At 63.9% G+C, this 52,517-nt stretch carries 61 protein-coding genes and 5 tRNA genes (2 of these 66 cut by a window edge); 35 read left to right on the forward strand and 31 right to left on the reverse strand.

Annotated features, from left to right (window positions below):
- Nucleotides 1–1,273 carry the beginning of an excinuclease ABC subunit UvrA gene (uvrA, locus tag L0D18_RS04905; protein WP_243027723.1) on the reverse strand. Its footprint begins 1,586 nt before the window's first position, so only the first 1,273 of its 2,859 coding nucleotides appear in the window; its start codon is at nt 1,271–1,273; the stop codon falls past the left edge of the window.
- Between the two features lie 75 nt (nt 1,274–1,348).
- Here uvrA and L0D18_RS04910 point away from each other — a divergent pair, with 75 nt between their 5' ends.
- Nucleotides 1,349–2,380 (forward strand): SIS domain-containing protein, encoded by a 1,032-nt coding sequence (locus tag L0D18_RS04910; RefSeq protein WP_243027724.1) that lies wholly within the window; start codon nt 1,349–1,351, stop codon nt 2,378–2,380.
- On the opposite strand, the gene L0D18_RS04915 is transcribed toward L0D18_RS04910, so the two are convergent.
- Complete coding sequence (locus L0D18_RS04915) at nt 2,377–2,706, reverse strand: tRNA-binding protein (RefSeq protein ID WP_243027725.1); 330 nt, start codon at nt 2,704–2,706, stop codon at nt 2,377–2,379. The two genes, L0D18_RS04910 and L0D18_RS04915, sit on opposite strands and share 4 nt — an antisense overlap.
- Nucleotides 2,707–2,787: 81 nt before the next feature.
- A tRNA-Ile gene (locus L0D18_RS04920) sits at nt 2,788–2,864 on the reverse strand.
- Nucleotides 2,865–2,950: 86 nt separating this feature from the next.
- Between L0D18_RS04920 and L0D18_RS04925 the strand changes: the two genes are divergently transcribed.
- Together L0D18_RS04925 and L0D18_RS04930 are read left to right on the forward strand one after the other, a co-directional pair.
- Entirely contained in the window at nt 2,951–3,142 is a 192-nt protein-coding gene (locus L0D18_RS04925; protein WP_243027726.1) for a YgaP family membrane protein, read from the forward strand.
- Nucleotides 3,143–3,168: 26 nt separating this feature from the next.
- On the forward strand, nt 3,169–3,702 hold the full coding sequence (locus L0D18_RS04930) for a DUF402 domain-containing protein (protein WP_243027727.1): 534 nt from the start codon (nt 3,169–3,171) through the stop codon (nt 3,700–3,702).
- On the opposite strand, the gene L0D18_RS04935 is transcribed toward L0D18_RS04930, so the two are convergent.
- From L0D18_RS04935 to L0D18_RS04950, 4 genes are all read right to left on the reverse strand, one after another.
- Nucleotides 3,699–4,718: a hypothetical protein gene (locus L0D18_RS04935; protein ID WP_243027728.1), complete on the reverse strand. Its 1,020-nt coding sequence runs from the start codon at nt 4,716–4,718 to the stop codon at nt 3,699–3,701. The two genes, L0D18_RS04930 and L0D18_RS04935, sit on opposite strands and share 4 nt — an antisense overlap.
- Before the next feature lie 3 nt (nt 4,719–4,721).
- Nucleotides 4,722–5,270, reverse strand: coding sequence for a LabA-like NYN domain-containing protein (locus L0D18_RS04940; RefSeq protein WP_243027729.1), 549 nt, complete (start codon nt 5,268–5,270; stop codon nt 4,722–4,724).
- A 63-nt stretch (nt 5,271–5,333) separates the two neighbouring features.
- The gene (locus tag L0D18_RS04945) at nt 5,334–6,341 is read right to left on the reverse strand and encodes an NAD(P)/FAD-dependent oxidoreductase (protein ID WP_243027730.1); all 1,008 of its coding nucleotides are present in this window, start codon (nt 6,339–6,341) and stop codon (nt 5,334–5,336) included.
- Between the two features lie 134 nt (nt 6,342–6,475).
- On the reverse strand, nt 6,476–7,507 hold the full coding sequence (locus L0D18_RS04950; RefSeq protein WP_243027819.1) for a zinc-binding dehydrogenase: 1,032 nt from the start codon (nt 7,505–7,507) through the stop codon (nt 6,476–6,478).
- Nucleotides 7,508–7,632: 125 nt separating this feature from the next.
- Between L0D18_RS04950 and L0D18_RS04955 the strand changes: the two genes are divergently transcribed.
- From L0D18_RS04955 to ttuA, 9 genes are all read left to right on the forward strand, one after another.
- Nucleotides 7,633–9,384 carry an ABC transporter substrate-binding protein gene (locus tag L0D18_RS04955; protein ID WP_243027731.1) on the forward strand — a complete coding sequence of 584 codons (1,752 nt, stop codon included), beginning with the start codon at nt 7,633–7,635 and terminating at the stop codon, nt 9,382–9,384.
- 55 nt (nt 9,385–9,439) lie between these two features.
- Nucleotides 9,440–10,423, forward strand: coding sequence for an ABC transporter permease (locus L0D18_RS04960; RefSeq protein WP_243027732.1), 984 nt, complete (start codon nt 9,440–9,442; stop codon nt 10,421–10,423).
- An 8-nt stretch (nt 10,424–10,431) separates the two neighbouring features.
- A complete protein-coding gene (locus L0D18_RS04965) occupies nt 10,432–11,787 on the forward strand; it encodes an ABC transporter permease (protein ID WP_243027734.1) in 1,356 nt (451 codons plus the stop codon).
- Between the two features lie 72 nt (nt 11,788–11,859).
- A complete protein-coding gene (locus L0D18_RS04970; protein ID WP_243027820.1) occupies nt 11,860–12,879 on the forward strand; it encodes an ABC transporter ATP-binding protein in 1,020 nt (339 codons plus the stop codon).
- A complete protein-coding gene (locus L0D18_RS04975; RefSeq protein WP_243027736.1) occupies nt 12,876–13,859 on the forward strand; it encodes an ABC transporter ATP-binding protein in 984 nt (327 codons plus the stop codon). Before L0D18_RS04970 ends, L0D18_RS04975 begins: the two co-directional genes overlap by 4 nt.
- A 48-nt stretch (nt 13,860–13,907) precedes the next feature.
- Entirely contained in the window at nt 13,908–14,534 is a 627-nt protein-coding gene (locus L0D18_RS04980) for a CBS and ACT domain-containing protein (protein WP_243027737.1), read from the forward strand.
- Nucleotides 14,528–15,664 (forward strand): acetoin utilization protein AcuC, encoded by a 1,137-nt coding sequence (locus L0D18_RS04985; protein ID WP_243027738.1) that lies wholly within the window; start codon nt 14,528–14,530, stop codon nt 15,662–15,664. The genes L0D18_RS04980 and L0D18_RS04985 overlap by 7 nt, the downstream gene beginning before the upstream one ends.
- A 4-nt stretch (nt 15,665–15,668) precedes the next feature.
- Nucleotides 15,669–15,890: a MoaD/ThiS family protein gene (locus L0D18_RS04990; protein WP_243027739.1), complete on the forward strand. Its 222-nt coding sequence runs from the start codon at nt 15,669–15,671 to the stop codon at nt 15,888–15,890.
- Nucleotides 15,880–16,842 (forward strand): tRNA-5-methyluridine(54) 2-sulfurtransferase, encoded by a 963-nt coding sequence (gene ttuA / locus L0D18_RS04995; RefSeq protein ID WP_243027740.1) that lies wholly within the window; start codon nt 15,880–15,882, stop codon nt 16,840–16,842. Before L0D18_RS04990 ends, ttuA begins: the two co-directional genes overlap by 11 nt.
- Nucleotides 16,843–16,875: 33 nt before the next feature.
- On the opposite strand, the gene L0D18_RS05000 is transcribed toward ttuA, so the two are convergent.
- Both L0D18_RS05000 and L0D18_RS05005 read right to left on the reverse strand, forming a co-directional pair.
- A tRNA-Val gene (locus L0D18_RS05000) sits at nt 16,876–16,952 on the reverse strand.
- A 7-nt stretch (nt 16,953–16,959) separates the two neighbouring features.
- Nucleotides 16,960–17,034: transfer RNA gene (locus L0D18_RS05005), tRNA-Cys, on the reverse strand.
- Nucleotides 17,035–17,117: 83 nt separating this feature from the next.
- On the opposite strand from L0D18_RS05005, the gene L0D18_RS05010 reads away from it, so the two are divergent.
- Together L0D18_RS05010 and L0D18_RS05015 are read left to right on the forward strand one after the other, a co-directional pair.
- On the forward strand, nt 17,118–18,557 hold the full coding sequence (locus L0D18_RS05010; protein WP_243027741.1) for an ATP cone domain-containing protein: 1,440 nt from the start codon (nt 17,118–17,120) through the stop codon (nt 18,555–18,557).
- The gene (locus tag L0D18_RS05015; protein WP_243027742.1) at nt 18,550–18,888 is read left to right on the forward strand and encodes a hypothetical protein; all 339 of its coding nucleotides are present in this window, start codon (nt 18,550–18,552) and stop codon (nt 18,886–18,888) included. Before L0D18_RS05010 ends, L0D18_RS05015 begins: the two co-directional genes overlap by 8 nt.
- Here the strand turns inward: L0D18_RS05015 and L0D18_RS05020 are convergent.
- The 5 genes from L0D18_RS05020 to L0D18_RS05040 all read right to left on the reverse strand — a co-directional run bounded on the left by L0D18_RS05020 (nt 18,861) and on the right by L0D18_RS05040 (nt 22,236).
- The gene (locus L0D18_RS05020) at nt 18,861–19,157 is read right to left on the reverse strand and encodes a hypothetical protein (RefSeq protein ID WP_243027743.1); all 297 of its coding nucleotides are present in this window, start codon (nt 19,155–19,157) and stop codon (nt 18,861–18,863) included. The two genes, L0D18_RS05015 and L0D18_RS05020, sit on opposite strands and share 28 nt — an antisense overlap.
- Complete coding sequence (locus L0D18_RS05025) at nt 19,157–19,471, reverse strand: hypothetical protein (protein ID WP_243027744.1); 315 nt, start codon at nt 19,469–19,471, stop codon at nt 19,157–19,159. The genes L0D18_RS05020 and L0D18_RS05025 overlap by 1 nt, the downstream gene beginning before the upstream one ends.
- A gap of 12 nt (nt 19,472–19,483) precedes the next feature.
- Nucleotides 19,484–20,539, reverse strand: a complete 1,056-nt coding sequence (gene thrC / locus L0D18_RS05030; RefSeq protein WP_243027745.1) for a threonine synthase — start codon at nt 20,537–20,539, stop codon at nt 19,484–19,486.
- Nucleotides 20,540–20,672: 133 nt separating this feature from the next.
- Nucleotides 20,673–21,233 (reverse strand): Uma2 family endonuclease, encoded by a 561-nt coding sequence (locus L0D18_RS05035; RefSeq protein ID WP_243027747.1) that lies wholly within the window; start codon nt 21,231–21,233, stop codon nt 20,673–20,675.
- 4 nt (nt 21,234–21,237) lie between these two features.
- Nucleotides 21,238–22,236, reverse strand: a complete 999-nt coding sequence (locus L0D18_RS05040; protein WP_243027749.1) for a homoserine dehydrogenase — start codon at nt 22,234–22,236, stop codon at nt 21,238–21,240.
- 49 nt (nt 22,237–22,285) lie between these two features.
- Here L0D18_RS05040 and queG point away from each other — a divergent pair, with 49 nt between their 5' ends.
- On the forward strand, nt 22,286–23,434 hold the full coding sequence (gene queG / locus L0D18_RS05045; protein ID WP_243027751.1) for a tRNA epoxyqueuosine(34) reductase QueG: 1,149 nt from the start codon (nt 22,286–22,288) through the stop codon (nt 23,432–23,434).
- On the opposite strand, the gene L0D18_RS05050 is transcribed toward queG, so the two are convergent.
- Nucleotides 23,342–24,046 carry a metallophosphoesterase family protein gene (locus L0D18_RS05050; RefSeq protein WP_243027753.1) on the reverse strand — a complete coding sequence of 235 codons (705 nt, stop codon included), beginning with the start codon at nt 24,044–24,046 and terminating at the stop codon, nt 23,342–23,344. The two genes, queG and L0D18_RS05050, sit on opposite strands and share 93 nt — an antisense overlap.
- Nucleotides 24,047–24,115: 69 nt before the next feature.
- On the opposite strand from L0D18_RS05050, the gene lnt reads away from it, so the two are divergent.
- On the forward strand, nt 24,116–25,444 hold the full coding sequence (gene lnt, locus L0D18_RS05055; protein ID WP_243027754.1) for an apolipoprotein N-acyltransferase: 1,329 nt from the start codon (nt 24,116–24,118) through the stop codon (nt 25,442–25,444).
- Nucleotides 25,423–25,510: transfer RNA gene (locus tag L0D18_RS05060), tRNA-Leu, on the forward strand. Before lnt ends, L0D18_RS05060 begins: the two co-directional genes overlap by 22 nt.
- A 246-nt stretch (nt 25,511–25,756) precedes the next feature.
- Here L0D18_RS05060 and L0D18_RS05065 read toward each other — a convergent pair.
- From L0D18_RS05065 to L0D18_RS05080, 4 genes are read right to left on the reverse strand one after another with little or no spacing between them, the layout of a single operon-like run.
- Nucleotides 25,757–26,338, reverse strand: a complete 582-nt coding sequence (locus L0D18_RS05065) for a DJ-1/PfpI family protein (RefSeq protein ID WP_243027756.1) — start codon at nt 26,336–26,338, stop codon at nt 25,757–25,759.
- 46 nt (nt 26,339–26,384) lie between these two features.
- Nucleotides 26,385–27,146, reverse strand: coding sequence for a YkoF family thiamine/hydroxymethylpyrimidine-binding protein (locus L0D18_RS05070; RefSeq protein WP_243027757.1), 762 nt, complete (start codon nt 27,144–27,146; stop codon nt 26,385–26,387).
- Nucleotides 27,137–27,781, reverse strand: coding sequence for a class I SAM-dependent methyltransferase (locus L0D18_RS05075; RefSeq protein ID WP_243027759.1), 645 nt, complete (start codon nt 27,779–27,781; stop codon nt 27,137–27,139). The genes L0D18_RS05070 and L0D18_RS05075 overlap by 10 nt, the downstream gene beginning before the upstream one ends.
- A 5-nt stretch (nt 27,782–27,786) precedes the next feature.
- Nucleotides 27,787–29,373: an alpha-amylase family glycosyl hydrolase gene (locus tag L0D18_RS05080; protein ID WP_243027762.1), complete on the reverse strand. Its 1,587-nt coding sequence runs from the start codon at nt 29,371–29,373 to the stop codon at nt 27,787–27,789.
- A 185-nt stretch (nt 29,374–29,558) separates the two neighbouring features.
- On the opposite strand from L0D18_RS05080, the gene L0D18_RS05085 reads away from it, so the two are divergent.
- Genes L0D18_RS05085 through treS form a run of 3 tightly spaced genes read left to right on the forward strand, consistent with a single transcriptional unit; the run spans nt 29,559 to nt 34,529 of the window.
- A complete protein-coding gene (locus L0D18_RS05085; protein WP_243027764.1) occupies nt 29,559–30,908 on the forward strand; it encodes an alpha,alpha-trehalose-phosphate synthase (UDP-forming) in 1,350 nt (449 codons plus the stop codon).
- On the forward strand, nt 30,905–31,594 hold the full coding sequence (gene otsB, locus L0D18_RS05090; RefSeq protein WP_243027765.1) for a trehalose-phosphatase: 690 nt from the start codon (nt 30,905–30,907) through the stop codon (nt 31,592–31,594). The genes L0D18_RS05085 and otsB overlap by 4 nt, the downstream gene beginning before the upstream one ends.
- Nucleotides 31,595–31,613: 19 nt before the next feature.
- Nucleotides 31,614–34,529: a maltose alpha-D-glucosyltransferase gene (treS, locus tag L0D18_RS05095; protein WP_243027766.1), complete on the forward strand. Its 2,916-nt coding sequence runs from the start codon at nt 31,614–31,616 to the stop codon at nt 34,527–34,529.
- Between the two features lie 91 nt (nt 34,530–34,620).
- Here the strand turns inward: treS and L0D18_RS05100 are convergent, their stop codons facing one another.
- On the reverse strand, nt 34,621–34,836 hold the full coding sequence (locus L0D18_RS05100) for a CDGSH iron-sulfur domain-containing protein (RefSeq protein WP_243027767.1): 216 nt from the start codon (nt 34,834–34,836) through the stop codon (nt 34,621–34,623).
- Nucleotides 34,837–34,867: 31 nt separating this feature from the next.
- On the opposite strand from L0D18_RS05100, the gene L0D18_RS05105 reads away from it, so the two are divergent.
- From L0D18_RS05105 to L0D18_RS05115, 3 genes are all read left to right on the forward strand, one after another.
- Entirely contained in the window at nt 34,868–35,260 is a 393-nt protein-coding gene (locus tag L0D18_RS05105; protein WP_279232188.1) for a hypothetical protein, read from the forward strand.
- Nucleotides 35,253–36,797 carry a tRNA lysidine(34) synthetase TilS gene (tilS, locus tag L0D18_RS05110; RefSeq protein ID WP_423247894.1) on the forward strand — a complete coding sequence of 515 codons (1,545 nt, stop codon included), beginning with the start codon at nt 35,253–35,255 and terminating at the stop codon, nt 36,795–36,797. Before L0D18_RS05105 ends, tilS begins: the two co-directional genes overlap by 8 nt.
- A tRNA-Ser gene (locus tag L0D18_RS05115) sits at nt 36,776–36,867 on the forward strand. Before tilS ends, L0D18_RS05115 begins: the two co-directional genes overlap by 22 nt.
- A gap of 23 nt (nt 36,868–36,890) precedes the next feature.
- Here the strand turns inward: L0D18_RS05115 and L0D18_RS05120 are convergent.
- Both L0D18_RS05120 and L0D18_RS05125 read right to left on the reverse strand, forming a co-directional pair.
- On the reverse strand, nt 36,891–37,499 hold the full coding sequence (locus L0D18_RS05120; protein WP_243027769.1) for a YkgJ family cysteine cluster protein: 609 nt from the start codon (nt 37,497–37,499) through the stop codon (nt 36,891–36,893).
- A complete protein-coding gene (locus L0D18_RS05125) occupies nt 37,496–37,708 on the reverse strand; it encodes a hypothetical protein (RefSeq protein ID WP_243027770.1) in 213 nt (70 codons plus the stop codon). Before L0D18_RS05125 ends, L0D18_RS05120 begins: the two co-directional genes overlap by 4 nt.
- A gap of 23 nt (nt 37,709–37,731) precedes the next feature.
- Between L0D18_RS05125 and L0D18_RS05130 the strand changes: the two genes are divergently transcribed.
- Nucleotides 37,732–38,226: a DinB family protein gene (locus L0D18_RS05130; protein ID WP_243027771.1), complete on the forward strand. Its 495-nt coding sequence runs from the start codon at nt 37,732–37,734 to the stop codon at nt 38,224–38,226.
- Nucleotides 38,227–38,264: 38 nt separating this feature from the next.
- Nucleotides 38,265–38,660, forward strand: coding sequence for a DUF3197 domain-containing protein (locus L0D18_RS05135; protein WP_243027772.1), 396 nt, complete (start codon nt 38,265–38,267; stop codon nt 38,658–38,660).
- On the opposite strand, the gene L0D18_RS05140 is transcribed toward L0D18_RS05135, so the two are convergent.
- The 9 genes from L0D18_RS05140 to L0D18_RS05180 all read right to left on the reverse strand — a co-directional run bounded on the left by L0D18_RS05140 (nt 38,657) and on the right by L0D18_RS05180 (nt 45,844).
- Complete coding sequence (locus L0D18_RS05140) at nt 38,657–39,520, reverse strand: hydroxymethylglutaryl-CoA lyase (RefSeq protein WP_243027773.1); 864 nt, start codon at nt 39,518–39,520, stop codon at nt 38,657–38,659. The two genes, L0D18_RS05135 and L0D18_RS05140, sit on opposite strands and share 4 nt — an antisense overlap.
- Before the next feature lie 8 nt (nt 39,521–39,528).
- On the reverse strand, nt 39,529–41,205 hold the full coding sequence (locus tag L0D18_RS05145; RefSeq protein ID WP_243027775.1) for an acyl-CoA carboxylase subunit beta: 1,677 nt from the start codon (nt 41,203–41,205) through the stop codon (nt 39,529–39,531).
- A gap of 24 nt (nt 41,206–41,229) precedes the next feature.
- Entirely contained in the window at nt 41,230–41,694 is a 465-nt protein-coding gene (gene rnhA, locus L0D18_RS05150) for a ribonuclease HI (RefSeq protein ID WP_243027776.1), read from the reverse strand.
- Nucleotides 41,695–41,781: 87 nt separating this feature from the next.
- Nucleotides 41,782–41,922 (reverse strand): hypothetical protein, encoded by a 141-nt coding sequence (locus tag L0D18_RS05155; protein WP_243027778.1) that lies wholly within the window; start codon nt 41,920–41,922, stop codon nt 41,782–41,784.
- A gap of 4 nt (nt 41,923–41,926) precedes the next feature.
- Nucleotides 41,927–42,307 carry a VOC family protein gene (locus tag L0D18_RS05160; protein ID WP_243027780.1) on the reverse strand — a complete coding sequence of 127 codons (381 nt, stop codon included), beginning with the start codon at nt 42,305–42,307 and terminating at the stop codon, nt 41,927–41,929.
- On the reverse strand, nt 42,307–42,594 hold the full coding sequence (locus L0D18_RS05165) for a glutamine synthetase/cystathionine beta-lyase binding protein (protein WP_243027781.1): 288 nt from the start codon (nt 42,592–42,594) through the stop codon (nt 42,307–42,309). Before L0D18_RS05165 ends, L0D18_RS05160 begins: the two co-directional genes overlap by 1 nt.
- 426 nt (nt 42,595–43,020) lie before the next feature.
- Nucleotides 43,021–44,532: a glutamine-hydrolyzing GMP synthase gene (gene guaA / locus L0D18_RS05170; protein ID WP_243027782.1), complete on the reverse strand. Its 1,512-nt coding sequence runs from the start codon at nt 44,530–44,532 to the stop codon at nt 43,021–43,023.
- Nucleotides 44,533–44,607: 75 nt separating this feature from the next.
- Nucleotides 44,608–45,357: a DNA-processing protein DprA gene (locus L0D18_RS05175; protein ID WP_243027783.1), complete on the reverse strand. Its 750-nt coding sequence runs from the start codon at nt 45,355–45,357 to the stop codon at nt 44,608–44,610.
- Nucleotides 45,358–45,412: 55 nt separating this feature from the next.
- A complete protein-coding gene (locus L0D18_RS05180; protein WP_243027784.1) occupies nt 45,413–45,844 on the reverse strand; it encodes a ComF family protein in 432 nt (143 codons plus the stop codon).
- A 370-nt stretch (nt 45,845–46,214) separates the two neighbouring features.
- Between L0D18_RS05180 and L0D18_RS05185 the strand changes: the two genes are divergently transcribed.
- From L0D18_RS05185 to L0D18_RS05230, 10 genes are all read left to right on the forward strand, one after another.
- Complete coding sequence (locus L0D18_RS05185; RefSeq protein WP_243027785.1) at nt 46,215–46,682, forward strand: S-ribosylhomocysteine lyase; 468 nt, start codon at nt 46,215–46,217, stop codon at nt 46,680–46,682.
- Nucleotides 46,679–47,344: a 5'-methylthioadenosine/S-adenosylhomocysteine nucleosidase gene (mtnN, locus tag L0D18_RS05190; RefSeq protein WP_243027786.1), complete on the forward strand. Its 666-nt coding sequence runs from the start codon at nt 46,679–46,681 to the stop codon at nt 47,342–47,344. The genes L0D18_RS05185 and mtnN overlap by 4 nt, the downstream gene beginning before the upstream one ends.
- A 14-nt stretch (nt 47,345–47,358) precedes the next feature.
- The gene (locus tag L0D18_RS05195) at nt 47,359–48,282 is read left to right on the forward strand and encodes a ribose-phosphate diphosphokinase (RefSeq protein WP_243027787.1); all 924 of its coding nucleotides are present in this window, start codon (nt 47,359–47,361) and stop codon (nt 48,280–48,282) included.
- A gap of 61 nt (nt 48,283–48,343) precedes the next feature.
- The gene (locus L0D18_RS05200) at nt 48,344–48,688 is read left to right on the forward strand and encodes a hypothetical protein (protein ID WP_243027788.1); all 345 of its coding nucleotides are present in this window, start codon (nt 48,344–48,346) and stop codon (nt 48,686–48,688) included.
- Between the two features lie 2 nt (nt 48,689–48,690).
- Complete coding sequence (locus tag L0D18_RS05205) at nt 48,691–49,095, forward strand: OsmC family protein (protein WP_279232190.1); 405 nt, start codon at nt 48,691–48,693, stop codon at nt 49,093–49,095.
- A complete protein-coding gene (locus L0D18_RS05210) occupies nt 49,092–49,814 on the forward strand; it encodes a sulfite exporter TauE/SafE family protein (protein WP_243027790.1) in 723 nt (240 codons plus the stop codon). The genes L0D18_RS05205 and L0D18_RS05210 overlap by 4 nt, the downstream gene beginning before the upstream one ends.
- Before the next feature lie 84 nt (nt 49,815–49,898).
- Nucleotides 49,899–50,519, forward strand: coding sequence for a 50S ribosomal protein L25 (locus L0D18_RS05215; protein WP_243027791.1), 621 nt, complete (start codon nt 49,899–49,901; stop codon nt 50,517–50,519).
- A 152-nt stretch (nt 50,520–50,671) separates the two neighbouring features.
- Nucleotides 50,672–51,241, forward strand: a complete 570-nt coding sequence (pth, locus tag L0D18_RS05220; RefSeq protein ID WP_243027792.1) for an aminoacyl-tRNA hydrolase — start codon at nt 50,672–50,674, stop codon at nt 51,239–51,241.
- Between the two features lie 9 nt (nt 51,242–51,250).
- Complete coding sequence (ddl, locus tag L0D18_RS05225; RefSeq protein WP_243027793.1) at nt 51,251–52,219, forward strand: D-alanine--D-alanine ligase; 969 nt, start codon at nt 51,251–51,253, stop codon at nt 52,217–52,219.
- Between the two features lie 95 nt (nt 52,220–52,314).
- Nucleotides 52,315–52,517, forward strand: partial view of a carbohydrate deacetylase gene (locus tag L0D18_RS05230; protein ID WP_243027796.1) — the start only. 589 nt of this gene lie beyond the right edge of the window; only the first 203 of its 792 coding nucleotides appear in the window; it begins with the start codon at nt 52,315–52,317; the stop codon falls past the right edge of the window.

Here is a 52,517-nt window from a genome sequence, read left to right on the forward strand (position 1 = left end):
CCTTTACGGAGAGCACCTCCTTCTTGTAGCGGGTGCCGCCGCAGACCGGGCAGGGCTTTTGCGACATAAACCCTTCCAGCGCCTCCTTGACCCCTTCGGATTCCGCCTCCTGATAGCGCTTCTGCAACCAGGGGATCACCCCCTCGTAGTGGACCTCCACCCGGAAGGTTTCCTTCCCTCCCCGGCGGAAGACCACCTCAAAGGGCTCGGGAAGGCCATGGAGGACCGCCTGCTTAGCCTCCTCGGGCAGGTCCTTAAAGGGGGTCTTCAGGTCAAACCCCAAGTGCTCCGCCAAGGCCCGAAGCCGGTCCCAGAGGTAGCTCCTTCCCGTGTCCCGCCCCCTTGCCCAGGGCAGGATGGCTCCTTCGGCCAGGGAAAGCTCGGGGTTTACGATGAGCTCGGGGTCAAACTCCTGCTTGTAGCCCAGGCCCGAGCAGGCGGGGCAGGCCCCGTAGGGGGCGTTGAAGGAGAAGATGCGGGGCTCCAGCTCCTCCAGGACGCTCCCATGCTCGGGGCAGGCGAACTTTTCCGAGTAAAGCTCCTCTTGGCCACTATCCGGGTAAAGGACCCGCAAAAGCCCCTCGCCCCTAAGAAGGGCAAGCTCCACCGCCTCGGCGATGCGGGGGCGTTCCTCCTCCTTAAGGGCCACCCGGTCCACCACCAGGTCGATGTCGTGCTTCTCGTACTTTTCCAGGTTGAGGTTCTGGGCCTCTTCCAGGAGGTAGATGACCCCGTCCACCCTAACCCTGGCGTACCCCTCCTTGATGAGCTGTCCAAAGAGCTTTCGGTACTCCCCCTTTCTGCCCCGCACCAAGGGAGCCATGAGGATGGCCCGGGTTCCCGGGGGTTTCCCCAAGAGGCGGTCGGTGATCTCGCTGGCGGACTGCTTCTCAATGGGGCGGCCGCATTCCGGGCAGTAGGCGGTGCCGATGCGGGCATAGAGGAGGCGGAGGTAGTCGTGGATCTCCGTCACCGTGCCCACAGTGGAGCGGGGGTTGTGGCTGGTGGTCTTTTGGTCAATGGAGATGGCGGGGGAAAGGCCCTCTATGCTTTCCACCTCGGGCTTGTCCATGACCCCCAGGAACTGGCGGGCGTAGCTGGAGAGGCTTTCCACGTAGCGCCGTTGCCCTTCCGCGTAGATGGTGTCAAAGGCCAGGGTGCTCTTGCCCGAGCCGGAAACCCCAGTGATGACGATGAACTTGCCCCGCGGGAGCTCCAGGTTGATGTTCTTGAGGTTGTGCTCCCGTGCCCCCCGGATGACGATGCGGTCCATCCGTGGAAGTATACCACTTCCCTCTGGCAAGGACCAGGTGGCAGGGGGGTGCTTCCCGTGGCCTATAGTGGACTCATGGCCTCTTGGATGCGCGCCGAGGCGGAGGAGGCTCCTAAGGTCATAGAGCGTCTCCTTCGGGAGAACGAGGGTGAGGTGCAGGGCCTGGCCCGCTTCCTGAGGAAGCGTCCCCCGAGCCTTACCCTTACCGTGGCCCGGGGCAGTTCCGACCACGCGGCCCTTTTGGCCAAGTACCTCCTCGAGGCCCGCCTGGAATGGCCGGTCCTCTCCTTGGCCCCTTCTGTCCTCACCCTCTACCGGGCCCGGCCCCGGGTGCCCTTTCCTTCGCTCCTTCTGGCCTACAGCCAAAGCGGGGAGAGCCCGGATCTCCTGGAGGCCGTGGCCGCCTACCGGGCGCAGGGTGTCCTCACGGTGGCCCTGGTGAACCGGGAGGAGAGCCCCCTGGCCCGAATGGCGGAGGTGGTCCTTCCCCTCCATGCCGGGGAGGAGAGGGCGGTGGCCGCCACCAAGAGCTTTCTCGCCATGCTGGCCGCCACCCTTCACCTGCTTTCCCACCTGGTGGAGGAATCCCGCCTGCGCCAGGTCCTTCCCACCTTACCCGAGGCCTTGCACCGGGCCTTGGAAACCTCGGGGGAGCTGGATTACCTGGAGGATGGGGAAAACCTTTTCGTCCTGGGGCGGGGGTTTACCTACCCTGTGGCCCTCGAGGCGGCCTTGAAGCTCAAGGAGGTGGCGGGGCTTCATGCGGAGGGGCTTTCGGCGGCGGAGTTTCTCCATGGGCCCCAGGCGCTATTGGAGCCCGGCTTTCCTGTGCTGGCCCTGGTGCAAAAGGATGAGGCCTCGGATACCCTTCTTGCCATCCTGGAGGGGCTAAGGGCTAAAGGAGCCCATCTTCTCGTCCTCTCCCCTGAACCCGACGCCCTAGCTTTGGCGGATTCCCCCCTGGCGCTTCCTGTGGCCTCTGAGCCCGAAACCACCCCTCTTCTCCTAGCCCAGGCCTTCTACCCCAAGGCGGAGGCCTTGGCCCGGGCCCGGGGCTTGGACCCGGACCGGCCCCGGCACCTCACCAAGGTGACCCGGACCCGTTAGAAGACCTTCTCCCCCAGGGGCACCTCCCGCTCCACGGTGAGGAGGACCACCCGGCCCTCCCCATCCTTGGCCCCCAGGACCAGGACCTCCGAGGGAAACCCGGCAATGAGGCGGGTACCTAGGTTCACCGCGCACACCACCAGCCGGCCCAAGAGGTCTTCCGGGCGGTAGAGTTCGGTGATCTGGGCGGAGCTTTGCTTGATGCCCAAAGGACCCAGGTCTATCCAAAGCTTATAGCTGGGCTTGCGGGCTTTCTCGTGGGGCTCGGCCTTAAGAATACGGCCCACGCGCAAATCCAGGGCTTGGAAGGCTTCCAGGGCGTCCATGCTTTGATTCTGCCAGAAGGGTCGCCGTACCAAAAGCATCCCCGCCCCCACAAGGGGGCGGGGGTTTTGCCGTCCTGGAGCTGGTGGGCCGTGCAGGACTTGAACCTGCAACCAACCGGTTATGAGCCGGCCGCTCTCACCGATTGAGCTAACGGCCCCTGCCAGAAGGCTATATTAGCATAGCAGGTGGGGTGGGGCTAGATATCCGGGGCCCAGAGGTGTAGGGTGGAAGCGGAGGTGAGCCATGACGGTGAACGAGAGCACCACCGATAGGGTGATCCGGTTTATCCTGGCCCTCATCCTCTTCTACTTCGCCTTCCAGTCGGCATCCCCTTGGAACTGGATTCTGGGCATTGTGGCGGTGGTCCTCCTCTTCACGGCGGTTACCGGCTTCTGCGCCCTTTACAAGGTCCTGGGCATTAGCACCAAGAAGTAAGCGACCGGGCTCTTTGGGTTTTGGGAATGGGGGCCTTGCCCTGGCCGGTTGCTCCCGGGGACCTCGTGCGGGTAGAGTTTTACAAGTTCCCGGGAGATAGCCCGCACTATTTCTGGGAGGCCCGGGTGGTGGAGGTGCGCCCCGAAGGGGTCCTCACCCTTTTGCCCCAAGGGGAAACCTTCCACCATGTGGCCAAGGGTAGGAGGGTGGTGCTGGACCACGACGCCTACGTGGCCTTTTTCCCAGGGGCCTGGTACTCCGGGGGGCCGGACGTGCGGGAGGGGCGGGTTTTGGAATACTACTGGAACGTGCAGACCCCGGCCGAGTGGACGGGAAAGGGTTTTCGCCAGTACGACCTCGAGCTGGACGTGAGGTGCCGGGCCGACCACTCCTGTGAGGTCTTTGACCGGGAGGAGTTTTGGGCCAAGCGCCCCCTTTACCCCAAGGCTTGGGTGGAGGAGGCGGAAAGGGCGGTGGAGGCCATCTTCCGCCACATGGAAGAAGGGCGCTGGCCGGTTTTGCCTCCGGGGGAACCCCTTCCGTGGTTGGAGCGGATCTAGGGGGTAAGGCTGGGTAGGGGGTTGGGTCTGGGGTCCTGATTCCCGGGCCCCCAGGCTTTAATGGGGAGGAGGGCGCGGCCCTCTAAGTGCCAGCGTCCTTCCAGGACCACCTGGTAGAGTAGGCCTTTGAAGAAGCCATGAAAGCTATCCTCCCAGGTTTCCAGGTTCTGGGCCCTAAGGGGGTAGTTGTGCCAGGCGGGACCCAGGTAGTAGAGCCAGGGGTCCTCGAGGGGCCGGGTGTCCTTAGGGGGGAGGCCTAGGAGGGCGTTGAAGTAGCCCCGGAGGCGGCTTGCGGTGAAGAGGAGGTTGAGGTAGGGGTCTTCCAGGGCCTTTCTGGCCTCGGCCTCCGTCTTGGGGAAGGGCCTAGCGGGGTCCCAGGCCCCGAAAAGCCGCAGGCGGTCCCCTTGCTTAAGGGCATCCTCCCAGCTCATCTGGGCCAGGCCCAGGGTGCGGCTTAAGGGGGCGTGGCCTTGGGTCTCGGCCAGGCCTTGGGCTAGGCCATCCGCCGCTTCCCGCACCCCCCGGGAAAGCCCCAAGGCCTTGTCCCCGCCATACTGCTCGTTGTCCACGATGGCCGCCAGCACCCCGGAGGGAAGACCTAGGGCAAAGGCGGCGGCACGGATCTCCCGGGCATAGGGAAGGACGTGGTGGGGGGCGGTGGGCAAACCCTCCAGGTTCACCCTCTGGCCGCGCCTGGCCTGGCCGATGGCTTCTACCCAGCGCCTGGCCGCCAAAAGGGCGCTTTGGGCCTCGGGATAGGCAGCCCGCTTGCCGGAACGCTGGTTTCTGAGCTCGAGGCGCATAAGGTGGTCGTAGGCCCTTGCAGCTTCCTCTCCAAGAAGCTGGTGCAGGCTGGCCTTTAAGGCCAGGTGGAGGCTAACCAGGCTCTCCCGCTTCTCCTTGGGATAGGGGAGAAGGTCCCTAAGGCTTGGGGAAGGGGGTAGGGAAGGGGGAATGGGAAGGGTAAAAAACAAGAGACCAGCCACCAACAGCACGAGCCAGGGGCCCGGGGGCATGGGCTAGGGCTGGGTGTCTTCCACCGGGGCAGGGGCGATCTCCACCGTGGCCTCCACCGGATAGCCGGCGTAGGTGCGGCGGCCCCCGAGGGTTCTCTCCAATACTTCCCGCCACTCAGGCAGGTTCAGGAAGCGGTCTGCTTGGTTGCGGAGCTCGAGGTCGGCCAGCTCGTGGACGCCCAGAAGATGGATCTCCTTTCCCAAGGCCCTAAGGGCGGCAAAGGTATGGGCCAGGTCTCCCGAACCGCTGGCCACGATGGCCCGGTCCCAGCGGGGAGCGGTGGTGAGGAGATCCGTGGCCATCATAGCTTCAAACCGGGCGTCCCCCCGCACCAGGCGGCTTCGCACCGTGTAGCCCATGAAGACCAAGGCGTCTATGAAGCGCTGCTGGCGCTCGTCCTCGGGGTCGGTGATGGGGACATAATAAAAGGCGTTGTAAAGCTGCTCCGGGGTGGCGAACTGGGTGAGGACCCGGCGGTGGTCCACGTTCCATCCCAAGCGCTTGGTGGCCAGGTACATGTAGGATCCGTCAATGAAAAGGGCAACCCGCATATGCCCCCATCTTAGAACAAACCGGGGCCCCGGGGTAGCCCGGAGCCCCAAGGGTATTCCCTTCTAAGCGGGGGTTTTTTCCTCGGCCTTTTCCGAGGAGTGGCCGGGGTTAACCTTGAGGGCGGGGTTGGCGTAGGCGGCGGCGTGGTTGGCGGCGATGGCGGCTTCGCCAAAACCTAGCACGATCAAGGGCAGCTTTCCCGGATAGGTGACGATGTCCCCGCAGGCGTAGACCCCCGGGATGCTGGTGGCCATGGTGGTGTCCACCTTGATCCTGTTCTTTTCCAGGTCCAGACCCCAGTTGGCCAAGGGCCCCAGCTTGGTGAGGTAGCCTGCCAGGATCAAGACGGCGTCCACCTCCAGCTCCTTTTCCTCTTGGGTGGCGTTATGGAAGATCACTGCCTTTTCCACGTGCTCCTTCCCCTCAATCCGCCGCACCTCGTAGGGGGTGAGCACCCTAAGCTGGCCTTCCTCATGGGCCTTAAGAAGCTCCTTCACGCTGGCCTCGTGGGCCCGGAACTGGGGCCTTCTGTGGATCAAGGTGATCTCCTTGGCGGTGCCGAGGAGGTTTAAGGCCCAGTCCACGGCGCTATCGCCTCCACCAACGATGAGGACCCGCTTGTTCTGGAACTCCGCCTTGTTCTTCACCGCATAGTAGACGCCCTTGCCTTCCAGCTCCTTCTCCCCAGGAGCTCCCAGACGCCTGGGTTCAAAGGCCCCCACCCCGGCGGCGATGATCACCGCTTTAGCGGTGTAGGTGTTGCCCAAAGAGGTGGTGATTTTGAAGAAGCCTCCTTCCTTTTCTAAGGTTTCCGCCCGCTCCCCTAGGCTGTAGATGGGGTTAAAAGGAGCCACCTGCTCCACCAGGCCCTGGACTAGGTCCTTGGCGTACACCTTCGGGAAGCCAGCTACGTCGTAGATGTACTTTTCTGGATAGAGGGCGGAGAGTTGTCCTCCGGGTTCGGGCAAGGGATCCACAAAGCGGAAGGAAAGCCCCCGCATCCCCACGTAAAAACCCGCAAAAAGCCCAGCGGGTCCTGCGCCAATGATGATCACATCGGTGTGCTCCATGGCCTCACCTCGCCCTGCATTCTACCCTTACGGAAACCCCTTTAGGGGCGGCTTTCGGCAAGGGACAAAGGTCTTAGGTCCATCCCATAACCTTCTCCCTATGGTCCTAAGGCGGGACCTCGGTTCCGCCTTGGCTAACCCATCTGGAGCACCACTTTGCCAAAGATGCGCCGTTCCTCAAGAAGCCGGTGCCCCTCCGCCGCCTCCTCTAAGGGAAGCACCTGCCCCAGCACGGGCCGGAGCTTGCCTTGCTCCACAAAGCGCAAGATAGGGAAGAGGCGGCTTTTGGAGCCCATGGTGGAGCCCAGGATGGAAAGCTGCCGGAAGAAGACGTGGGCGAAGGGAAGGGTGCCCTCATAGCCCGAGGAAGCGCCGGCGATGGCGATCCTGCCCCCATTGGCCGTGGCCCGGATCACCCCTTCAAAGTAAAGGGCCCCGGTGTGGTCCACCACCTTGTCGGCGCCTTTGCCGCCGGTTAGACGGCGCACCTCTTTAGGCCAGTCGGGATGGGTGTAGTTTACGGTTTCGTCGGCTCCCAGCTCCTTGGCCTTCCTCAGCTTTTCCTCCGAACCTGCGGTGGCGATGACCCGGGCCCCGAAGAGCTTGGCGATCTGGATGGCGGCCACGCTGACCCCGCTACCTGCGGCCATGACCAAAACATCCTCCCCGGGCCGTACCTGGAGTTTATCCACCACCATCTGCCAGGCGGTAAGGAAGGTGAGGGGGATGGCGGCGGCCTCTTCAAAGGAGAGGTTTTGCGGTTTTTTAAGAAGGTTGACCTCCGGTACCACCAGGTACTCGGCGTAGGCTCCGAAGCGGAGCTCGCCCAGGATCTCGTATTTGGCGCAAAGGTTATCCTCCCCGGCCAGGCACCTTTCGCAGTGGCCACAGGAGAGGCCAGGATTGACCACCACCTCGTCCCCGGGGGCAAAGCCGGTTACCCCGGGGCCCACCGCATCCACAACTCCCGAGGCATCGGCTCCCAGGATGTGGGGTAGGGGGAGCTTGGGGCTGGCTACCCCCTTTCTTACCCAGATATCCAGGTGGTTGAGGGCTGCGGCCTTTACCCGGATCCGCACTTCTTTGGGGCCGGGCTCGGGGGTAGGCATCTCGGCTACTTTTAGGACCTCTGGGCCGCCTCGAGCTTCCATGACCACCGCCTTCATCATGGCCTCCTTATGAAGGGGATTCTTTCATGAAGGGCAGCCGGGGTCAAGGTACGGCTACCCTTGACAGGGTCCAGAAGAAGCGGGTACCCTGTCCAGCGTAAGGCTAAGAGGAGGTAAACGCTATGAGGAAAATTGTGGCGGTTTTGGTGAGCGTCGCGGCTCTGGTCGGCATGGCCAGCGCCCAGACTTTTGTTTGGCCCCAGAAGTGGACCGTGGCCAAGCCTACTGAGGTAAAATGGGGCGGCACCATTCGGGAAGCGGTGATCTCGGACTACCGCACCTTCAACCCCTTCATCACGGCGGAGGCGGGCAATGTTCCTAGCCTTCTCGCCGGGCCCATTGGCCTGGTGCGGCGCGACCCTACCACGGGGGACTGGATCCCCTACATGGCCGAGTCCTGGACCATCAGCCCGAACAAGTTGGAGATAACCTTCAAGATTCGCCGGGGGATGAAGTGGTCCGACGGCAAGCCCATCACCGCCGACGACTGGATCATGACCTGGCGCATCCACACCGATAAGGCCGTGGGGTCCAACAGCTATGACTCCTTCTTCCTGGACGGAAAGCCCATCACCCTGCGCAAGATAGACGACTACACCATCCGCTTCATCTACCCCAAGACGGATGCCGAGGCCTTTAGCGTGGCTAGCTTTACTCCTTGGCCCGCCCACATTTTTGGCCCCGTCTACCAAAAGGAGGGGGCTGAGGGCATTAAGAAGATGTGGACCCTCAACGAAAAGCCGGAGAACATCGTTTCCGGTGGGCCCTGGCTCATTGAAAGCTACCGGCCCGGGGAGCGCCTGGTTCTGAAGCGAAACCCCGCCTTCGGCGAGTGGAACAAGGACGAGGCGGGGAATCCCCTGCCTTACCTAGACCGCCGGGAGATTCGGATCGTTAAGGACACCAATGCCCAACTGGCGGAGTTCTTGGCGGGCAACATTGATGTGATGGCCCCTTCCACGGTGGACCACATCTCCCAGATCCGCCAGGCCATCCAGCAGGGCCGTTTGGACGCCACCATCAAGGTGAACGCTTCCCCGGTGGCCAGCAGCCAGTTCATGGTCTTCAACTGGAACAAGGCCTCGGATCCCTTCAAGCAAAGCCTTTTCCGCTCGGACAAGTTCCGCCGGGCCATGAGCCACATCGTCAACCGCCAGGCGGTGATTGATATCGTCTACGGCGGCCTGGGCACCCCCATGTACAGCAGCGTTTACCCGGTGCTCACCCAGTGGGTGAACCCCAAGGTGCCCAAATACGAGTACAACCTGCAGGAGGCGGCCAAGCTCCTGGCAGAGTTGGGCTTCACCAGGAAGGACCGGGAAGGCTTTTTGGTGGATGCCAGGGGGCGCAGGCTAGAGTTCAACCTTTCCACCAACGCCGGCAACGCCCAACGGGAGCAGATTGCCAAGCTCATCGTGGACGAGGCCAAGAAGGTGGGGGTGAAGGTGAACTTCACCGCCATTGACTTCAACACCCTGGTGGGGCAGTTGCTCTCCTCCGGTCCCGACCGGCCCTTTGACGCCATCATCATCGGCCTTACCGGTGGGGGGCTGGACTGGCCGTTTGGCAGCAACGTGGTTCCTTGTAAGGGCAACCTGCACATGTGGAACAAGTCGGGCCAGTGCCTGGATCCCAGGGAGACCCAGCTGGATGCCCTCTACTCCCGTGGCCGTAGCGAACTGGACTTCAAGAAGCGGGTGGAGATCGGTTACCGCATGCAGGAGATTGAGGCCCAGCTTCTTCCCGTCATCTACATCGCCGGCCCCAACTACCATCCCGCCTGGAACAACCGCCTGGGTGGGGAGCACCCCGATGCCATCATCAGCAGCATCTGGGGCCAGCGGCAGCTGGAGCTGACCTTCATCAAGAAATGAGCTAGTTGTACGGTATCCCCGGGGTCAGCGGACCCCGGGGATACTTTGGGAAGCCATGACCGCATACATCCTTCGCCGAATCCTCTACCTGGTGCCCACCTTTTTTGGGGCGACCTTTTTGGCCTTCCTCATCATCCAGTTGGCCCCCGGGGACTACCTGACCCAGCTGGAGCTGGACCCCAAGGTGACCCCCGAGACCATTGCCCGCCTCAGGTCCCAGTTTGGCCTGGACCGGCCTGTCCATGAGCAGTACCTCCTTTGGATGCACAACCTTTTGCACCTCAACTTGGGCTATTCCTTCGCTTACCAGGCCCCGGTGCTGGACATCGTTTTGCCTCGGGTGGTCAACTCCATGGTTATCGTGGTGCCATCCACCCTTTTCCTATTCCTGGTGGCCATTCCCGTAGGGATCTACGGGGCCTTGCGCCAATATTCCCTGGGGGACCGGGTGATCTCCTTTCTGGCCTACATTGGCTTGGCCATCCCCAACTTTTTCCTGGCCCTTATCTTCATGTACCTGATCCTGCAGGTCTACTTCCGCACGGGGGTGATGGTCTTTCCGGTTTCGGGCATGACCAGTAGCGGCTTTGAGCAGTTTGACCCTTGGAAAAAGATCCTGGATATCGCCTGGCATGCGGTGATTCCCATCATCGTGGTAACCACCAGTGACATCGCGGGTTTTTCCCGGGTCATGCGGGGGCAGATGCTGGAGGTGCTCTCCCAGGATTACATCCGCACCGCACGGGCCAAGGGCTTGGCGGAGCGGGTCGTGGTCTACAAGCATGCCCTTAGGAACGCCGTCATTCCCTTTGTGGCCAACATAGGGGGCATTTTGCCTGGGCTGATTTCGGGGGCGGGGCTGGTGGAGGTGGTCATGGCCTGGCCTGGGATCACCCCACTCCTTCTGGACTCATTGCAGCAACAAGACCTTTACATGGTGGCCGGCTTCCTCACCATAGGTCTAATCCTCCTGATGGTGGGCAATCTGCTTTCCGACCTCCTTTTGACCTGGGTGGACCCCAGGATCCGTTACGAGTAGAGGGCTCTATGCGGGCATCTGCTGCCAAAACCCACCAATCGCAAAGCCTCACCCAGGTGGCCTTGCGCCAGTTCCGCAAGCACCCGCTGGCGGTTTGGGGTCTCAGGATCCTTCTGGTGCTCTACACCTTTGCCCTTTTTGCCGGCTTCTTTACCCCTTACGATCCCAACTATTACGAGCTTTACCCCCCTAAGGGGCACCACCCGCCCACCCGCATCCATTTTGTGGATCCGGAGACGGGAAAGCTTAGCCGGCCCTTTGTTTACGCTACGAAGCGGAGCATTGACCCCGTTTCCTTGCAGCCGCGCTACGAGGAGGATCCTTCCCAGGGCAAGTTCTACCTGCGGTTTTTCGTGCGCACCCCCGACCAGCCCTACACCATCCTCAGGGTGTTTCGTTCCGATTTGCGCCTTTTCGGGGTGGATCCCCCAGGCCGCATCTTCTTGATGGGCACGGATAACTTTGGCCGTGACCTCTATAGCCGCCTGGTCTATGGGGGGCAGGTTTCCCTTACCATTGGCATCCTTTCCGCCCTGGTCTCCTTCGTTTTGGGGCTGGTGCTGGGAGGGATTGCCGGGTATTTCTCCGGTCGCCCCTTCGCCCTTTCCCTGCCTCTTCGGGCGTGGCGGGGACGGGGTTTGCTCTTGGGGCCCATTTCCTGGGCCATCTGGGGTGGGTTGGCCTTTGGGGCCTTGTACCTGGCTTGGACCTACTACTCCCTCACCGGCCTTGGAGTGCTTCAGTTGCTGGCGGCCGGGGTGGCTTTGTGGTTCGCCTTTTTTCTCCTCAAGACGTTGCCTTTCCGGCCCCTCCTCTTGGACCCGGATAACCTGATCATGCGCCTGGTGGAGATCATCGCCGCTATTCCCACCCTTTTCCTTCTTATCTCCTTGCGGGCGGTTTTCCCTACCAACATTGACCCGCTTTTCACCTTCTACCTGGTGGTGGGCCTATTGGGGTTCATCGGCTGGGGCGGGTTGGCCCGGGTGGTGCGGGGGATTGTGCTTTCGGTGCGGGAGATGGACTACGTGCAGGCGGCAAGGGCCTTGGGGGCTTCCGATGCTCGGATCATTGCCCGCCACGTGTTGCCGGCCACCGCCAGTTACATCATCGTGAGCCTCTCCTTGACCATCCCGGGTTTTATCCTGGGGGAAAGCGGGCTCTCCTTCTTGGGGCTAGGGGTCACGGAGCCTTACACCAGCTGGGGGCTTCTCCTGCAAGCGGCCCAACAGGGTGGTTTTGCCAGTTTTGTGGACCGCCCCTGGGTGCTTTGGCCGGGGTTTTTCATCTTTGTTTCCATCATGGCCTGGAACTTCGTGGGGGATGGTTTGCGGGATGCCTTTGACCCCAGGCGGAGGCGGTAGCCCCTTCTCTTTTGACTGGGTATGGCGTATAACGGGTGAGGTGTCTTGAGGGCGGTGCCCGAAGGAGTGCGCATGGACGAAAAACGGCTACTGGAGGTGAGAGACCTTAAAGTCCACTTCTTCACCGATGATGGGGTGGTGAAGGCGGTGGACGGGGTTTCCTTCCATGTGGAGAAAGGGGAAACCCTGGCGGTGGTGGGGGAATCGGGTTCGGGGAAGAGCGTGACCGCTCTTTCCATCATGCGGCTCATACCCACGCCCCCGGGAAGGATCGTGGGTGGGGAGATCCTCTTCCGCGGCAAGGACGGGGAGGCGCGGGACCTGGCCAGGCTTTCTGAGGCGGAGATGCGGAGGATTAGGGGCAACGACATCGCCATGATCTTCCAGGAGCCCATGACCTCCTTAAACCCCGTGTACACGGTGGGGGACCAGATTGCCGAGGCCATCATGCTCCACCAAGGGAAAAGCCGCAAGGAGGCCCTGGAGCTTGCCGCCCACATGCTGGACCTGGTGGGGATTCCTGAGCCCAAGAAGCGCCTTGCCAACTACCCCCACCAGATGTCGGGCGGAATGCGGCAGCGGGTGATGATCGCCATGGCTCTTTCCTGTAATCCCTCCCTTCTCATTGCGGATGAGCCCACCACGGCTTTGGACGTGACCATCCAGGCCCAGATCCTGGAGCTGATGAAAAAGCTCCAGGAGGAGATCGGGATGAGCATCCTCTTCATCACCCACAACCTGGGAGTGGTGGCGGAGATGGCGGACCGGGTGGTGGTGATGTACGCGGGGCGGGCGGTGGAGGAGGCGGATGTGGTACCCCTTTTCAAAGACCCCCTGCACCCCTACACCCGGGGGCTCCTCCACTCCGTCCCTCGCCTGGACTTAGCGGCGGAGCGGAGGGAGCGCCTCGAGGCCATCCCCGGCAACGTACCCAACCCCTTGTACCTCCCCCCGGGGTGCGCCTTCCACCCGCGGTGTAAGCACTACGTGGAGGGCCTTTGCGATCGGGAGGTCCCTCCCTTGGAGGACACGGGTGACGGCCGCCAGGTGCGGTGCGTGCGCTGGCGCGAGATCCGGGAGGTGCGGGCATGAGGGAAAACCATGTCCTCCTGGAGATCCAGGACCTCAAGAAGCACTTCCCCATCCGCGGTGGGATCCTCTCCCGGGTGGTGGGGAGTGTGAAGGCGGTGGACGGGGTTTCCTTTGCCATCAAGAAGGGAGAGGTCTTGGGCCTGGTGGGGGAGTCGGGTAGCGGCAAAACCACGGTGGGCCGCACCCTGCTCCGCCTCATTGAGCCCACGGGGGGGCGGATCCTCTTTGACGGACAGGACATCACCGACCTGCCCAAGGACAAGCTCCGCCCCTACCGCCGGCGGATGCAGATCATCTTCCAGGACCCCTTTAGCTCCCTAAACCCCCGCATGACCGTGGGGGATATCATCGCCGAGCCCCTCATCATCCACGGCCTGGGCAAGACGCCCCAGGAGCGCACGGAGAGGGTGGCGGAGCTCTTAAAGCTGGTGGGGCTTTCCCCGGACCACATGCGCCGCTACCCCCATGAGTTTTCCGGTGGGCAACGGCAAAGGATCGGCATCGCCCGGGCCCTGGCGGTGGCCCCGGAGTTCATCGTGGCCGATGAGCCGGTTTCCGCCCTGGACGTGTCCATCCAGGCCCAGGTGGTGAACCTACTCCAGGACCTCAAGGAGGAACTGGGCCTCACCCTGCTTTTCATCGCCCACGACCTGGCGGTGGTGGAGTACATCTCCGACCGGGTGGCGGTGATGTACCTGGGCAAGGTGATGGAGATCGCTTCTTCTCGGGAGCTCTACCGGAATCCCAAGCACCCCTACACCGAGGCCTTGCTCTCGGCAGTCCCCATCCCCGACCCCACGGTGAAGCGGGAAAGAATCGTTTTGCAAGGCGATATTCCCTCGCCCATCAACCCGCCCTCGGGCTGCGTCTTCCGCACCCGGTGCCGCTACGCCCTTCCCGAGTGCGCCCAGGTGGTTCCCGAGCTCAAAGAGGTGAGTCCGGGCCACTACAAGGCCTGCATCCGGGACGATATCTTGTAGGTTTTTGGGCGAAGGCCCCGGCGGATCCCGCCGGGGTATACTCTTCCCATGCTGGTCAAGGACGTGATGCGCTCGCCCGTGCTTACGGTAGAGCCGGGGATGACCCTGGAGGAGGCCTACCGCTTTCTCTTGGAAAAGGGTATCCGCCACCTTCCGGTGGTGGCCGAGGGAAAACTGGTGGGCATCCTCACCGACCGGGACCTACGGTTGGCCATGAGCCACCTGAACCCCGGCGGCCCCCTTCCCGGCTCCACCCCGGTGGCGGCGGCCATGACCCGGAAGGTGGTTACCGCCCACCCTCTAGATCCCGTGGAGGAGGCGGCCCGGGTGATGCGGGAGGGGAAGATCGGCTGCCTTCCGGTGCTGGAGGATGGCCGGTTGGTGGGCATGGTCACGGGCATTGACCTTTTGGATGCCCTCCTCAAGCTTACCGGGGTCACGGAGCCCTCAGGCCGCCTCGAGGTCCGCCTCCCCGACCGGGTGGGGGAGCTGGCCCGGCTCACGGGGTTTCTGGCGGAGCGGGGGGTCAATATCCATTCCCTGCTTTCCTACCCCGAGGATGGGGGGTTCGTGCGGGCGGTGGTGCGGGTGAACACCCTGGAGACCCATCTCCTGGCGGAAGGCCTGCGCCAGGAGGGCTTTGAGGTGATCTGGCCCCCCAAGAAGCCATGGTGATCTACCGGGACGAGTACCGCCTCTACGACTTCGGCCCGAGCCACCCCTTTAGCCCGGTGCGTCTGGAGATGCTCACCTCCCTTCTGCACGCCTTGGGGGTGTGGCGGCAACCCTTGGAACCTCCTGAGGCCACCCGGGAGGAGGTGCTTACCGTGCACTCTGAGCGCCTGGTGAAGCGGGTGGAGGCGGCAAGCCGGGGGGAGAGGGTGCCGGATTTGGAGTACTACGGCCTGGGCACCGGGGATACCCCGGTCTTTCCCGGCATGGACCGGGCGGCCAGGATCCTGGTGGGGGGTACCTTGGAGGGGGCCCGGCGCATCCTGGCCGGGGAGAAGCGGGTCCTGCAACTGGGCGGAGGCCTCCACCACGCCCAGTACGACCGCGCCAGCGGGTTTTGCGTGTACAACGATCTCTCCGTGGCCATACGCCACCTGACCCAAGCGGGCTTGCGGGTGGCCTATCTGGACATAGATGTGCACCACGGGGACGGGGTGCAGTGGATCCACTACGAGGAAAAGGAGGTTCTAACCCTAAGCCTCCACGAAACCGGCCGCTACCTCTTTCCCGGGACCGGGCACATCCACGAGATCGGCCGGGGGGAGGGGGTAGGGAGGAAGTTGAACCTTCCCCTGGAGCCCTTTACCGAGGACGAAAGCTACCTGGAGGTTTTTGAGGCCCTGGTGCCCTGGGCCCTAGGGGCTTTCCGCCCCGATGTGTTGGTGGTGCAGTCGGGGGCGGACGCCCACTACCAGGACCCTTTGGCGGACCTTCTCCTCACCACCCGGGCCTATGAGGCAATCCTTCGCCTAATCCTGGAATACGCCCAGGCCTACACGGGGGGAAGGGTGCTTTTCACCTTGGGGGGCGGGTACAGCCTGGATGCCACGGTTAGGGTCTGGGCTCTCCTATACTTGGTCTTCCACGGTTTACCCCTCCCTGAGCGCCTGCCTGAGGGGTGGCTTAAGGAGTGGCAAGCCCGGCTGGAGAAGCCCTTGACCCCTACCCTTCACGACCCCCAGGCCCCCCGCGCCCCATACCCGGAAATCCCCCGCAAGGAGGAGATCGCCCGCCGAAACCTTCTTACCCTGGAGAGGCTCATGGAGCTTGTGCGTCCCCACCTGGTACACTAGCGGGATGAAGGTGGTGTTGCGCCTGCCGGAGCGCAAGGAGGTGGAGGTACCAGGGGATAGGCCCTTGAGGGAGGTTCTCCTGGAGCTGGGCTTGAATCCGGAAACGGTGGTGGTGATCCGGGGGGAGGAGCTCCTCACCCTGGACGAGAGGGTGGGGGAAGGGGAGACCCTCGAGGTCCTCTCCGCCATCTCCGGGGGCCAGGGGTGGGGCGGCCATGGTGTGTAAGGTCTGCGGCCAAAAAGCCCAGGTGGAGCTGAGGAACCGGGGCTTTGCCCTGTGCAAGGAGCACTACCTGGAGTGGTTCGTCAAGGAAACCGAGCGGGCCATCCGCCGCCACCGGATGCTCCGGCCGGGGGAGCGGGTTTTGGTGGCGGTTTCCGGGGGCAAGGATTCCCTGGCCCTTTGGGATGTGCTTTGGCGGCTGGGTTACCAGGCGGTGGGGCTTCATCTGCAGCTGGGGATTGGGGGCTACTCGGAGAGGAGCCTTCAGGTCACGCAACGCTTTGCCCAGGACCGGGGCCTGGAGCTTTGGGTGGTGGACCTGCGCCAGGCCTATGGCTTTGGGGTTCCGGAGCTGGCCCAGCTTTCGGGGCGGGTGGCCTGTTCCGCCTGTGGGCTTTCCAAGCGCTACATCATCAACCAGGTGGCGGTGGAAGCGGGCTTTAGGGTGGTGGCCACCGGCCATAACCTGGACGACGAGGCGGCGGTCCTCTTCGGCAACCTCCTGAACCCCCAGGAGGACGCCCTGGTCCGCCAGGGGCCGGTGCTGCCCGAGAAGCCGGGCCTGGCAGCCCGGGTCAAGCCCTTCTACCGCTTTAGCGAGCGGGAGGTGCTCTCCTACACCCTCCTGAGGGGGATCCGTTACCTGCACGAGGAGTGCCCCAACGCCCAGGGGGCCAAGAGCCTACTTTACAAGGAGGCCTTGAACCTGGTGGAGCGGGAGATGCCCGGGGCCAAGCTGCGCTTTCTGGAGGGATTTCTTGAGAAAATCCAGCCCCGGCTCCAGGCGGGCGAGGAGGTTTCCCTTAAGGCTTGCGAGCGCTGCGGCTACCCCACCACGGGGGCGGTCTGTTCCTTTTGCCGCATGTGGGACGCCGTGTACCGGCGAGCCAAGAAGCGGCGCCTTTTGCCGGAAGAGGCGGAGTTTGAGCCCCGGGTGCCGGTGGCCAGGCCTTAAGGGCAAAGCCCCCGGGAAGGTCCCGGGGGCTTTTGGTGGGCGCGAGTGGACTTGAACCACCGACCCCTACCGTGTCAAGGTAGTGCTCTGGCCACCTGAGCTACGCGCCCATACTTCTGGAGGCGCCGGCCGGATTCGAACCGGCGAATGGAGGTTTTGCAGACCTCTGCCTTACCACTTGGCTACGGCGCCAAGCCGTAAGGTATGGTAGCACGCGGGGAAAAACCCTGTCAAGGAAGCCCGTCCTCATAGGGAAAATGCTATGATGCCAGAGAGTGGCTGAGGTCTTCGTGCGCCTTAGGCGGGGCCGGTGGCCTCTATCCAAAGGTCTTTTGGTGGAGGCCCTTCTGCCCTTGGGTGTGCCCCTGGAGGCCGCCCAGGCCGTGGCCCATACCGTGGAGGAGCGTTTGAAGGCGGAAGGGCATTCGGCCGTGGCCCCGAGGCTCCTGCGCAAGGTCTTCCTGGAGGAGGTGGCCCGGGCCCTGGGGGCGGAGGTGGCGGGGAGGCTTTCCAGGCAGACCCTTCCCTTTGAGGAAATCCTGGTTCTGCAGGGGAAGAGGCGCCGTCCCTTCTCCAAGGGGCTCTTGGCCAGGAGCCTCGAGGAGGCGGGCTTTTCCTTGAAGGAGGCCCACGAGCTGGCCAAGGAGGTGGAACGGCACCTTAGGCAGGAAGGGGTCAAGCAGATCTCCGCCCGCCGCCTGGAGGAGGTGGTGGCCCAGGAGGTGGGCCGGGCCATGGGCAAAGGGGCCCGCAGGCGCTACCTCCAGCGTCAGGCCTTTGCCGGAGAGCTTTTCGTAGAGGAGGAAAGCGGTGAGCCCCGTATGCCCTTTTCCAAGGGCATCCTGGCGCAATCCCTGATGGGCATTGGGTTTTCCCCGGAACGGGCGTACCGGCTGGCCCGGGAGATGGAAAAGGCCCTGCGCCTGGAGGGGCGCAGGGTGATCCGGCGGAATGAGCTTCGGGAACGGGTGTACCAGGCCCTTCTCAAGGAAGCGGGGGAGGAGGTGGCCAGGCGGTACCTGCTCCTTAGGAGCCTGAGGCGGAGCGCTCGCCCGGTGCACATCCTCATCGGTGGGGTCACCGGGGTGGGGAAGAGCGTCTTGGCCTCGGCCTTGGCCTACCGCCTGGGCATCACCCACATCGTCCCCTCGGATGCGGTGCGGGAGGTCTTCCGGGCCTCACTTTCCCAGGACCTTCTCCCCACCTTGCACCTTTCCACCTTTGAGGCTTGGAAGGCCTTGTCAACCGAGCCCAGCGCGGCTGAGGAAGAAAGCCACGAAATCCGGGTGATGCGGGGCTTTCTGGACCAGGTGGCCCGGGTGGCGGTGGGCCTTAGGGCCATCCAGGAACGGAGCGCCCTCGAGGGGACCTCCATCGTGCTGGAAGGGGTGCATGTGGTCCCCCGCTACCTGGACCATCCCTACCGGGACAGGGTGCTCACGGTTCCCATGCTGGTGGTGCTTCAGGACGAAAAGCTCCACCAGGATCGCTTTCTCCTTAGGGACCGGGAAACGGCCCATGCCCGGCCTCGGGAGAAGTACCTCACCCATTTCTACGAGATCCGGCTTATCCAGGATCACCTCCTCCGTTGGGCCCAGGAGGAGGGGGTTCCCGTGATCCCGGGCGAGGACCTGGATGAGGCGGTGGAGAAGGCCCTAGAGGTCCTGGTGGCCTATCTGGAGGCCCAGGGGATGCGGGAGGGACTGCATGCTTGAGGTTTTGGGATTCCTCCTCCTTTTGGCCTTGGTGTTTCGCCTAAAGGGGCGGCTCCCCTTTTGGGCCTCGGGGATATGGCTGAACCTGATCTGGTTTGTGTACCAGAACGAGTGGGGTTCAGGCTGGCTGGCCTATCTGCGGGGCCTAGGAATGGGGTTTTTCCTGGCGGTGGGCTACGGGCAACCCGGCCTGGCCTGGGCCCTCACCCCTTGGCCCCTTCTCCTCTACCTTCGCCTGGACGTGCGGGAGCTGGCCTTTTACCTTCCCGCCTTGGGGGAGGGGATGGTCCTGGGGGCCCTCCTTTATCTGGCAGGTTTCCGCAGGCGGTAGACCAGGTAGGGAAGCCCCATCCCCAGCGCCCCACCCAGGAGGAAGGGAAGGGGGTGGCCGAAGAGGAGCTGAAGAAGAAAAAGAACCCCGTATAGGCCCAGGAAGAAGGGAACGGGGAAGGGTTTTTCCCCATAGGCCACCCCCATGGTGCCCACGAAGAGGCCCACCGCCAAGGCCATCCCTTCCTGGTGGGGGCGGAGGAAAAGGAAGTAGGCATAGGCGGCTACCCCTAGAAGGGCCAGGCTTTGGGAAAGGCGGCTGGGATTCATCACCTATGCACAAAGCGCTTTACCAGGAGTTGGGAAAGCACCAGGGCCACCCCACCCCAGGCCACCTGGGGCTCATGGCCTAAGAAACCCATGGCGGCCGAGAACATGCCCGCTATCAGGAAGAAGGGAACGTACTTGGGGTTCACGGTAAGGCCCAGGACGAAGGCCACGATAAACCCGGCTATTCCCGGGGGCAAGGTGGCCCCCAGGGCCAGGAAGAGGAGCATGAGGGCGATGGTGATGGCCCCTGCCAGGTAGTAGGCTCCGGGGAAAGGTTCTTTGGGCTTCCTACGGGCGTCTTTGGCCTCGGGCATGGCCCAAGCTTATCACAAGAGTCCGGCGGCTTGGGCCACGGCCTCGAGGGTGGCGGGCACCGGCGGAAGAAGCCCCGCCACCTTCTCCGCCGTGGCCGGGTCCTTGAGGCCATGGCCGGTAAGGGTGAGGACCACGGTGCTTCCCGGTTCCAGCCGCCCTTCCTTTAGGAGCTTCCACACCCCGGCCATGGCCGCCGCCGAGGCGGGTTCAGAGAAGATGCCCTCCTCCTCCGCCAGGTAGCGGTAGGCGGCGAGGATCTCCTCGTCCGTCACCGCTTCAATCAGACCCCCCGACTCCTCCTTGGCCCGGATGGCCCCCTGCCAGCTGGCGGGGTTGCCGATGCGGATGGCGGTGGCCAGGGTCTCCGGCTTCTCTATGGGATGGCCCAGGACCAGGGGGGCAGCCCCCGCCGCTTGGAAGCCCAGCATCCGGGGAAGGCGGCTGGCCCGGCCTTGAGCGAAGTACTCTTTGTACCCCATCCAGTGGGCGGTGATGTTGCCCGCGTTGCCCACGGGTAGGGCGTGGTAGTGGGGGGCATCCCCCAGCTCATCCACCACCTCAAAGGCCAGGGTCTTCTGGCCCTCGAGGCGGTAGGGGTTCAGGGAGTTCACCAGGGCCACGGGGTAGGCCTCGGTGAGGGCCTTGGTGAGGGCTAAGGCCTGGTCAAAGTTGCCCTCAATCTGGATGATCCGGGCCCCGTGCACCAGGCTTTGGGCCACCTTGCCCAGGGCCACGTACCCCGCGGGCAGGACCACGATGGCCTTGATCCCAGCCCGGGCGGCGTATGCGGCGGCGCTGGCCGCGGTGTTCCCGGTGCTGGCGGCGGCCACGGCCCGGGCGCCTTCCTCTACCGCCTTGGAAACGGCCAGGGTCATGCCCCGGTCCTTGAAGCTACCCGTGGGGTTCAGGCCCTCAAACTTGGCGTAGAGGCGGATGCCTTTCCTCCGGGCCTCCTCGGGGCCCTTCAGGGGGATCAAGGGAGTGGAGCCTTCCAAAAGGGAGATCACGGGGGTGTTCAAGGACACGGGCAGGTGGGCCCGGTAGCGCTCTATGAGGGAAAGCCGCATGGGGATATGTTTCCCCCGAAGGGGCCCAGGCGTCAAGGGTTATGCTTTTGGGGTGTATCCTGGGTACCCCTGAAGCTGGCCTGGAGAAGGGCTAAGCCGGGATTCCCACCACGGCGAGGTGGCATCAGGGGGGCTAGAGGAAGAGCTCCTGGGCGTCCAAGGTGAAGCCGGGAAGCTCGGGGTCTAGGGGAATCCTTTGCGGGTCCGGGTACTCCTCCGCGCCTCCTTGGCGGTGGACCTCCACCCGGTGGGTGTAAGGGTCCAGGAGGACCACCACACGGGTGCCGTTGGCCAAATAGGCCCTGGCCTTTTGCCGGAGTTCCTCCAGGGTCTGGCTTCGGGAGCGGATTTCAAAGGCCACATCTGGGGCTAAGGGGGGGAAGGCCTCCCGTTCCTCTGGGGAGAGGCCTAGCCAGTGATCCCGGAATACAAAGGCGGCGTCGGGGGAGAGGAGGGAACCATCGGGAAGCTTGAAGCCGGTGGCCGAGCTGAATACAAGGCCTAAACCCCTCTGCTGGTTCCAGCGGTAAAGCTGGCCTAGGAGGAGGGCTTCCAGGTAGCCGCTTTCTCTCCCTATCGGCGACACGATAAGCCTCCCGTCTTTCCACCGCTCCAGCTGCCAGCCGGGATTCTTGGCCGAAAGCTGGCGAAGTTCCTCATCGCTCACGGGGCGGAGAAGGTCCAGGAAGGGCACAGCCTCATTCTACCTTGGGCAAAAGGCTTACCTCCGCCAAGGGGGGGGTGGGGGCAGGGGCGGGCAGGTGGCCCAGGTGCCCGGAGAGGAAGCGGAAAAGATCGGCTAAAAGGCCGCTGGCCGTGGCCCCTCCCCCCGCCCCGGGGCCGGTGACGTAGGCCTCGCCTAGAGGGTGGCTTCGCACCCAGAGGATGTTGCCTTGGGCCCGGGCCAGGGGGTGGTCCTGGGGCAAGCGCCTGGGGGCCACCACCGCCCGCCAGCGCCCCCCTTCCCCAAAGAGGCTGGCCACCAGCCGTACCTTCTCCCCAGAGGCCTTGGCCTCTTTGAGGATTTCTGGGGCGAGGCGGGTAATGCCCCTAGCTTCCACCTCTTGGAAGGGAAAGGCCGGGTCCACAAGGAGCCTGGCCAGGAGGGTGAGCTTGTGGGCGGCGTCTATGCCCTCCACGTCCAGGGTGGGGTCGGCCTCCGCGTAGCCCAGGCGCTGGGCCTCGAGGAGGGCTTCCCCGTAGGTCTTCCCCTTTTCCATCTCCTGCAGGATGTAGAGGGTGGTGCCGTTCAGGATGGCGTGGAGTTCCAAAAGCCGGCTTCCCCTTAGGGTTTCCAGAAAGGAAAGGGCGGGGGTCCCGGCCATGACGCTGGCCTCGTGGTAGATGAGGCCTTCCTCGGCAAAGGGGCGTAAGGCCTCCCAGGCCTCCGCCAAGAGGGCCTTGTTGGCGGTGATAAGGGGGGTGCCGGCCTCCAGGGCGGGCAGGACCAGGGCTAAAGGCGTCTTTACCCCGCCCATGGCCTCCACCACCACGTCCGCCTGTAGGAGGTCCGGGGGTTCGGTGCGGAGGAGCTCCTCGGGAATGGGCCGGGGCTTGGCCCTATCCCGCACCAAGACCCCCAGGAACCTGGGAGAGAAGCCCAGGGCGTGGAAGTCTTCCAGGCGTTCTTGGACCAGGGCGTAGAAGGCACCGCCCACCGTGCCTCCGCCCAGGAGGGCGATCTTTACCTCTTCCATGCGGGGGATTATACCGGTTTTTCCCGGGCCCTTGCCCTAAAGTGGTGCCGTGGAGGCGCGCCTACTCCTGGAGGAAGCCCTTCGGGGGCGGGGACTCCTCTACGCCTGGGCCCCCTTGGCCATGCCGGAGGAGGCCGAGGGGCGCTTTCGCCGCTTTTTGGCCGAGGGCAGGCACGGGGGGATGGCCTACCTGGAAAGGGGGGTGGAGGCCCGCTTCCGCCCAAGGCTTCGCTTCCCCTGGGCCAGGAGTGCCCTCCTCCTATTTGCTCCTTACGCCTTCCCCGATCCCGGGGTGCCCCCTGGGGGCCTCAGGGTGGGCCGGGTGGCCCGCTACGCCTGGGTGCGGGACTACCACCGGCTTCTGGGGGAGGAGCTAAGGGCCCTGGAGGCCCTGGCCCAAAGCCTTGGGGTACAGGCCAGGGGTTACGTGGACCATGGGCCCATCCCCGAGCGCACCCTGGCCGCCCTTACCGGGGCGGGCTGGGTCGGCAAAAGCGGCATGTTTCTCTCCCCGGCCTTGGGTGTGCACGCTTTCATCGGGGTTCTCCTGACCTCCTTGGAGGTGGAGGCTTCTCCCCCGCACCCTAACCGCTGTGGGCGCTGTACCCGTTGCCTGGCCTCCTGCCCCACGGGGGCCCTTTTGGGGGACGGGACCCTGGACGCCAGGCGGTGCGTGGGTTACCTCACCGTGGAGCATAAGGGCTTTATCCCACCAGGGCTTTGGCCAGGGGTGGGGGATTGGCTTTTGGGGTGCGACCTCTGCCAGGAGATCTGCCCCTGGGACCGGTTCGGCTGGGTGTGGCGGGGTTTTCGGCCGGAGCCCGAGCTGGCCCATCCCAACCTGGAGGCGTTCTTCCGCCTTTCGGGAAGAGGCTTTCAGCGCAAGTTCGGGGATACCGCCTTCGCCCGCCCGGGAAGGGCCCGCATGGCCCGGAATGCCCTTATCGTGTTGAGCAATCTAGGCCTTGGGGAAGGCCTCATGGCGGTGGCGGCCAAAGACCCCCATCCCCTGGTTCGCCGCACCGCCCTCCACGCCCTCCACCGGGCGGGGAGGCCCATAGAGGGTTTCCTCCAGGACCCGGATGGGGAGGTGAGGGCCGAGGCCTTAATCCTCCTTGGGGAAGCGCCCCGTGCGGTAGACCCTTTCCAGGATGGGGGGGAGCTCCCAGGCCCGGAGGTCAAAGATGAGGGGGCCTAGGTCGTAGGGGACCTTAAGGGAGCGGACCTCGAGGGCCTCCGTGTCCAGGACCATGGCGTCGGCCCCGGGTTCCCCGCTCAGGCTCAGGCCCACGCTTCCAGGGTCGGCCACCAGGCCTGTGCCCAGGCGGCGGGATAGGGGGAGGTGCCGGCCCCCCAAGAGGAGGATCCTGGCCCCGTACCGTTCAAGATGGGGTAGGAGTTCCGCGGCCGGGCCCAGGAGGTCCAGGGGCTCTTCGGGGTTGCCTGGGGTGCCGTGGAAGGCCACAAGGCGGTTGCCCCCGTAGGTTTTGCGGTGAGAGAGCCTTAGGGAACGAAGGTAGTTGAGTTCCCTTTCCGAAAGCTGGGACCGGGTCCATTCCAAAGTGGCCTTGCCCACCCCCTCGGGTAGCGCTTCCGGCAGGGGGTAGGCCACCCTCAAGTCCCAGGCTCCGGCGATGGCGGAAAGCCCTTCCTTTATGAGGCGCCTGATGACCTGCTTGGGGTGGGGACCGTAGCCCACCAGGTCCCCCAGGACCAGGACCTCGTCCACGCCTTGGTGCCGCAGGGCCTCGAGGGCCGCCTCCAAGGCTGGCAGGTTGGCGTGAATATCGGAAATAACCCCCAGGCGCACGGAACCATTCTGGCACATCCTTGGGAAAGCCTTGTGAAAGTTTGCCTTGTGACCCCTTATCCTAAATGGGTGCGGCCCTTCCTCCTGGGTCTCCTTCTGGCCCTGACCCTGCCTCCCTTTCCCTTTGGTCCCTTGGCCCCCTTGGTGCTGGCCTTCCTCCTTACGGGTGGTTTTCGTACGGGGTTTCTCATGGGCCTCGGGTTTTGGGGCCTCCACCTCATCTGGCTTCCCCAAAGCTTCGCCCAACTTTTCGGCCCCTTAGGGGCCCTGCCCTTCGTCCCCTTGGTGCTGGTAAAAGCCCTTTCGTTTGCCCTCCTTTTCGCCCTTACCCCCTCGCCCTTGGCCCGGGTGGGGGGATGGGTGGTGCTGGAGTGGCTCACGGAGCAGGGGGACTTGGCCTTCCCTTGGGGTTTCCTGGGCTACAGCCTGGTGGAGGCCCCGGGGCGGGTGCTGGCTGCTTGGGGTGGGGTTTACCTTCTTTCCCTCCTGGTTTTGCTCTTCGCTTGGGGCTTTAGGGAAGGTCGTTACTGGCTTGTCCTACCATGGGCGGTCCTCTGGCTCTTCCCCTTACCCCCGTTGAGGGGTGAGGAGAAGGCCCTTCTGGTCCAGGGCAACATCAACCCCCTGGCCAAGGTCCAGGGGGAGTTGGGCGAGGGGGTCTATCCCCGCCTCACGCAAGAGGGCTTGGCCCAGCATCCCGAAGCCAGGTTGGTGGTTTGGCCCGAAACCGCGGTTTGGCGGATTCCTGACGTGGACTCCATTTTACAAGACCGCTATCTCTTGACGGGCGTGAACCTCTACGGCCCCAACCGGGCCGTCCTCTATTGGGAAGGAAGGGTGCTGGGCCACTACGACAAGGTCCGCTTGGTACCCTTTGGTGAGCGCTTTCCCTTTCGGGAGGGGTTAGGGGGGGTGTACGCCTTTTTCTTCCGCTCCTTTGGACTCGGGGAGCTGGGGGACCGAACACCAGGGGGCCGGCTTGCCCCCATCAGACCCTACGGGGTCATGATCTGCTACGAATCGGTTTTCCCCTCCGTTGCCCGCACCCTGGTTTCGGAAGGGGCCAAGGTGCTGGTTCTCCTCACCAACGACGCCTGGTTTGGACCTTCCTTTGGCGGAAGGCAACACTTCGCCTTGGGGCGGCTTAGGGCGGTGGAGACTGGGCGCTGGCTTTTACGGGCGGGCAATGACGGCATCACCGCCGCCATAGACCCTTGGGGCCGGGTGGTGGCAGAGATTCCCCCTCACCGAGAGGGGTATTTGCTGGCGCCCTACGGTTTGAGGGAAGGTAGCACCTTCTATGTCCGCCATGGGGACTGGGCGGTGGGGGTGGCGTTGACGCTTTTCCTTCTGGGCCTTATCCTTAGGATGCGCGCGCCGGGGTGGCGGAACCGGTAGACGCGGCAGACTCAAAATCTGCTGTCCGCTAAGGACGTGCGGGTTCGAGTCCCGCCCCCGGCACCAAGAGGGGCCGGGCCCAAGGGGCCCGGCCCTAAGTTTTTTGCACCCCTTTGTCCTACGTCCTTCCCCCAAGTTCCTCCGTGGTCAACCCTACCAGCAAGCCCCTTCGGGGCCCCTCCCTGAAGCGAGCTGGACTGGGTGGGATTATGCCTTTTCTCGTATTTCGTTCCCCGAGCTCCACATGAGGTGCCACCTATCCAAGGGCTTTTCCGGGGCCCCCACCCTGGCAGGGGCGAGGGTGGGGTGGTATTAGACCCCTTCTATCCGCACCCCGAGGACTTCCAGGAACCGGGCCAGCCATACGGGGTGGGCTGGCCACGCGGGGGCGGTCACCAGGTTGCCGTCCACCACGGCCTGGTCCACCGGTACTTCCACGTACTCGGCCCCGGCCAGGGTAAGCTCAGGCCCCACCGCTGGGTAAGCGGTGGCCCTCCGCCCCTGCATGACCCCGGCGGCCGTGAGCACCTGAAGCCCATGACAGATGGCGGCCACGGGTTTGTTGGCCTCAAAGAAGTGGCGGACGATCTCCAATACCCGGGGCTCCCGGCGGATATACTCCGGGGCCCGCCCGCCAGGGACCACCAGGGCGTGGTACTGGGCAGGGTCCACCTCCTCGAAGGTGTGGTTCAGGGTGAAGTTGTGCCCGGGCTTTTCCGAGTAGGTCTGGTCCCCCTCAAAGTCGTGCACCGCGGTGCGCACCTTCTGGCCAGAGCGCTTACCCGGGCAGACCGCGTGCACCTCAAAGCCCAGCATCTTCAGGGCCTGGAAGGGCACCATGACCTCATAGTCCTCCACGAAATCCCCTACCAAGAAAAGGATCCTGCGCGCCATACCTCACCTCCTGGCCTCGAGGGCTCCCTTTAGCTTACCCCCTGGCCTAACCTCCCGCAAGGGGTTTTTCCCAAAGGGCCAGGGTGTAGCCTTCCTCCAGGATGAGTCTCGGTGGACTTCCCAGGGCCCTTTGCAGCAGGGCTTGGAGATTTTCTGGGGAAAACCGGTTTTCTAGAGGGGGCCCCTCTTCTTCCTGGCGAAAGGGCCACTCCAGGACCACCACCCGCCGGGCTACCCGGGCGGCTTCCCTAAGGGCGGGGATGGGGTCTAGGTGGTGGAGGCTTAGACCGAAAAAGGCCAGGTCAAAGCTCTGGTTGGGGAAGGGGAGATCTTCCCCGCGGGCTTCCAGAAAGTGGGCTTCCTTCACCTTGGCCCGGGCCACCTCGAGGCGGTCGGAGCGCGGGTCTATCCCCACGGTAAATAGGCCCAGGCGGGTGAAGGCCTCGGCGAAGATGCCGGTGCCCGTGCCGATGTCCAAAACGCTTCTGGCCTCCAAGCCCTCTAGGGCCTTCCTGGCTATCTCCAAGGGGGGGAAGCGCTTTAGCCGCTCGGGTTTACGAAAAGGGTCCTTGGCCTCGCAGGCGTTGGTGAACAGGGCCCACATCACCGTGGCCCCTTCCTCCCCCGCGGCCAAAAAGGCGGCCTTAAGGGCTTGGAATACGGCCTCTTCCTCCCCTGAGAGTTCCGTGTGGGTGGGAAAAACCCGGTGGGTCGTGGCGCTTTTTTCCAGAGCCAGGAGGGCCTTTTCCACCGCCCGATAATCTCCCTGCAGGAGGGGGTAGAGGGCGAAAAGGACCTTTACCGCCATCTCCCCAAGTATAAGGCGCCGCGGTTTCCCGCCCGTCGGCCTGCGGCGTCGGCTTCCGCAAAGGGGGGTTGGGCCTCAGGGGCCAGGAAAAGGGCCTCCTTGGCCTGGAGTGGGGGGCCTAGAAGGGCCTCCAGGTCCTCCCGGCTCAGGAAGCGGGCCCCTTGCCAAGGGGGGACCCCTCTTTCCCCCAGCCTCCGGTAAAGGGCCGCCCAGGGGGAGAGGGCCTCGAGGATCCCCACCAAGAGGCTTCCCCCCTCCTTCAGGACCCTTTTGGCCTCGGCAAGGACCCTTTCCACATCCTCCACGAACTCCAGCACGGTGAAGAGGAGGACCACATCAAAGCTTTTCTCGGGGAAGGGTAGGGCCTCCCCCCGGCCCGCCACCCAGGCGGCTTCCGGCACCCTCTTCTGCCCCACCCGGAGCATGGCCAAGGAGGGCTCAAGCCCCACCTTCCTGGGATAGGGGAGGCGCTTAAGCCAGTAGCCGGTTCCCGCCCCCACCTCGAGGAGGCTTTCCCCAGGGGGAAGCAGGGTCCTAAGGGCCCTTTCCTCCTCCGCGATGGCAAAGGCCCCCAAGGGGGTTTCGTACCAGGCCTCGTAGGCCTCGGCCAGGTGCTCAAAGGGATCCTCCCGCATCCCCTTTAGCTTAGGCGAACCACCACCCCCTCGTGGGGCCGCAGGCGAAGGGAGGTGGGGGTGGCTTCCTCCCGGTCCAAATGGGTGGAGAGGACCACGTGGCCCTGCTGGGGAAGCTCCAGAACTTTTTCCCGGTCCGTGAAGTTAAGGGCCACCAGGAAGCCTTCCCCCCGCAGGTAGGCGTAGACTCCGCCCCCGGCCCGGTAGGTGCGGTAAGGGCCATAGAGGAAGCTTTCATCCCGGCGCAGGGCCATAAGGCGCTTCACCAGCTGGAGCATGGACCGGGGGTCTTTTTCCTGGACCGCCACGTTCCGCACCGGCCAGTCGGGGTTTAGGGGAAGCCAAGGCTCCGCGGTGGAAAAGCCGGCGTAGGGGGAGGTGTCCCAAGGCATGGGGGTGCGCTCGGGATCGCGGCCCAGGCTGTGATAACCCGCTGGGGCGCGGTCCTTCTGCCTCAAGGCGGCGGGGTCCTGCACCTTTTCCGGGGGGATCTCCCCATCGGGCAGGGCCAGCTCGTCCCCGTAGTACCAGGTAGGGGTGCCCCGCAGGGTGAAAAGGAGCATGGCCGCCACCCGGGCCTGGGCCTCCCCTAGCCTCGAGGCCAGCCGGGGCTGGTCGTGGTTTCCCAGGACCCAGTTGGGCCAGTCAAAGCGGGTGAGGAGGCTTTCGTAGGTTTCCACAATGCGGGCGATGTTTTCCGGTTGCCAATGGGGAAGGCCTTCCGTGATCAGGCTGAAGTTGAAGGGGAGGTGGCACCCCGCCCGGTAGTAGCGCACCAAACGGTGGAGGGGAAGGTAGATTTCCCCCACCATGACCCGCTCCCTTCCGGGCTGGCTGAACTGGTCCAGGACGTAGCGCATCTCCCGCACAAAGGCGTGGGTTTCCGGCTGGTCTTCGGTGAAGGGGTGTTGGTGGCGCAGCCTATCGGGGAGTCCGGGCCGCCACTCGGGGTTTCCCGGCTCATCCCGAAAGAGGGGGTCCTTGGCCAGGAGCCAGAGGACATCCACCCTAAAGCCGTCCACACCCCGCCGCAACCAAAAGCGCATGGCCTCGTAGATGGCCTCCCGCACCTCGGGATTCTGCCAGTTGAGGTCGGGTTGCTCGGGCAGGAAGAGGTGGAGGTAGTACTGGCCTGTCCTTGCGTCCCAAGACCAGGCGGGGCCCCCGAAGAAGCTTTGCCAGTTGTTGGGGGGTCCCCCATTCGGCCCCGGGTCCTTCCAGATGTACCAGTCCCTTTTGGGGTTATGCCGGGAAGCTCGGGATTCCAAAAACCAGGGATGCTGGTCCGAGGTGTGGTTGGGCACCAGATCTATGAGCACCTTAAGCCCTAGGGCATGGGCTTCCTCCAGGAGGCGGTCAAAGTCAGCCAGGGTGCCGAAGGTGGGATCCACATCGCAGTAGTCGGCCACGTCGTAGCCGAAGTCCTTCATGGGGCTTTTGTAGAAGGGGGAAAGCCATAGGGTTCCCACCCCCAGGTCCTTCAGGTAAGGAAGCCTTCGGCGGATGCCCTCGAGGTCCCCGATCCCGTCCCCGTTGGAATCCTGGAAGCTCCTCGGGTAGATCTGGTAGATGACCGTTTCCTTCCACCACATGCCAGGAGTCTACGGCTTCCGGCCCGGGTGTGGAAGGGTTCCCACGCCATGGGTGTGAGGCCTTGGTATACGGCATGACGCGGAAAAGGGGAGTGGGGCCGGGCATGGGGGATTTACGGGGGAGGCTTTCCCAAGAAATGTATTGAGTGCAAAGTGGATTTGGAACCGGGATTATACTGGTGTTTGTGAGCCTGATTATCGTGGCCAACCGTGCTCCCTTCCGCATAACCGCCGAAGGTCTGGTCCCCGCGGTGGGGGGGCTGGCCACTGCCCTCCTACCGGTCCTCGAGGCCCGGGGGGGGACCTGGGTGGCCGCGGCGGAGTGGGGCGAAAGGGGGCGGACGGCCCAGCCCAGGCAGACCGGGATCCGGCTGGAAAGGGTTTTCCTCAGCGATAGGGAATGGCAAGGTTACTACGGGGGATTCTCCAACCGGATCCTGTGGCCGCTTTGCCACTACTTTCTGGAAAAAGTCGAGCTAAAGCGGGAGTATTTCCAGGACTACCTGCGGGTTAACCGCCGCTTTGCCGAGGTGGTGGCCCGCATCCACCGGGAAGGGGACACCGTCTTTGTGCAGGACTACCATCTCCTCCTCCTCCCTGGGCTATTACGGGAGAAGATCCAGGGTCCCTTGGGCTTTTTCTTCCACATCCCCTGGCCTTCCAGCGGGGTTTTCCGCATCCTGCCTTGGGGGCGGGCCTTGGTGGAGGGGGTGTTGGGGGCGGACCTGGTGGGCTTCCATACCCAGGAGTACGTGGAGAACTTCCTGCGCACCGCCGCCTACTATGGCTTTGCCGTGGAGGAAAACCGGGTACGGGTGGGAGAGCGGCTGGTACGGGTGGAGGCCCATCCTATGGGCATCGACACCCATAGGTTCCACCACTTTTCGGAGAGCCCAGAAGTGGGGGCGCATGCCAGGAGCCTGCGGCGCCTGGCCGGGGTGGACCGCTTGATCCTGGGGGTTGACCGCCTGGACTACACCAAGGGGATCCGGGAGAGGCTTCTGGCTTACGAGCGCTTCCTTCAGGCCTACCCCCATTGGCGGGGCCGGGTGGCCTTTTTCCAGATCGCTACCCCTAGCCGCACCCAGGTGGCCGCTTACCGGGAGCTCAAGCGCCAGGTGGATGAGGTGGTAGGCCGCATCCTGGGGGCGTTTCTCCGAGAGGACTGGGTACCCCTGCGCTACTTCTACCAAACCTACACCCAGGAGGAGCTTGCCGCCTTCTACCGGGCAGCCGACGTGGCCCTCATTAGCCCCTTGCGGGACGGGATGAACCTGGTGGCCATGGAGTACGCTTACACCGCCTCGGAGGGGGTTTTGGTCCTTTCCAACCTGGCCGGGGCGGGGGAGTACCTCAAGGAGGCCCTTTTGGTTAACCCTTACGACCTGGACGGCATGGCCGCAGCCCTGGACAGGGCGTTGCGCATGCCTCCTGGAGAGCGGCAGGAGCGGCTTTTGGCCCTGAAGGCGAGGGTCGAGGCCCTGAACGCCCAGACCTGGGCGGAACGTTTCCTCGCATCTTTGGAGGCGGGATGAGGGCGGAAAACCCCCTTTTTCTCCTGGACTACGATGGCACCCTGGCCCCCATAGCCCCAAGGCCCGAGGAGGCCCTTCCCCACCCGGGGGCCTTGGAGATTCTGAAGGCCCTCATGGCCCGCTACCCCCTCTACGTGATCACGGGGAGGCGGGTAGAGGACTTGGCCAGGCTCCTACCCCTTCCGGGACTAAGGGTGGTGGGGGGGCATGGCCTCGAGGAGGGGGAGGTGGGTGGGGAAAGCCACCCCTTGCTCCCTGTGGACCTTAGTTCCCTCCGCCGGATTCTGCCTTCCTGCCCTGGGGTATGGGTGGAGGACAAGGGGTTTGCCCTGGCCTTCCACTACCGGGGGGCAGGGGACGAGGGCGGAGCCCTTGCTTGCCTTAGGGCCTGGCTGGCCAGCCATGGGGGCCTTTTAGAGGGGTTAGGCCTCGAGGTCCTCGCGGGCAAAAAGGTTCTGGAGATCAAACCCAAAGGAGCCGATAAGGGCCAGGCGGTGTTGCGCCTTTGGGCCAGGCATCCCCGCCATATCCCCGTCTATATCGGCGACGATACCACCGATGAGGCGGCCTTCCAGGCCCTAAGGGGGAGGGGGCTCACCTTCAAGGTGGGCCCCGGGCCGACCGTGGCGGAAGAGCGGTTTGCGGACGTGGCAGGGGTTTTGGCCTACTTGCGGTCTTATTTGTAGCGGGGCATACTTGGGGACTGTGGATCCCCTCTGGTACAAGGATGCGGTCATCTACCAGCTTCATGTGCGCTCCTTCTTTGACGCCAACGACGACGGCTACGGGGACTTTGAGGGCCTAAGGCAAAAGCTTCCCTACCTGGAAGCCCTGGGGGTTAACACCCTCTGGCTCATGCCCTTTTTCCAGTCCCCCCTGCGGGACGATGGGTACGATATCTCCGACTACTATCAGATCCTTCCCGCCCACGGAACCCTGGAGGACTTTCGGAGGTTTTTGGACGAGGCCCATGCAAGGGGGATGCGGGTGCTCATTGAGCTGGTCCTCAACCACACCTCCAGCGACCACCCCTGGTTCCAGGAGGCCAGGAAGCCGGGAAGTCCGTTGCGCGACTTCTACGTGTGGAGCGAAACCCCGGAGAAGTACCAGGGGGTCAGGGTCATCTTCCAAGACTTTGAACCCAGCAACTGGACTTTTGACCCGGTGGCGGGGGCCTATTACTGGCACCGGTTTTACCACCATCAGCCCGACCTCAACTGGGACAACCCCGAGGTGGAACGGGCCATGCACCAGGTGATGTTCTTCTGGGCCGACATGGGGGTGGATGGCTTCCGCCTGGACGCCGTCCCTTACCTATACGAAAGGGAGGGCACCAGTTGCGAGAACCTGCCCGAGACCATAGAGGCGGTAAAGCGGTTGCGCCAAGCCCTGGAGGAGCGTTACGGTCCGGGAAAGGTTCTTCTGGCGGAGGCCAACATGTGGCCGGAGGAGACCCTGCCCTACTTTGGCGAGGGGGACGGGGTGCACATGGCCTACAACTTCCCCCTTATGCCGCGGATCTTCCTGGCCCTGCGCCGGGAGGACCGGGGCCCCATTGAGGCCATGCTCCGGGAGACGGGAAACATACCCGAGGCGGCCCAGTGGGCCCTTTTCCTGCGGAACCACGACGAGCTGACCCTGGAGAAGGTTACGGAGGAGGAGCGGGAGTTTCTGTGGGAGGTCTACGCCCCTGACCCCCGGTACCGCATCAACCTGGGGATCCGCCGCCGCCTTATGCCCCTTCTGGGTGGGGATAGGCGCCGCTTTGAGCTTCTTCACGCGCTCCTTTTCACCCTCAAGGGAAGCCCCATCCTTTACTACGGGGACGAGATCGGCATGGGGGATAACCCCTTTTTGGGGGACCGCAACGGGGTGAGGACCCCCATGCAGTGGTCTGCGGACCGCAACGCGGGCTTCTCCCGCGCCCCCTATCACCGCCTTTTTCTTCCCCCTGTAAGCGAGGGGCCCTACAGCTACCACTTTGTCAACGTGGAGGCCCAGCAGGAAAACCCCCATTCCCATCTCAACTTCGTCCGCCGCTTCCTGGGCATCCGCAACCGGTACGCCAAGGTCTTTGGCCGGGGAAGCCTGCGCCTTTTGCCCGTGGAGAACCGGCGCATCCTGGCTTACGAGAGGGAGTACGAGGGGGAAAGGATCCTGGTTGTGGCCAATCTTTCCCGTTACACGCAGGCCTTTGATCTACCTTTGGCGGGGTATGAGGGTTTGGTTCCGGTGGAGCTTTTTTCCCAAAACCCCTTCCCCCCGGTGGAGAGCCGTTACCGCTTGGCCCTGGGGCCCCATGGCTTCAGCCTCTTTGCCCTGAGGCCCAAGGAGGAGGCCGAACGCCTGTACCTTCCCGACTGGGCAGTGCCCGGGGAGGAGGACAAGGAACATCCCCTACCCTCCGTGTCCCTTCGTGGTGGCGTGGAGAGCCTTTTCATAGATACCTTCGCGGATGAGGAGGCCCAGGCCGCTTTCCTCAAGGCTTTAGGGGCAGCGCTTAGGGAACGGTCCTGGTTGGCCTTAAGGCCTGAGGGGGTGGAACTCAAGGATGCCCTTCGTTTCCGCAAAGAGCCCCCCTTGTACCTCACCCTCTTGCGCCTGGAGGGGGAGGGGACCGTTCAGGAGGTTTTCTTGCCCGTTGCCCTGCGCCAGGGGATGGAGGGGCCGGGGCTTTTCGCCCGGGTTCGGGGAACGAAGGGCTATCTCTTTGAGCTCTCCCAGGATCCGGAGTTTTACAGCCTATTCCTGAAAAGGCTAGCCCAGGGATTTGAGGGCCGCAGCCTCAAAGCCCACTATCGAGGGCGCCACCGGGGTCCGGTTCCCGAGGCCCTAGAGCTCCTCCGCCCGGGTTTGGCGGCTGGGGATGGGGTGTGGCTCCAGGTGGGGTTGGTCCAGGACGGGGGATTGGACCGGACGGAGCGGCTTCTGCCCCGCTTAGACTTTCCCTGGGCCCTAAAGCCCCAAGGGGGGCTTTACTGGGAGCGGGGCCGGGAGCGGCGGGTTCTCGCCCTTACCGGCTCCCTGCCCTCGGGTCGGCCCCAGGAGGCCTTTGCCCATGCCTCCAAGCTGGCGCGGGAAGGTCTGGCCCGGCTTCAGGACCATCCGGTTGGGGAAGGGGCCTTGGGCCTTCTGGCGGAGGCCTTCAAGGAGCTCGAGGCCCTGGCCCGGCTCCTGGGGGTACGGCTTGCCCTCTTGCACCGGGCCTTGCGCGAGGTAGAGGGGGAAGGGGATGGGGTACCCCTTTTAAACCGCGGCCTGGGGGCGTTTGTGGAGGTGGAAGGGGAGGTTTTCCTTGTAGCCCTGGGAAGGGAATCCAGGGGCTTGCCCCTTATGGACCTTTCCCGGCTGGCCTACGATCTGGAGCGGGCCCTTTTCTTTTCCGCGGAAGAGGTGCCGGAGGCGGAGGGTTGGCTAGCCCTTGCTGCCGATTTCCTGGAGGAAGCACTCTTTCAGGCTTACCAGGAGACCGACCAAAGGGTTTTAGAGGCCATGGATCGGTTTCCCCAGGTCATGCTGGCCCTAGCCCAGGAACAGGCCTTGCGGGAGGAAAGGCTGAGCCGGGAAAGGGTCTTCAGGCGGTGGCAGGAAAAGGCTGGAGATTGGGAGGCACCAGCCTAAAGTAGGGGAAATCCGCTAACCCGATGAGGCCCAGGAAGGATCCTTACGAGCACCCGCCGGAAAAGCCCACCCCTTTAGGGGTGGGAGGAGGTCACGGCTTGGGTTCCATCTCCAACTCCCCCCTTTCCGCCGCAAACCCCACCTCCTTGTGGGTACCGTCGCAGAAGGGCTTGTTTCCAGACTGCCCGCAGCGGCAAAGGGCCAGTTTGGCCCTCTCCAGACGCCTTTCTTCCCCGTTGAGCCGGAAAGGGGTTCCCTCGGGGAGGTCTAAAATGTAAGGCCCGTTTTCCCGGAAGCGGAGCTTCATGGCCTTAGGATACCGGGGCTATAGTAAGGGCATGGTATGTCCCCAAAATGGAAAAGCGGGCATGGAGGTGCCCCTAAAGACCGTGAAGAACTTCCTCACCGGCCAGGCCCTGTCCCGGCTTGCACCCCAAGGCCCCCACTACCTCTGCCAAGACCCCGCCTGCCCGGTGGTCTACTACGGGGAGGAGGGGGTTTACACCTTGGCGGAGGTGCGTTTCCCCATCTACGACAAGGGTGCCCCCCTTATCTGCTACTGCTTTGACTGGACCCGGGAGAAGGTTGTTCAGGCCTTGCGCCAGGGGGAGGATCCGGTTAAGGAGGTGGAGATGGGGGTTAGGGCCAAGCGGTGCGCCTGCGACCTCCGCAACCCCAGGGGGCGGTGTTGCCTTCCCACCTTGAAGGCGGAGGTGGCCAGGCTTGCCTGAGGGGGTGGCCCAAGGGTTGGAGGAGGCCTTCCGGAAACACCTGGCCCGGCTTGCGCCAAAGGACCCTTTGGTGCTGGCGGTTTCGGGGGGTGGGGATTCCGTAGCCTTGGCCCACCTGGTGAGGCGGGCGGGGCGAAGGGCGGTGGTGGCCCATCTGGACCACGCCCTTCGCCCGGAAAGCGGGGAGGACCTGGCCTTCGTGAAGGCCCTTGCGGCAAGGCTTGGTTTTCCCTTCTATGGCGAGCGGGTGGAGGTGGCCAAGGTGGCCCAGGCCCGGGGGGAGAACCTGGAGGCGGTGGCCCGGGAGATCCGCTACGCCTTCCTCCACCGGGTGGCTCGGGAGGTTAAAGCTCGGGCCATCCTCACCGCCCACACCCTGGACGACCAGGCGGAGACGGTGCTCCTAAAGCTTCTCCAGGGTACAGCCCGGGGCCTTGGCATCAGGGAGAAGGAGGGCTTGGTGGTAAGGCCTCTCCTGGCCTTCCGCCGGGAGGAGCTCAGGGGTTTCTTGCGGGAACTGGGGGAGGCCTGGCGGGAGGACACCAGCAACCAGGACCTTTCCTTGGACCGAAACTACCTTAGGCTCCGGGTTTTCCCTCTCCTTCTGGAGCGGTTTCCCAAGGCCCGGGAGGCCCTTTCCCGCTTCGCCTTGGTGCGTGAGGAGGAGGACAAGCACCTGGAAAGGGAGGCCCAGGCTCGCCTTCTGCCCGATACCCGTTTTTTCGTTCCCGCCTATCGGGTGGTACCCCTTTTAGGGGCTCCCGCGGTCCTGAGGCAAAGGGCTTTGCGCTTCCTTTTGGAGGCCTTGGACCTTCGCCCCGAGGCCCGGCTCATCGCCCTTTTGCAGGGGGCTTTGGAGGGTGGGGTGGCCACCCTGCCTGGCGGGTATACTGCCAGGCGCAAGGGGGGCACCCTTTTCCTCATCCCTCCGAAACCCAGCCTCCCCCTACCCCCAGGCTTCCGCCGGCCCGAGCCTGGGGACTACCTGGCCATGCCCTATGGGCGAAAGCGCCTAAGGGATTTCCTCTCGGAAAAGGGGGTGCCCAAGGAGCTCAAGCCCCTTTGGCCCGTGAAGGGGGAAGGAAGGGAGGTGGTGGAGGTTTTGGGCTTCCATCCGCCTTCCCTGGAGGAGCGGTATATGGCCCTGGCTCTTCAGGAGGCCAAAAAAGCCTACCAGGAGGGCGAGGTGCCCGTGGGGGCGGTTTTGGTGGTGGGGGAAAGGGCCTATCGGGCCCACAACCGGGTGGAGGCCACGGGGGATCCCACGGCCCATGCGGAGATGCTCCTTCTCCGGGAGCTGGGCCAGGAGGCGCGTGGGGGAAGGCTTTATGTGACCCTGGAGCCCTGCCGCATGTGCCACCATGCCCTCCGGGAAGCGGGGGTGGAGGTGGTCTATGGGGTGGAAAACCTAAAGGAAGGGGCCCTAACCCGCTATGGCCAGGGGGAGGGCTTAAGGGGTGGCGTTTTGGAAGGGGAGTGTGCTAAGCTCCTAAAGGGTTTCTTTGCCCGGCTCAGGGAGGGGTGCCGGAGCGGTTGAACGGGCCGGTCTCGAAAACCGGTAGGCCCCGTAAGGGGCCTCGCGGGTTCGAATCCCGCCCCCTCCGCCAAAGGCGGCCAGGAGGCCGCTTTTTTAAATCAGCTGGAACCCCCACCGCCCCCCTAAAACCCCAAGGGACGTCAAGGTTTCCTCAGCCGCCTGGCGGGTACGCGGGAACCCTGCCGTTAAGAGGTAGAGAAGGCCCACCATCTCCCCCAGCACCAAAAACCCATACCGCTTCCGCTCCTCTTCCCAGAGGGTTTCCATGCGCATCCTGGCCATGCGCCAGGGGGTGGGGAGAAAATGATTCCCGGAAAACCCTGCCTCGGGATGGCAGAACTTGGGATCGCTGGCGGTGAGAAGCGCCCGGCAGGCGAGGGGGCGCCAAGGGTAGACCCCGCAGAGCCCCTCCGCCAAAAAGGGGCAAGGGGTCCGGCTTAGGAAGAACCGGCCGGGGAACTGGGGGTCGTCCTTGCCCTCCTTTAGGAGGGCCAGGCGTCTTGGGCCTTCCTGCAAGAGCCTTTGCCTCTGTTCCGCTCTGAGGTGGGGTAGGAGGGCTTCCCCTTCCAGGCGGGAAAGGGTGACCAGACCCAAGCAGCAGGCGAAGCACCCGGCTCGGCAAGAGGGCTGGACACCCTTTTTGGCCAGGTAGTCGGCGAGATCGGCCTCGAGGCCCTGCCAATGGACTTCTACTGGGCTCATCGGCGTAGGCGCCAGAGACCCTTCCTGGGGTCAAAGGGGCAGGCCCGCACGGCCACCTGGGGGCAGAAGCGCCGGTGCCGGGCCACCTCCTCCGCCAGGGCCTTGGGCAGGTGGCAGCGGGGGCAACGGGCCTGGGTTAGGGGGGGCCGCATCCCGTAGGCTAGGAGGAGGACCAGAACCAAAAGGAGAAGAAGGCCCAACGCGTCCATAAGGGTTAGTGTACGCTCTTCTCATGGCCAACCTTGCGCCTTTCCTGGAGCCTTTGGTGCCCGGGGTTTCCCCGGCGGTTTCCGCCTGGATCAAGGGGCTTAAGGAGGTGGAGCGCCACCTGGAGCGCTGGGCCTTTGACCTTCCCGAGGAAGGCTTTTGGTGGCGGCCCAAGGAGGGGCTGAACCCCATTGGGGGCCTGGTACGGCACATCACGGGAAGCTCCTTGCGGCTTTTCAGCTATGCCTTCCCCCAGGAGCTTCCCCACTGGGCCCAAAGGGGGAGGGAGTGGGAGCTCCAGGGGGAGCCTGAGCCCAAGGGGGTGGTGGAGGCCCGGTTCCGGGAGGCTTGGGCAAGGCTGGATTCCGCTTTCCGGAGTCTGCGGGAAGAGGAGCTTTCCCAGGAGGTTCCCGTGGGTGCCCAGGGCCTGATGGCCCCCAGGGCCCATATCCTCCACCACCTGGTGGAGCACGCCCAGCACCATGCCGGCCAGGTCATCTACGCCCGCAAGCTCATGTAAGGACCCTTGTCCTCGGGGGTTGGCCGTAAGATGTTCCCATGGAACGCATCGGCCTGCGCGGTTCTCCCAACCTGACCCTCGAGGCCCTCAAGGAGGCCCTGAAAGGCGTGCGGATCTCTGAGGCCAAGGTCTACCTCATCACCGACTGGCAGGACCGCCGGCACCAGGCCCGCTACGCCCTCCTCATCCACGGGGGCAAGAAGGACCTCCTCACCCCCGATGCCTTCGGCCCGGCCTTCCCGGGCGGGGAGGAGGCCCTTTCGGAGCTGGTGGGCCTTTTGCTGCGCCTAGGGGCCAGGAAGTTCTACGAGGCCGTGGTCTCCCCGGCGGAGCTCACCGCCCTTTTGGGGCTTCCGCCCGAGGAGCTCATCCGGCGGGTGAACGCCATCGCCAACCCCACGGACCCCGGCATCTATCTAAAAAAAGCCGCCTAACCGTAGAGGAGCTTAAGCCTGGCGGCCTCCCCCGCAAGCTGGGGGAGGGCCCCAAGGTCTATCCCGGTGGCGTAGCCCTTGCCCTCCAAGTAGGGGACGACCTTTTCCGTGGGCAGGTTGCCCACGAGCTCGTCCCCAGCGAAAGGGCAACCCCCCACCCCGGCCAAGGCCCCTTCCAGCCAAAGGACCCCGGCCCCCAGCACCGCTTCCACCTTTTCCAAGACCCTATCGGGCCGGGAATGGAGGTGGGCCCCCAGGCCCTCAGGGCCAAAGCGGGCCACCGCCTTTTCCAAGACCTCCCCGATGCGGCTTGCTTCCGCTATCCCGTAGGTGTCCGCTAAGGCGATCTCCTTGACCCCGAGTTCCCGTAACCGGGCGATGTCCTCCAGAACCCTTTCCACGCTCCACGGGTCCCCATAGGGGTTGCCGAAGGCCATGGAGAGGTAGACCACCAGGCCAAGCCTGCCCTCCGTGGCCTCCACCATGGCCTTCACCAGGGGCCAGGATTCCTCCCGGGAACGGTTGGTGTTCTTTAGCTGGAAGGTTTCCGAAAGAGAAAAGGGGTAGCCGATGGCCGTGAGGTTGGGGGCCGTAAGGGCCCTTTCCAGGCCCTTCTCGTTGGCCACGATGGCCAGGTAGGTGCGGCCCTGGGGTGGGGGCAAGGCGGCCAAGATCTCCTCGGCATCCGCCATCTGGGGCACCCACTTGGGGGAGACGAAGCTGGTGAGGTCCAGGTGGCGGAAACCGACTTCCAGCATTTTCCGCAAAAAGGCCACCTTCTCCTCCGTGGGGATGAAGCGGCGGAAGCCCTGCCAGGCATCCCGTGGGCATTCCACATAGCGGATGGGGGTCCGGGTCATGGTCACCCCTAGACTTGAAAGACCCCGATGCGCAAAGGTTCCCGCTCGGGGTTCAAGGCGCAGGCCTCGAGGGCCTTGATGAGCCATTTCCGGGTCTCGTGGGGGAAGAGGATCCCGTCCACCCAAAGGCGGGCGGCGGCGTAGCGGGGGTCCAGGGTTTCCTCGTAGCGGCCCTTGATGCGCTCGTAAAGCTCTTTTAGCTCCTCGTCGGAGGGCTCCTTGCCTTCCCGCCTAAGCTTTTCCACCTCCAGCTCCAAAAGGGTCTTGGCCGCCTGGGCCCCGCCCATCACCGCGTACTTGGCACTGGGCCAGGCGAAGAGGAACCGGGGCGCATAGGCCTTCCCCGCCAGGGCGTAGTTCCCAGCCCCGAAGGAGCCCCCTAGGATCAGGGTGATCTTAGGCACCACGGAGTTGCTCACCGCGTTCACCAGCTTGGCCCCCCGGCGGATGATGCCGGCTTGCTCGGACTCCTTGCCCACCATGAAGCCGGTCACGTCTTGGAGGAAGAGGAGGGGGATATTCATCTGGTTGACCTCGAGGATAAACCGGGCCGCCTTGTCCGCGGCTTCCGCGTAGATCACCCCACCCACCTCAATCCGCCCCTTTTTCTTCAGGATGAGGCGCTGGTTGCCCACGATGCCCACGGGAAACCCCCCAATGCGGGCAAAGCCGGTGACCAGGGTCTCCCCGTACCCCCCCTTGTACTCCAGAAACTCGGAGCCGTCCACTAGCCGGGCGATCACCTCCCGGAGGTCATAAGGGCGGGAGCCATCAGGGGCGATGAGGCCGTAGAGGTCCTCAGCGGGGTAGAGGGGTTCCTTGGCCTCCTTGCGCCCTTCCGCCCAAGGGGCCAGCCTTGGGGGAGGGTAGAGGGCTATAAGCTTCCGGATTCTTTCCAAGGCCGCCTCGTCATTGGGCTCGTAGAAGTCCACGGTGCCCGAGACCTCAAAGTGCATCCGGGCTCCGCCTAGCTCCTCGCTGCTGACCTCCTGGCCGATGGCCGCTTTCACCAGGGCAGGGCCCGCCAAGTAAAGCCCGCTTCCCTCGGTCATGATGAGGACGTCGGTCATGACGGGAAGGTAGGCTCCACCAGCCACGCAGTTGCCCATGATGGCGGAGATCTGGGGGATGCCCAGGGCCGACATGCGGGCGTTGAGGTAGAAGATGCGGCCGAAGTCGTCTTGGTCGGGGAAGACCTCATCCTGGAGGGGGAGGAAGACCCCCGCGGAGTCCACCAGGTAGAGGGTGGGGATGCGGTTTTCCAAGGCGATGGTCTGGGCCCGGATCACCTTCTTGGCGGTGATGGGAAAGAAGGCCCCGGCCTTTACCGTAGCGTCGTTGGCGATGATCATCCAGTCCTGGCCCTGGATCTTGCCGATACCCGTGATCACCCCCCCCGCTGGGGCCCCACCCCATTCCTCGTACATCCCCCACCCGGCGAAGGCCATGAGCTCGTAGAACTCCGTTCCCGGATCTAAGAGCTTGGCGATGCGCTCCCGGGCGGTGAGACGGCCTTTTTTGTGCTGGCGCTCCATGGCCTTGGGCCCACCCCCTTGGCGCACCCTTTCCAGGCTTTCCCTAAACTCCCGCACCAGGGCTACCCAGGCGTCCTTGTTGGCCTTGAATACGGGGCCTTCCCGCTCCTCCGGGCGGAGCTTGCTCTCGAGGCGGGCTTCCGGACCCATGGCCTTACTATAACGCTTTCTTGCCTAATCGGAAAAAAGCGTGGCTTTTGGGGAAGGACAAGGGGTTTGGGATTGGATCTTTTGCGCCTGCCGCCTGGCCTCCTGGTCCACCCGTTCGTTCTCCGGGTGGCCGTTATGCCCCCGCACCCAATGGGGCACCACCTGGTGCCGCTTCAACTCTTCCCCGATGGCCTCCCAGAGGTCCTGGTTTTTCACCCCGCGGAAGCCTTTCCCTTGCCATCTAGGTAGCCACTCCGAAAGGGCCTTCACCAGGTACTGGCTGTCCGAGAACAGGTGCACCTCGCAGGGCTCCTTGAGGGCCCTTAGGCCTTCCAGCAGGGCGGTGAGCTCCATGCGGTTGTTGGTGGTGCAGGCCTCACCCCCAGAGAGCATGCGCTCCTGGCTCCCATAGCGCAAGAGGGCCGCCCACCCGCCGGGCCCGGGGTTGCCCAGGCAGGCGCCATCGGTGTAAAGCTCCACCCGTTTCACGACCAGAGGATGGGCCGGTGGGGGAAGGCCAAGGGGGCTTTGCCCTCGCCGGGGAAGACCAGCTCCTTTAGAGTCAAGCCCACGTGCCTAGGACCGGTGGGACTCATCCGGTAGATTTCCCCTCTGCGGTTCATTTGGGGTAGGGGCCCCAAAGCGGAGTTCCAGGTGCTTCACCCCCGGGAAGAGGCGTTCAAACTCCTCTACATCAAAGCGGTACCGGACGGCCATGCCCCTATTCTAGGCCCCAGATGGCGGCGGGAGCCAGTTCCACCAGGTTGCCTTCGGGGTCGCGGGTGTAAAGGCTTTTGCCCCCGGGCCACTCCGCCCACCACACGGGGAAGCCCCTTTCCTCAAGCCTTTTCGCCCATAGGGGGAGTTCTTCCTCCGCCACCTTGAAGGCTACGTGCACGCTGCCCCTGGCCCCGTGGGGAGGAAGGTTTGCTTCCTTTTCCGTCTGGTGGGGGTTGAAGACCAAGAAGACCCCCCTCCCCGCCCGGAAAAAGGCGTGGCGCGGGGGTTGGAACTGGAAGCAGGGAAGACCCAAAACCCCCTCGTAAAAGGCCCGGGCCTTTTCCAAATCCTCGGCGTAAACCGCGGTTTCCAGGACCTCCACTACTTGAGCTTGGCGATGAGGTCAGCCACGGGAATGGCCTCGAGGGTGGTGGTCCGCACGCTCCCCCTGGCCGAGAGGTGGAGCATGGCCCGGGCCACGGCTAAGGCATCCTCCGCCTCCACGATGTTGACGAAATCATAGGGCCCAAGGACGGCGTACTGGGCCACCACCTTGACCCCGAAGTCCCGCTCCAGCTCCTGGTTGACCTCCTTGACCCGCTCGGGGTTTTTCACCAGGGTCTCGGCGCCGTCATCGGTAAGGGTGCTGAGCACTATAAAGGTGGGCATCTTGGCCTCCTTTCCCCCTCAGAATAGCCCAGGGGTTTCTCTCCAGCAACCCAAGAGGAGAGCGTTACCCCCGCACCTTGCCCCGTGATTTCTTACAAGATTAGGCTTGCTAAAAGGTTCTATCAGGGTCCATACCTTGGCTTGCGCCCAGGTGAGCGGCATCCGCGGGCCTCGAGGTCCACCCTGGCCTAGACCCCTGCTCCCACCTCGAGTTTCATATCCACCACTAGGAGGCGGCAGCCATGCCTTCCGGCCAAGGGACCCAGGACCAGGGCCAAGTAGATGACCAAAAGGGCGTGGGCCCGGCTAGCCCCAGCCGTAGCCCAGGGCAGCCCTTCACCAATTCGCGCTTGGTGGAGGGCTGGGCCTCCTTGTCCAGACATTGTTCCAGGAAAAGAGCCTTTAAGGTCCTAGCCGGCCCTCCCGTCACTCCCACTCTATGGTGGCCGGGGGTTTGGAGGTGAGGTCGTAGACCACCCGGCCGATCTCCGGCACCCTCCGGGTGATGCGCCTCGCCACCGCGTCCAGGAATTCCAGGGGGAGCCTGGCCCAGTCCGCGGTCATGAAGTCCTCGGTGGTCACGGCCCTTAAGGCCAGAACGTAGCCATACTTCCTTTCATCCCCCGCCACCCCCACGCTCCGCACCGGGGTAAGGACGGCCAGGGCCTGGGCCACGCTTCCGTAAAGCCCCCACTCCTTTAGAAGGCTGATGAAGATATCGTCAGCCTGGCGCAGGATGGCCAGCTTTTCCTCCGTGACCTCCCCCAGGATGCGCACCGCTAGCCCCGGCCCCGGGAAGGGGTGGCGCAGGCGGATGGGGTCAGGGAGGCCAAGGAGCAGGGCCAGCTCCCGCACCTCGTCCTTAAAGAGAAGGCGGAAAGGTTCCAGGAGTTCAAACTGCAGGTCCTCTGGGAGCCCGCCCACGTTGTGGTGGCTTTTGATTTTGGCGGCCCCCGCCTCGCCCGCGGACTCAATCACGTCGGGGTAAAGGGTGCCTTGGGCCAGGAAGCGAAAGGGCCCCGTCTCCCGGGCTACCTGGGAGAAGACCTCCACGAACTCCCGGCCGATAACCTTGCGCTTTTCCTCGGGGTCCTCCACCCCCTTTAGGGCCTTGAGGAAGCGTTCTTTGGCGTCCACCACCCGCAGGTTCACCCCTAAGGCCCTTAAGGCCCCCTCTACCTCCTCCCTTTCGCCCAGGCGCAGGAGGCCGTGGTCCACGAAGACCGCCAGATGGTCCACCCCGGCCCTGGCCAGGAGGAGGGCTAGGGTGCTGGAGTCCACCCCGCCGGAGACCGCCAGGAGGACCCGATCCTTTCCCACCTTGGCCCGCACTTCCCGGATCAGGTCCTCTAAGATGTGCTCTGGGGTCCAGTCCCGGGGGATCCCGGCCGTCTCCAGAAAGTTTTCCAGTATTTGCATCCCCTTGGGGGTGTGGGCCACCTCGGGGTGGAACTGGACGGCGAAGGTTTTGCCGTCGGGGGCCTCCATGGCCGCTACAGGGTTCTCCTCGGTTTCCGCTGCCACCCGCCATCCCGGGGGAAGCTGGGTAACCGCGTCTTGGTGGCTCATCCAAACCTGGACCTCGCCCTTTAGGCCCCTAAAGAGGGGGCCTTGGTAGCGGGTGAGGAGGGCTTTGCCATATTCCGCCCGCCCGGCCCGCTCCACCTTGCCCCCAAGCTCCTGGGCTAAGAGCTGCATGCCGTAGCAGATGCCAAGGGTAGGGAGGCCCAGGGCCAGCACCTGGGGGTCGGGCCGGGGGGCTTGGGGGTCAAAGACGCTTTTGGGACCCCCGGAGAGGATGAGCGCCTGGGGCTTGTGCTTGAGAACCTCCTCGAGGCTCACCGTCCCCGGCAGGATCAAGGAGAAGACCCTGAGTTCCCTGAGCCTCCTGGCGATGAGGCGGGTGTACTGGGAGCCGAAGTCCAGGACCAGGACCATGTAGGCTAGTTTACCGGGTAGAAGGAGGAAAAGTACTTGGCCTGTTAAGCTCTCCTGTTGCCCAAGGGGGGCTGTTTACAAAAGGCGGGGTTGATAGACGATTTTTTTCTCGTCTGCGTTAGGAAGAGCTGGACCCAACATGGCCTCAATGAACTCAAACCCTTCTTTTCCCGGGGGGACAGGAATCGCCGGAAGGCTACGTTTAAGGGCCTGATTTCCCTCAATGGGGAGGTCCAGAACGAAGACGGGTCGGCCCATTGCGTGGGCTTTTTCTGCCGCATCCCAAGTGCCGCTTTGCCGTGGACGACCGTCTACTTCCTGGGCTTTGGGCCCCGTTTGGATGATTAAAACCGCATCCGCCAAACCCACTACAAGGCGGTTACGCCTCATGGCGTGGTGCGCCCGCCAAGGTAGATAGGGTTCCAGTTCGGACAGGAGAAGAAGGCGTTCTGATAGGTATTGTCCGAGTTTCCGCAACAGCCGAGTGGCGTCGGGACTCTTGAGGCCAAAGGGGACCACACCTATGGCGTAACCCCTTTCCAAAGCGCCCAATGTGGCTTCCCAGTCCACACCCCGAGCCAGGCCCGTTATTACCGTATAGGAGGCTTTAGCGAAGTACTCGGCCGCTTCGCGAGCCAAATGGAGGGCTTCTTCTAAGGCGTGGCGAGAGCCGAGAATGGCCAAAGCTTTAGTTGGGTTGGCCAAGTCCTCCCGTCCGAGAAAGTACAGGGAAGGGGGTTTGGCTAGGGGCCCCTTCAGCGAATCTTCTAGGCGTGAGGGGTACCCTGGGCTTCCAGGGAGAACCTTTTTCAAGGAGATAGCCATGCCTTCATGGTATCAGAAGGGTCCTGTGAGGGCGCTATGGTCAGCGCCCAGGCCTCTATGGTGTCAGCTCCAGCAGATAGGAGCCTATTTTGGCAAGCCTCGAGGTGGATCCCGTACCTACGATGTCGTCCAAGAGGAGAATCCTCTTCGGTAGGACCGCCCCTTTCTGAAGGTGGATGCGTTTTTCTAGCTCATGGGCACGAAGTTCATTGGGGATATTCTTAACGGGCACACCGTCTTCCTTGTGCAGTACGTGCTTTACAGGTAGGCCTAGGAGATTGCCAAGGGCTTCGGCTAGAAGAAGAACCGGTTGGTGGGAACGCTTTATGCTAGGAGGAGCTGGAACGACGGCTTCGTAAGAGGCGTTTACTCTACGTATTTGGTAGGCCAGAGTGGAGGCAAGAAGGTGGATCAAACCGTGTAGATCTGGAAAGGGAAGGTTTCCGTATTTGGCTCGGTAGAGGAGTTCACCCACGGGGGTGCGCAAGGGGGTTGGCATATGCTTGCTTTTTAGCGTATGAAGGTCAAGCGTTCGGACGCGAAGGGTGCCTGGCCCATGGAATATATAGGGTTGGAAAGCTACGGGAGGAAGGTATCCCTTTTCCAGTAAATAACGGGCGGTTTGGGAACCGATGGGCTCCTCGGTTATTCCCCGGACAAAAACCTCCCGGACAGGAATCCCGGGTTGGGTGGGACCAATAGGCCATTGCCGTAAGGCTTGGCCTTTTGGGGTGTTCAAGTCCTCTGGCCATAGAACGTGGATGTATTCTTCTGTGGGGGCTAGGAATACAGTTCCAATGGGCCAAAGAGAGGGCATACCTTTATTGTAGGTGCCCCTTTGGGGTGTAATAGGGCCTATGGCCGAGGTGGAAAGCTTTGCGTTGGACCACACCAAGGTTCAAGCGCCTTACGTGCGCTTGGCGGGAAGGAAAACGGTGGGGGGCGGCTTGGTGGAAAAGTACGACCTGCGCCTGGCCCAGCCCAACCGGGAGGCCATTCCCACAGGGGCCTTGCACACCCTCGAGCACCTTCTCGCCGGCTATCTACGGGACCACCTGGAAGGGGTCATTGACCTTTCCCCCATGGGGTGCCGCACCGGGTTTTACCTGGTGGTGGAGGGTCCTTTGGAGGAGGAGAGGGTCTTGGTGGCCTGGGAGCGAGCCTTGAGGGATGTGCTTGTGCATGAGGGCCCTATTCCCGGGGCTAGCTTCAAGGAATGCGGCAACTACCGGGACCACGACCTCCGTGGGGCCAAGGCTTGGGCGGAGAAGGTGTTGCGGGAAGGCCTGAAGGTGCAACCCACGATTCCCCTGGAGGGAAGGTGACCGCCTTTTTCGCCGCGGAGCCTGAGGAGGCTTCGGCGCTGAGGGAGGCTTTGGAGGTTAAGGAGGCCCTTGGGGCCCCTTTCCCCCTCCACCGGGCCCCGGGGGTCCTGGTGGCGGAAACCGGGGTGGGCAAGGTGGCGGCGGCCTCGGCGGTGGCCTATGTCCTGGCCCGCTTTGCCCCCAAGGAGAGCTACTTTCTGGGGGTAGCGGGGGCTTTGGATCCCTCCTTGCGGGCCTTGGACCTCCTCCTGGCGGAGAGGGCGGTGCAGTGGGACGTGGACCTCACCCCCTTTGGCCGGGAGCCTGGGGAAACGGCCTTTGGGGTGCGGTTCTTCCCCTCGGACCCTGCCCTTTTGGCGAAGGTGGAAAAGGCGGCGGAAAGCCTGGGCTTCCCCTTTCGGCGCGGGGTGGTGGCCACGGGGGACCGGTTTCTGGCGGATAGGGAGGAGGCCAGGAGGCTTGCGGGGCTTCACGGGGCCCAAGCGGTGGAGATGGAAGGGGCCGCGGCCCTCATGGTGGCCTGGCGCTTCCGCCATCCCATGGCCTTGGTACGGGTGGTAACCGACGGGGCGGGGGAAGAGGCCGCCAGGGACTTCCAGGCCTTTTTGCAAGGGGCCTCGAGGCGGCTTGGCCTCCTGGCCCCTGCCCTTTTGGCATACTGAAAGGGGAGGGGTCCATGGAAATCAAGCTTTTCGCGGGGAATGCCCACCCCGACCTGGCCCGGCGGGTGGCGGAGGCCCTGGGGGTTCCTCTGGGCAAGGCTTTGGTGGACCGTTTCCCCGATGGGGAGGTGCAGGTGCGGCTTCTGGAAAGCGTTCGGGGAGACGACGTCTACTTGATCCAGCCCACCAGCCCTCCCGTGAACGACCACCTCATGGAACTCCTCCTCCTGGCCGATGCCGCCAGGAGAAGCTCGGCGGGGCGCATCAACGCCGTCATCCCCTACTTCGGTTATGCCCGCCAGGATAAGCAGACCCAAGGCCGCGAGCCCGTCAGCGCCAAACTGGTGGCCAATCTCCTGGAAACCGTAGGGGTGCACCGGGTGATCGCCATTGACCTACATGCGCCCCAGATCCAGGGGTTCTTTGACATCCCCGTGGACCACCTTTCCGCCGTACGGCTTTTCGCCCGCTACCTCCAGGAAAAGGGGTACACGGAAAACGGGGTGGTGGTCTCCCCGGATGCCGGCCGGGCCGAGGAGGCCAGGCGGCTTTCCGAAAGGCTGGGCCTACCCTTTGCCATGCTGGCCAAGCGCCGCCACGGCCCCAAGGAAACCTCCGTCACCTACGTGATCGGGGAGGTGGCGGGGAAAAGGCCCTTGATCATAGACGACATCGTTTCCACCGGGGGCACCATCCGGCGGGGGGTGGAGGCGCTGCTCATGGCCGGGGCCTTACCCGAGATGGTGGTCATGGCCACCCACCCGGTCTTGGTGGGGGAGGCCCGGGAAAACCTCTCCCACCCGGCCATCCGGGAGGTGATCTTCACCGACACCATTCCCCTAAAGGACGGGGGGTATACGGTGCTTTCCACCGCCGAGCTCCTGGCCCAGGCCATTCAGCACGTGCACACCAACCAATCGGTGAGCGCCCTTATCTAAGCCCTGGTGAAAAAGGACACATGTCCCCCGGGGATGGGGTAAGCTACCCTCCGGGGGTTTTATGGCTAAAGTAGTCATCCACATTTTCCATGGGGAGCCCAGCAGCCTGAACACGGGGGTACACCTGGCCGAGCGCATCCGCCAAGTGAAGGAGGAGCGGGGGGTGGACTTGGAGGTCTACATCTTCGGGCCTGCCGAGCGGGCGCTTTTGGACCCTGCCTTGGCCGAGTACAACCAGGGGGTGGATAGCCTCGTGGCCCAGGGGGTGCCGGTGTACACCTGTCTTAACTCCGCTAGGGCTTTGGGGGCCGAGGAGGCCTTCAAGGCCCGGGGTATCCGGCTGGCCTATGCCCGGGATCGCTTCGTGGACTACGCCCTGGAAGGGGCTACGGTCTATAGCTTCTAGCCATGTCCCAGGCCTACCGCGTGGAAGTACGCCGCCAGGATGCCCAAAGGGCCCTGGCGGAGGCCCGGGGGTTCACCTTGGTCCTGGGGGCCCGCCGCGCCGACCTGGAGGCGGGGGTTAATCCGGTGGAAACCCTCCTGGCCGCACTGGGCAGTTGCCTTCTTACGGGTATCCAGTTTGTGGCGGAATCCTCCAAGGTGCCCTTGGAAGGGGCCAGGGTGGTCCTCGAGGCCAGCCGGGAGGACAAACCTCCGAGAATCGCCCAAATAGGCTTTGTTCTGTACCTGGAGAGCTCGGCTCCGGATGAAAGGTTGCAAAGGCTCTTTGAGCTAACCCTTAAAAACTCCACCCTCTACCAAAGCCTCAAGGACACCATTCCCATAGCGGGAAAGTGGGAGCGGGCATGAACCCGGTGGTGGTGGTAGGTCTCTTCTTGCTGGCCGTGGTGTCCGGCATGCTGGGCCTGGGGGTGGCCTTTGCCGCCGTGCCCTTCTTGAGCCTCTTTTTGCCGGATTTGGTCCACCAGGTTCAGCCCCTTTCCCTTCTCCTCAATGGGGTGACGGCTCTTTTTGCCGTCTTCGGCTTCGCCCAAAGCGGTTTGGTGGATTGGCGCAAGGCCATCCTTCTGGCCCTGGTTACCACCTCCTTCGCCCCGGTGGGAGCCTGGCTGGTGCAGCGGGTGGAGGTGCGGTATGTGTGGTGGATCTACCTGGGGGCGGTGGCCTACCTGGCTTACAACCTCTTTCGCCCCGTTTCCCCGAAGGCGCCTCGGGAAAACTTCCCCATGGCCTTGGCCTTGGCGGCCCCCATCTCGGTGCTTTCTGGGTTTTTGGGGGTAGGCCCGGGGTTCCTCCTCATGCCCACCCTAATCCTCACCGGCCACGACCCCAAGCGGGCTGCGGCCATCAACGCCTTTGCCGTGACGCCCCCTTCCTTCTCCTCCCTCCTGCCCCATCTCCCCACCGCCCGGCTGGACCTTGGGCTCACCCTTTCCCTGGTGGTGGCGGGGGCTTTGGGCAGTTACCTGGGCTCCCGCCTCACGAGCCTCTACCTGCCTTCTCAGCGCCTAAAGCAGCTTTTTGGGGTGCTGATCCTGCTGGTGACCCTTTACAAGGTCTTCTCCTAGGCGCGGGTGGATGGAAAGCGCAGGGATGTGCTAAGCTTTCCCTTAGTGTGCCCCTTAGGGGCCTTGGATAGTTCAGGAGGAGACATGGAATACCGTTTGCAAGCCCAGTACCGGGAGGGGGAGAAGCCCGCCGCTTTGCGCCGTGCGGGGAAGCTCCCCGGCGTCATCTACAACAAGCACCTGAACCGGAAGGTGTACGTGGAGCTGGGGGAGTTTGACAAGGTCTTCCGCCAGGCTTCCATTCACCAGGTGATCGTTCTGGAACTCCCCGATGGCCAGGAGCTTCCCACCCTGGTGCGCCAGGTGAACTTGGATAAGCGCCGGCGCCGCCCCGAGCACGTGGACTTCTACGTGCTCTCCGATGAGCCGGTGGAGATGTACATCCCCTTGCGCTTCGTGGGTACGCCCCAGGGGGTGCGGGAAGGTGGGGTGTTGCAGGAGATCCACCGGGACATCCTGGTCAGGGTTTCCCCGCGGAACATCCCCGAGTTCCTTGAGGTGGATGTCTCCAGCTTGGGCATTGGGGATAGCCTCCATGCCGCTGACCTGAAGCTTCCTGAAGGTGTTAAGCTGGCCGTTTCTCCCGAGGAGACCATCGCCGCGGTGGTGCCCCCTGAGGACGTGGAGAAGCTGGCGGCCGAGGTCCTCGAGGCCCCCGCCGAGCCCGAGGTGATCAAGAAGGGCAAGAAGGAAGAGGAGGAGTAATACCCCCCACCTTGGCTTTCGCCGAGGTGGGAACCCCGGTGCCTCCCTTTTCCGGGCTAGGCCCTCGAGCACCTCTGGAGCACCATATGGCGGGAAAGGGATAGGAGGTGGGATCGGCCAGCGGTCCCGCCTCCTTTTGGGGAGGGGGAGGAATGTTTTTGGTGGTGGGCCAGGGAAACCCGGGGGAGCGGTACGCCAAGACCCGGCACAACCTGGGGTTCATGGTCCTGGACCGGCTGGGGCTGGAGTTCCGCCCCAAGGGGGAGGCCCTTTTGGCCGAAGTGGAGGTGGCAGGGGAGAAGGGGATTTTCCTCAAGCCCCTCACCTACTACAACCTAAGCGGCCAGGCGGTAGCCCCCTTGGTGCGCTTTTACAAGATCCCTCCGGAGCGCCTTTTGGTGGTCCACGACGAGATGGACCTGCCTTTGGGGCGCTTGCGGCTACGGGCTGGAGGAAGCCCGGCGGGAAACCGGGGGGTGGCCTCCATCGCCGAGGCCCTGGGAACCGAGGCCTTTCACCGCCTGCGCCTGGGCATCGGCAAGCCCCCTGCCCGGGAGTTGGGGGCGGCGTATGTGCTTTCCCCCTTCCTCCCCGAGGAGTGGCCGGTGGTGGAGAGGGTCCTCGAGGCGGCCAAGGAGGCGGTGCTGTGCTGGGTTAGGGAAGGGCTTGCCCCGTGCGCCTCCCGCTACAACCGTCTGGACCTTTCCCAAGAGGGAGGCTAAGCTCTAGACATGGCCGCGCCTAGAGTCCTCCTCATCGCCGGGGGAAGGAGCCCCGAGCACGAGGTTTCCTTGCTCTCCGCCCAGGGGGTCTTGGAGCACATGCCCTTTCCCACCGAGCTCGCCGTGATCGCCAAGGATGGCCGGTGGCTTCTGGGCGAGGAGGCCCAGGAAGCCCTTAGGGCTGGCGTGGCCCTAGAGGGCCGGGATGCCTTCCCACCCTCCTTGGAATGGAGCCGGTTTGACGTGGTTTTCCCCTTGCTACACGGAAGATGGGGAGAGGACGGCACCCTTCAGGGTTTCCTGGAAATGCTAGGCAAGCCCTACGTGGGGGCGGGGGTGGCGGCCAGCGCCCTTTGCATGGACAAGGACTTAAGCAAGCGGGTCTTGGCCCAGGCGGGGATTCCCGTGGTGCCCTGGGTGGCGGTTTACCGGGGAGAGACCCCCCTTATTCCCTTTGACCCACCCTTTTTTGTCAAGCCCGCCAACACGGGTTCCAGCATCGGCATCCGCCGGGTGGAGGGGTACGCTGGGCTGGAGGAGGCCCTGGCGGAGGCCTTCCGCCACGACCAGAAGGCCGTGGTGGAGAAGGCCCTTTTGGGGGTGCGGGAGCTGGAGGTGGGGGTCTTGGGCAACATCTTTGGGGAAGCCAGCCCGGTGGGGGAGGTGCGCTATCGGGCGGCCTTTTACGACTATGCAACCAAGTACACCCCGGGGCGGGCGGAGCTTTTGATCCCGGCGCCCTTGGACCCGGGCACCCAGGAAACGGTGCAGGAGCTGGCCCTGAAGGCCTATAGGCTTCTGGGCATCCGGGGCATGGCCCGGGTGGACTTCTTCCTGGCGGAGGGGGAGGTCTACCTCAACGAGATCAACACCATCCCCGGCTTCACCCCCACCAGCATGTACCCCAGGCTTTTCGCCGCCGGGGGGCTTCCTTACCCCGAGCTCCTCAGGCGGCTGGTGGAGCTGGCCTTGGAGTAGCCACCCCCCGGGTGGGTTGGCCGTAAGGGCCCTTTTCCCCTGGCATTCCCCTAGCCTCTGCGCTAGGATGGAATCCTGAAGGGAAAGGGGGTCTTATGGACCTTTTGGCGAGGCTTGGCCTTTTTGGACGTCGGGTCCTCCTCTTGCACCACGACGACCTGGGCCTGACCCATGCGCAAAACAGCGCCTACCAGGCCCTGGGCTTTCCCACGGGAAGCGTGATGGTGCCAGGGGCCTGGGCCAGCGGGGTGAGGGGGGAGGATTTGGGGGTGCACCTGGTGCTCACCAGCGAGTGGCC

It is taken from the genome of Thermus albus (assembly GCF_022760855.1).
Taxonomy (GTDB): domain Bacteria; phylum Deinococcota; class Deinococci; order Deinococcales; family Thermaceae; genus Thermus; species Thermus albus.

Bases quoted from the DNA above. Each gene is read 5' to 3' on its own strand.
- L0D18_RS04950 (WP_243027819.1), bottom strand. From the start codon at position 7,507: ATGAAGGCGGTGGTCATGGAAGCTCGAGGCGGCCCAGAGGTCCTAAAA.
- L0D18_RS05135 (WP_243027772.1), top strand. From the start codon at position 38,265: ATGGAACGCATCGGCCTGCGCGGTTCTCCCAACCTGACCCTCGAGGCC.
- L0D18_RS05165 (WP_243027781.1), bottom strand. From the start codon at position 42,594: ATGCCCACCTTTATAGTGCTCAGCACCCTTACCGATGACGGCGCCGAG.
- L0D18_RS04915 (WP_243027725.1), bottom strand. From the start codon at position 2,706: ATGGACGCCCTGGAAGCCTTCCAAGCCCTGGATTTGCGCGTGGGCCGT.
- L0D18_RS05040 (WP_243027749.1), bottom strand. From the start codon at position 22,236: ATGGAAGAGGTAAAGATCGCCCTCCTGGGCGGAGGCACGGTGGGCGGT.
- L0D18_RS05195 (WP_243027787.1), top strand. From the start codon at position 47,359: ATGGAAATCAAGCTTTTCGCGGGGAATGCCCACCCCGACCTGGCCCGG.
- L0D18_RS05140 (WP_243027773.1), bottom strand. From the start codon at position 39,520: ATGACCCGGACCCCCATCCGCTATGTGGAATGCCCACGGGATGCCTGG.
- L0D18_RS04990 (WP_243027739.1), top strand. From the start codon at position 15,669: ATGAAGGTGGTGTTGCGCCTGCCGGAGCGCAAGGAGGTGGAGGTACCA.
- L0D18_RS05185 (WP_243027785.1), top strand. From the start codon at position 46,215: ATGGCCGAGGTGGAAAGCTTTGCGTTGGACCACACCAAGGTTCAAGCG.
- L0D18_RS04945 (WP_243027730.1), bottom strand. From the start codon at position 6,341: ATGGAGCACACCGATGTGATCATCATTGGCGCAGGACCCGCTGGGCTT.
- ddl (WP_243027793.1), top strand. From the start codon at position 51,251: ATGGCCGCGCCTAGAGTCCTCCTCATCGCCGGGGGAAGGAGCCCCGAG.
- L0D18_RS04940 (WP_243027729.1), bottom strand. From the start codon at position 5,270: ATGCGGGTTGCCCTTTTCATTGACGGATCCTACATGTACCTGGCCACC.
- L0D18_RS05120 (WP_243027769.1), bottom strand. From the start codon at position 37,499: ATGAGCCCAGTAGAAGTCCATTGGCAGGGCCTCGAGGCCGATCTCGCC.
- L0D18_RS04975 (WP_243027736.1), top strand. From the start codon at position 12,876: ATGAGGGAAAACCATGTCCTCCTGGAGATCCAGGACCTCAAGAAGCAC.
- L0D18_RS05210 (WP_243027790.1), top strand. From the start codon at position 49,092: ATGAACCCGGTGGTGGTGGTAGGTCTCTTCTTGCTGGCCGTGGTGTCC.
- L0D18_RS04925 (WP_243027726.1), top strand. From the start codon at position 2,951: ATGACGGTGAACGAGAGCACCACCGATAGGGTGATCCGGTTTATCCTG.
- L0D18_RS05200 (WP_243027788.1), top strand. From the start codon at position 48,344: ATGGCTAAAGTAGTCATCCACATTTTCCATGGGGAGCCCAGCAGCCTG.
- thrC (WP_243027745.1), bottom strand. From the start codon at position 20,539: ATGCGGCTTTCCCTCATAGAGCGCTACCGGGCCCACCTGCCCGTGTCC.
- L0D18_RS04960 (WP_243027732.1), top strand. From the start codon at position 9,440: ATGACCGCATACATCCTTCGCCGAATCCTCTACCTGGTGCCCACCTTT.
- L0D18_RS05025 (WP_243027744.1), bottom strand. From the start codon at position 19,471: ATGCCCGAGGCCAAAGACGCCCGTAGGAAGCCCAAAGAACCTTTCCCC.
- L0D18_RS05015 (WP_243027742.1), top strand. From the start codon at position 18,550: ATGCTTGAGGTTTTGGGATTCCTCCTCCTTTTGGCCTTGGTGTTTCGC.
- L0D18_RS05105 (WP_279232188.1), top strand. From the start codon at position 34,868: ATGGTATGTCCCCAAAATGGAAAAGCGGGCATGGAGGTGCCCCTAAAG.
- L0D18_RS05215 (WP_243027791.1), top strand. From the start codon at position 49,899: ATGGAATACCGTTTGCAAGCCCAGTACCGGGAGGGGGAGAAGCCCGCC.
- guaA (WP_243027782.1), bottom strand. From the start codon at position 44,532: ATGGTCCTGGTCCTGGACTTCGGCTCCCAGTACACCCGCCTCATCGCC.
- L0D18_RS05080 (WP_243027762.1), bottom strand. From the start codon at position 29,373: ATGTGGTGGAAGGAAACGGTCATCTACCAGATCTACCCGAGGAGCTTC.
- L0D18_RS04910 (WP_243027724.1), top strand. From the start codon at position 1,349: ATGGCCTCTTGGATGCGCGCCGAGGCGGAGGAGGCTCCTAAGGTCATA.
- L0D18_RS05125 (WP_243027770.1), bottom strand. From the start codon at position 37,708: ATGGACGCGTTGGGCCTTCTTCTCCTTTTGGTTCTGGTCCTCCTCCTA.
- L0D18_RS04955 (WP_243027731.1), top strand. From the start codon at position 7,633: ATGAGGAAAATTGTGGCGGTTTTGGTGAGCGTCGCGGCTCTGGTCGGC.
- L0D18_RS04935 (WP_243027728.1), bottom strand. From the start codon at position 4,718: ATGCCCCCGGGCCCCTGGCTCGTGCTGTTGGTGGCTGGTCTCTTGTTT.
- pth (WP_243027792.1), top strand. From the start codon at position 50,672: ATGTTTTTGGTGGTGGGCCAGGGAAACCCGGGGGAGCGGTACGCCAAG.
- L0D18_RS04970 (WP_243027820.1), top strand. From the start codon at position 11,860: ATGGACGAAAAACGGCTACTGGAGGTGAGAGACCTTAAAGTCCACTTC.
- L0D18_RS04965 (WP_243027734.1), top strand. From the start codon at position 10,432: ATGCGGGCATCTGCTGCCAAAACCCACCAATCGCAAAGCCTCACCCAG.
- L0D18_RS04930 (WP_243027727.1), top strand. From the start codon at position 3,169: ATGGGGGCCTTGCCCTGGCCGGTTGCTCCCGGGGACCTCGTGCGGGTA.
- ttuA (WP_243027740.1), top strand. From the start codon at position 15,880: ATGGTGTGTAAGGTCTGCGGCCAAAAAGCCCAGGTGGAGCTGAGGAAC.
- L0D18_RS05075 (WP_243027759.1), bottom strand. From the start codon at position 27,781: ATGCGGGAGGATCCCTTTGAGCACCTGGCCGAGGCCTACGAGGCCTGG.
- L0D18_RS05070 (WP_243027757.1), bottom strand. From the start codon at position 27,146: ATGGCGGTAAAGGTCCTTTTCGCCCTCTACCCCCTCCTGCAGGGAGAT.
- L0D18_RS04985 (WP_243027738.1), top strand. From the start codon at position 14,528: ATGGTGATCTACCGGGACGAGTACCGCCTCTACGACTTCGGCCCGAGC.
- L0D18_RS05205 (WP_279232190.1), top strand. From the start codon at position 48,691: ATGTCCCAGGCCTACCGCGTGGAAGTACGCCGCCAGGATGCCCAAAGG.
- L0D18_RS05100 (WP_243027767.1), bottom strand. From the start codon at position 34,836: ATGAAGCTCCGCTTCCGGGAAAACGGGCCTTACATTTTAGACCTCCCC.
- L0D18_RS04980 (WP_243027737.1), top strand. From the start codon at position 13,908: ATGCTGGTCAAGGACGTGATGCGCTCGCCCGTGCTTACGGTAGAGCCG.
- L0D18_RS05020 (WP_243027743.1), bottom strand. From the start codon at position 19,157: ATGAATCCCAGCCGCCTTTCCCAAAGCCTGGCCCTTCTAGGGGTAGCC.
- L0D18_RS05175 (WP_243027783.1), bottom strand. From the start codon at position 45,357: ATGGCTATCTCCTTGAAAAAGGTTCTCCCTGGAAGCCCAGGGTACCCC.
- L0D18_RS05130 (WP_243027771.1), top strand. From the start codon at position 37,732: ATGGCCAACCTTGCGCCTTTCCTGGAGCCTTTGGTGCCCGGGGTTTCC.
- L0D18_RS05145 (WP_243027775.1), bottom strand. From the start codon at position 41,205: ATGGGTCCGGAAGCCCGCCTCGAGAGCAAGCTCCGCCCGGAGGAGCGG.
- otsB (WP_243027765.1), top strand. From the start codon at position 30,905: ATGAGGGCGGAAAACCCCCTTTTTCTCCTGGACTACGATGGCACCCTG.
- L0D18_RS05065 (WP_243027756.1), bottom strand. From the start codon at position 26,338: ATGGCGCGCAGGATCCTTTTCTTGGTAGGGGATTTCGTGGAGGACTAT.
- L0D18_RS05155 (WP_243027778.1), bottom strand. From the start codon at position 41,922: ATGGCCGTCCGGTACCGCTTTGATGTAGAGGAGTTTGAACGCCTCTTC.